Source organism: Streptomyces sp. Z423-1 (assembly GCF_013009255.1).
Classification (GTDB): domain Bacteria; phylum Actinomycetota; class Actinomycetes; order Streptomycetales; family Streptomycetaceae; genus Streptomyces; species Streptomyces gossypiisoli.
The window spans coordinates 8,358,035-8,414,777 of record NZ_CP053109.1 but is presented as its reverse complement, the minus strand read 5'-3'; the positions used below and the strand labels follow the sequence as shown (position 1 = coordinate 8,414,777).

50 protein-coding genes and 4 pseudogenes (2 of these 54 cut by a window edge) are annotated in these 56,743 nt (G+C 72.5%); 29 read left to right on the top strand and 25 right to left on the bottom strand.

Annotated elements, in window-relative coordinates; genetic code table 11:
- Positions 1-1,288, bottom strand: partial view of a cation:dicarboxylase symporter family transporter gene (locus tag HJD23_RS38400; RefSeq protein ID WP_171107593.1) — the 5' portion only. It extends 77 nt beyond the left edge of the window; the window shows 1,288 of its 1,365 coding nt (coding positions 1-1,288); its start codon is at positions 1,286-1,288; its stop codon lies beyond the left edge, outside the window.
- Between the two features lie 174 nt (positions 1,289-1,462).
- Positions 1,463-2,966, bottom strand: a pseudogene (locus tag HJD23_RS38395) (peptide-N4-asparagine amidase); the annotation flags it as partial.
- A gap of 260 nt (positions 2,967-3,226) precedes the next feature.
- Between HJD23_RS38395 and HJD23_RS38390 the strand changes: the two are divergent.
- The 4 genes from HJD23_RS38390 to HJD23_RS38375 all read left to right on the top strand — a co-directional run bounded on the left by HJD23_RS38390 (position 3,227) and on the right by HJD23_RS38375 (position 8,004).
- Positions 3,227-5,167, top strand: coding sequence for an ABC transporter ATP-binding protein (locus HJD23_RS38390; RefSeq protein WP_171107591.1), 1,941 nt, complete (start codon positions 3,227-3,229; stop codon positions 5,165-5,167).
- A complete protein-coding gene (locus HJD23_RS38385) occupies positions 5,164-6,945 on the top strand; it encodes an ABC transporter ATP-binding protein (protein ID WP_171107589.1) in 1,782 nt (593 codons plus the stop codon). Before HJD23_RS38390 ends, HJD23_RS38385 begins: the two co-directional genes overlap by 4 nt.
- A gap of 273 nt (positions 6,946-7,218) precedes the next feature.
- Entirely contained in the window at positions 7,219-7,689 is a 471-nt protein-coding gene (locus HJD23_RS38380; protein WP_171107588.1) for a DUF5709 domain-containing protein, read from the top strand.
- Between the two features lie 51 nt (positions 7,690-7,740).
- A complete protein-coding gene (locus HJD23_RS38375; protein WP_171107587.1) occupies positions 7,741-8,004 on the top strand; it encodes a type B 50S ribosomal protein L31 in 264 nt (87 codons plus the stop codon).
- A 32-nt stretch (positions 8,005-8,036) separates the two neighbouring features.
- On the opposite strand, the gene HJD23_RS38370 is transcribed toward HJD23_RS38375, so the two are convergent.
- Complete coding sequence (locus HJD23_RS38370; protein WP_171107586.1) at positions 8,037-8,831, bottom strand: metal-dependent hydrolase; 795 nt, start codon at positions 8,829-8,831, stop codon at positions 8,037-8,039.
- Between the two features lie 145 nt (positions 8,832-8,976).
- On the opposite strand from HJD23_RS38370, the gene HJD23_RS38365 reads away from it, so the two are divergent.
- Together HJD23_RS38365 and HJD23_RS38360 are read left to right on the top strand one after the other, a co-directional pair.
- The gene (locus HJD23_RS38365) at positions 8,977-11,490 is read left to right on the top strand and encodes a DEAD/DEAH box helicase (RefSeq protein ID WP_171107585.1); all 2,514 of its coding nucleotides are present in this window, start codon (positions 8,977-8,979) and stop codon (positions 11,488-11,490) included.
- 19 nt (positions 11,491-11,509) lie between these two features.
- Positions 11,510-12,376: an acyl-CoA thioesterase II gene (locus HJD23_RS38360; RefSeq protein ID WP_171107584.1), complete on the top strand. Its 867-nt coding sequence runs from the start codon at positions 11,510-11,512 to the stop codon at positions 12,374-12,376.
- Between the two features lie 478 nt (positions 12,377-12,854).
- Here the strand turns inward: HJD23_RS38360 and HJD23_RS44410 are convergent.
- Both HJD23_RS44410 and HJD23_RS38350 read right to left on the bottom strand, forming a co-directional pair.
- Positions 12,855-13,640 (bottom strand): annotated as a pseudogene (locus tag HJD23_RS44410) (DUF6397 family protein); the annotation flags it as partial.
- A 129-nt stretch (positions 13,641-13,769) separates the two neighbouring features.
- A complete protein-coding gene (locus HJD23_RS38350) occupies positions 13,770-14,180 on the bottom strand; it encodes a roadblock/LC7 domain-containing protein (RefSeq protein WP_171107583.1) in 411 nt (136 codons plus the stop codon).
- Positions 14,181-14,274: 94 nt separating this feature from the next.
- On the opposite strand from HJD23_RS38350, the gene HJD23_RS38345 reads away from it, so the two are divergent.
- Positions 14,275-14,703 (top strand): PPOX class F420-dependent oxidoreductase, encoded by a 429-nt coding sequence (locus HJD23_RS38345; RefSeq protein ID WP_171107582.1) that lies wholly within the window; start codon positions 14,275-14,277, stop codon positions 14,701-14,703.
- Positions 14,704-14,719: 16 nt separating this feature from the next.
- On the opposite strand, the gene HJD23_RS38340 is transcribed toward HJD23_RS38345, so the two are convergent.
- From HJD23_RS38340 to HJD23_RS38320, 5 genes are all read right to left on the bottom strand, one after another.
- Positions 14,720-15,325 carry an ATP/GTP-binding protein gene (locus HJD23_RS38340; RefSeq protein WP_171107580.1) on the bottom strand — a complete coding sequence of 202 codons (606 nt, stop codon included), beginning with the start codon at positions 15,323-15,325 and terminating at the stop codon, positions 14,720-14,722.
- A 294-nt stretch (positions 15,326-15,619) separates the two neighbouring features.
- Positions 15,620-16,033, bottom strand: coding sequence for a DUF742 domain-containing protein (locus tag HJD23_RS38335; RefSeq protein WP_171107579.1), 414 nt, complete (start codon positions 16,031-16,033; stop codon positions 15,620-15,622).
- A 22-nt stretch (positions 16,034-16,055) separates the two neighbouring features.
- Positions 16,056-16,493: a roadblock/LC7 domain-containing protein gene (locus HJD23_RS38330; protein WP_171107577.1), complete on the bottom strand. Its 438-nt coding sequence runs from the start codon at positions 16,491-16,493 to the stop codon at positions 16,056-16,058.
- A complete protein-coding gene (locus tag HJD23_RS38325; RefSeq protein WP_171107575.1) occupies positions 16,490-19,003 on the bottom strand; it encodes a nitrate- and nitrite sensing domain-containing protein in 2,514 nt (837 codons plus the stop codon). The genes HJD23_RS38330 and HJD23_RS38325 overlap by 4 nt, the downstream gene beginning before the upstream one ends.
- Before the next feature lie 51 nt (positions 19,004-19,054).
- The gene (locus HJD23_RS38320; protein WP_171107573.1) at positions 19,055-19,828 is read right to left on the bottom strand and encodes an MHYT domain-containing protein; all 774 of its coding nucleotides are present in this window, start codon (positions 19,826-19,828) and stop codon (positions 19,055-19,057) included.
- 152 nt (positions 19,829-19,980) lie between these two features.
- Here HJD23_RS38320 and HJD23_RS38315 point away from each other — a divergent pair, with 152 nt between their 5' ends.
- The 4 genes from HJD23_RS38315 (at position 19,981) to HJD23_RS38300 (ending at position 23,612) form a co-directional block, all read left to right on the top strand.
- Positions 19,981-20,580 carry a class I SAM-dependent methyltransferase gene (locus tag HJD23_RS38315; protein WP_171107571.1) on the top strand — a complete coding sequence of 200 codons (600 nt, stop codon included), beginning with the start codon at positions 19,981-19,983 and terminating at the stop codon, positions 20,578-20,580.
- 116 nt (positions 20,581-20,696) lie between these two features.
- The gene (locus HJD23_RS38310; protein ID WP_171107570.1) at positions 20,697-20,993 is read left to right on the top strand and encodes a hypothetical protein; all 297 of its coding nucleotides are present in this window, start codon (positions 20,697-20,699) and stop codon (positions 20,991-20,993) included.
- 168 nt (positions 20,994-21,161) lie between these two features.
- Positions 21,162-21,986, top strand: a complete 825-nt coding sequence (locus HJD23_RS38305) for a hypothetical protein (RefSeq protein ID WP_171107568.1) — start codon at positions 21,162-21,164, stop codon at positions 21,984-21,986.
- A 234-nt stretch (positions 21,987-22,220) separates the two neighbouring features.
- Positions 22,221-23,612 (top strand): tannase/feruloyl esterase family alpha/beta hydrolase, encoded by a 1,392-nt coding sequence (locus HJD23_RS38300; protein WP_171107567.1) that lies wholly within the window; start codon positions 22,221-22,223, stop codon positions 23,610-23,612.
- Between the two features lie 4 nt (positions 23,613-23,616).
- On the opposite strand, the gene HJD23_RS38295 is transcribed toward HJD23_RS38300, so the two are convergent.
- On the bottom strand, positions 23,617-23,799 hold the full coding sequence (locus HJD23_RS38295) for a hypothetical protein (protein WP_171107565.1): 183 nt from the start codon (positions 23,797-23,799) through the stop codon (positions 23,617-23,619).
- Positions 23,800-24,062: 263 nt separating this feature from the next.
- On the opposite strand from HJD23_RS38295, the gene HJD23_RS38290 reads away from it, so the two are divergent.
- Together HJD23_RS38290 and HJD23_RS38285 are read left to right on the top strand one after the other, a co-directional pair.
- On the top strand, positions 24,063-24,266 hold the full coding sequence (locus HJD23_RS38290) for a hypothetical protein (RefSeq protein WP_171107564.1): 204 nt from the start codon (positions 24,063-24,065) through the stop codon (positions 24,264-24,266).
- A gap of 206 nt (positions 24,267-24,472) precedes the next feature.
- Positions 24,473-26,560: an AAA family ATPase gene (locus HJD23_RS38285; RefSeq protein WP_206325987.1), complete on the top strand. Its 2,088-nt coding sequence runs from the start codon at positions 24,473-24,475 to the stop codon at positions 26,558-26,560.
- 65 nt (positions 26,561-26,625) lie between these two features.
- Here the strand turns inward: HJD23_RS38285 and HJD23_RS44405 are convergent, their stop codons facing one another.
- From HJD23_RS44405 to xylA, 5 genes and pseudogenes are all read right to left on the bottom strand, one after another.
- The gene (locus HJD23_RS44405) at positions 26,626-26,976 is read right to left on the bottom strand and encodes a PaaI family thioesterase (RefSeq protein WP_240980907.1); all 351 of its coding nucleotides are present in this window, start codon (positions 26,974-26,976) and stop codon (positions 26,626-26,628) included.
- 20 nt (positions 26,977-26,996) lie between these two features.
- Positions 26,997-27,299 carry a hypothetical protein gene (locus tag HJD23_RS44400; protein WP_240981034.1) on the bottom strand — a complete coding sequence of 101 codons (303 nt, stop codon included), beginning with the start codon at positions 27,297-27,299 and terminating at the stop codon, positions 26,997-26,999.
- A gap of 84 nt (positions 27,300-27,383) precedes the next feature.
- Positions 27,384-27,751: pseudogene (locus HJD23_RS44395) on the bottom strand (zinc-binding dehydrogenase); the annotation flags it as partial.
- Between the two features lie 112 nt (positions 27,752-27,863).
- The gene (locus HJD23_RS38275; RefSeq protein WP_171107562.1) at positions 27,864-28,277 is read right to left on the bottom strand and encodes a hypothetical protein; all 414 of its coding nucleotides are present in this window, start codon (positions 28,275-28,277) and stop codon (positions 27,864-27,866) included.
- A gap of 122 nt (positions 28,278-28,399) precedes the next feature.
- Complete coding sequence (xylA, locus tag HJD23_RS38270) at positions 28,400-29,566, bottom strand: xylose isomerase (RefSeq protein ID WP_171107560.1); 1,167 nt, start codon at positions 29,564-29,566, stop codon at positions 28,400-28,402.
- Between the two features lie 142 nt (positions 29,567-29,708).
- Here xylA and xylB point away from each other — a divergent pair, with 142 nt between their 5' ends.
- From xylB to HJD23_RS38250, 4 genes are all read left to right on the top strand, one after another.
- The gene (gene xylB, locus HJD23_RS38265; RefSeq protein WP_171107558.1) at positions 29,709-31,154 is read left to right on the top strand and encodes a xylulokinase; all 1,446 of its coding nucleotides are present in this window, start codon (positions 29,709-29,711) and stop codon (positions 31,152-31,154) included.
- Between the two features lie 57 nt (positions 31,155-31,211).
- Positions 31,212-32,435 (top strand): ROK family transcriptional regulator, encoded by a 1,224-nt coding sequence (locus HJD23_RS38260; protein ID WP_171107556.1) that lies wholly within the window; start codon positions 31,212-31,214, stop codon positions 32,433-32,435.
- Between the two features lie 212 nt (positions 32,436-32,647).
- Positions 32,648-33,247: a peptidoglycan recognition family protein gene (locus tag HJD23_RS38255; protein ID WP_171107554.1), complete on the top strand. Its 600-nt coding sequence runs from the start codon at positions 32,648-32,650 to the stop codon at positions 33,245-33,247.
- Between the two features lie 136 nt (positions 33,248-33,383).
- Complete coding sequence (locus tag HJD23_RS38250; RefSeq protein WP_171107552.1) at positions 33,384-34,940, top strand: right-handed parallel beta-helix repeat-containing protein; 1,557 nt, start codon at positions 33,384-33,386, stop codon at positions 34,938-34,940.
- Here the strand turns inward: HJD23_RS38250 and HJD23_RS38245 are convergent.
- A complete protein-coding gene (locus HJD23_RS38245; protein ID WP_171107551.1) occupies positions 34,882-36,333 on the bottom strand; it encodes an FAD-dependent oxidoreductase in 1,452 nt (483 codons plus the stop codon). The genes HJD23_RS38250 and HJD23_RS38245 overlap by 59 nt on opposite strands.
- An 87-nt stretch (positions 36,334-36,420) precedes the next feature.
- Positions 36,421-37,644: a polysaccharide pyruvyl transferase family protein gene (locus HJD23_RS38240; protein WP_171107549.1), complete on the bottom strand. Its 1,224-nt coding sequence runs from the start codon at positions 37,642-37,644 to the stop codon at positions 36,421-36,423.
- Positions 37,645-38,244: 600 nt separating this feature from the next.
- Between HJD23_RS38240 and HJD23_RS38235 the strand changes: the two genes are divergently transcribed.
- The 10 genes from HJD23_RS38235 (at position 38,245) to HJD23_RS38190 (ending at position 49,495) form a co-directional block, all read left to right on the top strand.
- Positions 38,245-39,210, top strand: a complete 966-nt coding sequence (locus HJD23_RS38235) for an NAD-dependent epimerase/dehydratase family protein (RefSeq protein WP_171107547.1) — start codon at positions 38,245-38,247, stop codon at positions 39,208-39,210.
- A 103-nt stretch (positions 39,211-39,313) separates the two neighbouring features.
- The gene (locus HJD23_RS38230) at positions 39,314-40,975 is read left to right on the top strand and encodes a carbamoyltransferase C-terminal domain-containing protein (protein WP_171107545.1); all 1,662 of its coding nucleotides are present in this window, start codon (positions 39,314-39,316) and stop codon (positions 40,973-40,975) included.
- 208 nt (positions 40,976-41,183) lie between these two features.
- A complete protein-coding gene (locus tag HJD23_RS38225; protein WP_171107544.1) occupies positions 41,184-42,269 on the top strand; it encodes a glycosyltransferase in 1,086 nt (361 codons plus the stop codon).
- 47 nt (positions 42,270-42,316) lie between these two features.
- Positions 42,317-42,892 carry an HAD family hydrolase gene (locus tag HJD23_RS38220; protein ID WP_240980906.1) on the top strand — a complete coding sequence of 192 codons (576 nt, stop codon included), beginning with the start codon at positions 42,317-42,319 and terminating at the stop codon, positions 42,890-42,892.
- Positions 42,889-44,055, top strand: a complete 1,167-nt coding sequence (locus HJD23_RS38215) for a glycosyltransferase family 9 protein (RefSeq protein ID WP_171107542.1) — start codon at positions 42,889-42,891, stop codon at positions 44,053-44,055. The genes HJD23_RS38220 and HJD23_RS38215 overlap by 4 nt, the downstream gene beginning before the upstream one ends.
- On the top strand, positions 44,052-45,017 hold the full coding sequence (locus HJD23_RS38210; protein ID WP_171107541.1) for a glycosyltransferase: 966 nt from the start codon (positions 44,052-44,054) through the stop codon (positions 45,015-45,017). The genes HJD23_RS38215 and HJD23_RS38210 overlap by 4 nt, the downstream gene beginning before the upstream one ends.
- A complete protein-coding gene (locus HJD23_RS38205; RefSeq protein ID WP_171107540.1) occupies positions 45,014-46,282 on the top strand; it encodes a glycosyltransferase in 1,269 nt (422 codons plus the stop codon). The genes HJD23_RS38210 and HJD23_RS38205 overlap by 4 nt, the downstream gene beginning before the upstream one ends.
- Positions 46,283-46,413: 131 nt before the next feature.
- Positions 46,414-47,076, top strand: a complete 663-nt coding sequence (locus HJD23_RS38200) for an SIS domain-containing protein (protein WP_171107539.1) — start codon at positions 46,414-46,416, stop codon at positions 47,074-47,076.
- Entirely contained in the window at positions 47,073-48,482 is a 1,410-nt protein-coding gene (gene rfaE2 / locus HJD23_RS38195) for a D-glycero-beta-D-manno-heptose 1-phosphate adenylyltransferase (RefSeq protein WP_171107538.1), read from the top strand. Before HJD23_RS38200 ends, rfaE2 begins: the two co-directional genes overlap by 4 nt.
- Positions 48,479-49,495 (top strand): glycosyltransferase family 9 protein, encoded by a 1,017-nt coding sequence (locus HJD23_RS38190; protein WP_171107537.1) that lies wholly within the window; start codon positions 48,479-48,481, stop codon positions 49,493-49,495. The genes rfaE2 and HJD23_RS38190 overlap by 4 nt, the downstream gene beginning before the upstream one ends.
- A gap of 11 nt (positions 49,496-49,506) precedes the next feature.
- Here the strand turns inward: HJD23_RS38190 and HJD23_RS38185 are convergent, their stop codons facing one another.
- Positions 49,507-50,865: an MFS transporter gene (locus tag HJD23_RS38185; RefSeq protein WP_277347814.1), complete on the bottom strand. Its 1,359-nt coding sequence runs from the start codon at positions 50,863-50,865 to the stop codon at positions 49,507-49,509.
- Between the two features lie 309 nt (positions 50,866-51,174).
- Here HJD23_RS38185 and HJD23_RS38180 point away from each other — a divergent pair, with 309 nt between their 5' ends.
- Positions 51,175-51,369: a DUF2795 domain-containing protein gene (locus HJD23_RS38180; RefSeq protein ID WP_141310206.1), complete on the top strand. Its 195-nt coding sequence runs from the start codon at positions 51,175-51,177 to the stop codon at positions 51,367-51,369.
- Between the two features lie 64 nt (positions 51,370-51,433).
- On the opposite strand, the gene HJD23_RS38175 is transcribed toward HJD23_RS38180, so the two are convergent.
- The 4 genes from HJD23_RS38175 to HJD23_RS38160 form a co-directional block, all read right to left on the bottom strand.
- Entirely contained in the window at positions 51,434-52,351 is a 918-nt protein-coding gene (locus HJD23_RS38175) for a glycosyltransferase (RefSeq protein ID WP_171107536.1), read from the bottom strand.
- Positions 52,348-53,256, bottom strand: coding sequence for a glycosyltransferase (locus HJD23_RS38170; RefSeq protein ID WP_171107534.1), 909 nt, complete (start codon positions 53,254-53,256; stop codon positions 52,348-52,350). The genes HJD23_RS38175 and HJD23_RS38170 overlap by 4 nt, the downstream gene beginning before the upstream one ends.
- Positions 53,257-53,358: 102 nt before the next feature.
- A complete protein-coding gene (locus HJD23_RS38165; protein WP_171107532.1) occupies positions 53,359-54,252 on the bottom strand; it encodes a glycosyltransferase family 9 protein in 894 nt (297 codons plus the stop codon).
- Between the two features lie 51 nt (positions 54,253-54,303).
- Positions 54,304-55,371, bottom strand: a complete 1,068-nt coding sequence (locus tag HJD23_RS38160; RefSeq protein ID WP_232108332.1) for an NAD-dependent epimerase/dehydratase family protein — start codon at positions 55,369-55,371, stop codon at positions 54,304-54,306.
- A gap of 289 nt (positions 55,372-55,660) precedes the next feature.
- Between HJD23_RS38160 and HJD23_RS38155 the strand changes: the two are divergent.
- Positions 55,661-56,019: pseudogene (locus HJD23_RS38155) on the top strand (phosphodiester glycosidase family protein); the annotation flags it as partial.
- Between the two features lie 68 nt (positions 56,020-56,087).
- Here the strand turns inward: HJD23_RS38155 and HJD23_RS38150 are convergent.
- Positions 56,088-56,282 (bottom strand): hypothetical protein, encoded by a 195-nt coding sequence (locus HJD23_RS38150; protein WP_141310211.1) that lies wholly within the window; start codon positions 56,280-56,282, stop codon positions 56,088-56,090.
- A gap of 111 nt (positions 56,283-56,393) precedes the next feature.
- Positions 56,394-56,743 carry the end of a phosphatidylinositol-specific phospholipase C/glycerophosphodiester phosphodiesterase family protein gene (locus tag HJD23_RS38145; protein ID WP_171107530.1) on the bottom strand. It continues 532 nt past the right edge of the window, so 350 of the gene's 882 nt are visible here — the last part of the coding sequence; the start codon falls outside the window, past its right edge; its stop codon occupies positions 56,394-56,396.

Sequence of the window (56,743 nt, the reverse complement as noted above, 5' to 3'; positions counted from 1 at the left end):
TCTCCCCGTCCAGCACCTTCTTCGCCCGCACCGCATCCAGTGCCCCCTCCCAGCGGGACACCGCGAAGACGGCGACGCAGTTGCCGAGGAGGTTCGTGGCGACGCGCATCGAGTCCATGATGCGGTCGACGCCGAGCAGCAGAGCGACCGCTCCGGCGGGGATGGCCCCGAGGGACGCGGCCGTCGCGGAGAGCGCGAGGAAGGCGGAACCGGGCACGCCGGCCATGCCCTTGCTGGTCAGCATCAGCACCAGGACCACGGTGATCTGCTGACTGACGCTCAGGTCCACGCCGACCGCCTGGGCGATGAACACCGTGCCGATGGAGAGATAGATCGACGCGCCGTCGAGGTTGAAGGAGTATCCGGTGGGCAGCACCAGGCCCACCGCGTCGTCCCGGCAGCCCGCCTGGCGCAACTTCTGCATCATGCGCGGCATCACGCTCTCGCTGGACGCGGTGCCGAGGGCGAGCAGCATCTCCTCGCGAGTGTAGCGGACGAACTTCCACAGGCTCAGCCCGGTGAGCGACTTCAGCGCGACGGCCAGCAGCACCAGGAACAGGGCAGCCACCGCGTAGCAGAGAATGATCAGTTTGGCGTACGTCCTGATCACACCGAGGCCGTAGTTGCCCACCAGGTGGGCCATCGCGCCGAACACCGCGAGCGGTGCGAGGCGCATCACAAAGCCGACGACCGCGAAGACGACCTGTTGCGCCTGCTCGATCGCGGGGAGGATCGCGGGCACCTTCGTGTGGCCGAGGTGCAGCAGCGCGGCACCCACCAGACAGGCTAGGACGAGCACTTGGAGCAGCGAGTTCTCGGCGAAGGCGCCGACGAAACTCTGCGGCAGGGCACCCAGGATGAACTCCGTCGTCGAGGGCAGCGAACCGCCCTCCGTCTTCTGGTCCACGGCCGAGGCGTCCAGCTGGGACGGGTCGACGTTCATGCCGGAGCCCGGGCCGACGACGTTGGCGGCGACGAGGCCGAGCAACAGTGCGGCGGTGGAGGCGACCTCGAACCAGATCAGGGCCTTGAGCCCGATCCGCCCGAAGGCCTTGAGATCACCGGCCTTGGCGATGCCGACGACGACCACACAGAACACGAGTGGTGCGATGACGGCCTTGATCAGGCGCACGAAACCGTCGCCGAGCGGCTGGAAAGCCGTGGCCGACTCGGGCCACAGCTTCCCGACGACGATGCCGAGCACAAGCGCGCAGGCGACCTGCACGAAGAGAGAGGTACGCAGTATGCGTGCGACGCGTCGCGTCAGGGACGGTGCGGACTGCGGCACGGGCACTCCTGGGTGGAATCGATCGACTCGGAGAAGCCGGTGGGGACTTCTGGGGCCACCGACTTCTGGGATACGGAAAGCAGCTTCCGTCGCCGATCACTCTCAGGGTGTCGTTGATCTCGCCTGATACCTCCGCGTGACAGTCGTGTAAATCACGCGCGCGCCCGGCTCCACTCAACGGCGGTGCCGGTCCTCGGTGAGCACCCCCTGAACGGCCTCCAGCGAGTGGTCATGGCAACCGGAGGATCCGTACAGCCGGTAGCGCTCACTCGTCGTGCCCACCGCGTGCCGCTGGTCGCGCGGGACGTTGATGGTGTACGTGGCGTCACCCGTGTAGGTGTCGTCGAGCCGCGACCAGGTGGTGCGGTGCCCGCCGCGCGACTCGACGACGGTGGCCCGGTCGCCGAGGGTCAGCACCGTGCGCAGGCGGTCGGCCCCGCCGAGGGTGGTCGTGCCGTCCATCGTGTATGTCCGGTGGGCGCGCGTGGTCTTGGCCGGTCCGCGTCCGTCGACGGTGATCGTCTCGGTATCGGTCCAGGCGGCGTCGAGCGCGTCCATGGTCTCGCCGTCGGTCCAGCGGTGCACGGAGGAGTTGGTCAGGGAACGGCTGACGGTGGTCGTCACCCGGCCGTGTGAGGTGTCGACGTATCCGGCGACGGTGAGCCGGTGCGCGCCCTCGGTGCCCACGCGGTGCTGCGAACCGGGCGTGTGAGTCGAGGAGTTGGCGAGGTCGCCCGCGCGGTGGACGGTGAGTCCGCCGGTGACCCGTTCGCGTTGGTCGTCCTGCCAGACGAGGACGTTGACGGGGGTGCTCCAGCCGGGGCGTCCTTCGGGCAGGCCGACGACGGAGACCTCGACGCGGTGCGGGCGACCGTCGTTGAGGAGAACCGGCGAAGGGCGTCAGGTCGTATTCGATCGGCTTGATGTCGAAGGCGCGGGGGCCCGGGACGACGTACCAGAGGAAGGGATTGGACCAGCCGCCCGTCCACATGGTGGGGAACGGCGCAGCGATGCCCGCGAGTTGGCCGTCGACCTTGATCTGCACCTCGCGATAGGGGCCGTTGTCGGCCTGGCAGGAGTACGGGGCGGAGCCGGGCACTGTCAGATACCAGTACTCCTCGCAGCCGCCGCCCGAGCCGGTGGCGTACACCTCGGCGACGATGCGTTCGCTGTTGCGCGGGGCGGTGAGGATAGTCCCGTCGGTGAGGGTGAGGATGCGGTCGGGGGTGTCGGCGGGGGGCGTGTGCACTCCGGCTGTTCGCTTTTCGGCCGTGTAGAAGGTCAGGGTCACCTTGACGTCGATGATGCCGGTGTAGGTGTCGTCGACGACGTTGCCGATGAGCATCTCGACGGACTGTGCGGAGCGCAGGGTGGGGCTGTAGCGCGTGATGTCCTTCTCGACCGACCACTCGATGCCGTCGGGCGACGGCTGCGGTGCCGACGTACGGAGGATCTCGACGCCGCCGGCGTGCAGGTAGCCCAGACGGTCGTACTGCCGTCCCTTGACCTTGCCGTCGAGCCGCAGCACGACCTTGCTCCAGCGGTCGCCGCACTCCTTCGGCGGGGAGTACGTCCCCCGGTACGGCGTGAAGTCCCGGAACTGCGCCTCGGCCACCGTGACCTCGCACGATCTGGTGTCCGGCCTGGTGACGGGCGGGGCGGCGGTGACCGGGGCGTGCGACGTGTCATGACCGGTGTTCTACGGCGAGTTGGGCGGGCCCGCAATGAGGCCTCTGAGACAGGGGCCGCGCACGGTGGGCAGGGCGGTAGCCGGTTCTGTGCGGCGTGACAGAAAACCGGTTGCCTCGGACCACGCTGTGGCGCGAGCCTTTCACGGCTTGTCACCGACATGCGCGGTCGGCCGTGTTTCGACTCGGCACCGTCTCTGTCCCCATTCCGCCCTGCCCTTCCACCCCTGACACGAGCCACTGGGACGTCATGCAGATTCAACACCTTCCGTATCCCGACCCTGGTGTGCCGGACGCTCGTTCGGGGCCGCGTTTTCTGTGGTGGCTGGGCCGGAACCAGTTGCGTGGTCAGCTGGTCTCGCTGGCCTGGGGGCTGCTGCACTTCGGGTCGGTCTCCACGCTGCCCTTCTGCGTCGGCTTCGCCGTCCAGGCCGTGGTCGAACGCTCCGGTGCGCGGCTCGCCCTCGCCGGCGGGCTGATGGCACTGGCATGCGTCGGCAACGCCCTCGGCGACACCTTCCTGCACCGGGCCGCCGTCACCAACTGGATCACGGCGGCCGCCCGGGTCCAGCAACTCCTGGCCCGCAAGGCCACGCAGCTGGGCTCCGCGCTGACCCGGCGGGTCGCGGCGGGCGAGGTCGTGGCCGTCTCCACGGGGGACGTCGAGAAGATCGGCTGGTTCGTGGAGGCCGTGTCCCGCTTCACCGCGGCGGCCGTCACGATCGTGCTGGTCTGCATCGGCCTGGTCGTCTACCAGCCGGCCCTCGGCGTCGTCGTCGCCGTAGGCCTGCCCGTACTGGCGGTGGCGGTGCTCCCGCTGCTCCCCCGCGCGACCCGGCGGGCCGACTTCCAGCGCGAGAAGGCGGGATACGCCACCGAACTCGCCTCGGACACCGTCGCCGGGCTGCGCGTCCTGCGCGGCATCGGCGGAGAGGAACTGTTCCTCGACCGCTACCGCCGCGCCTCCCAGGAGGTTCGTCACGCGGCCGTGCGCAGCGCCCGTATGTGGTCGCTGATCTCGGCGATCCAGGTACTGCTGCCCGGCCTGCTGCTGATCGCGGTCGTCTGGTACGGCGTGCAGCTGGCCCGGCAGGGCCGGATCACCGTCGGCGAACTCGTCACCGTGTACAGCTCGGTCATGATCCTCACCTATCCGCTGCGGCATTTCGAAGAGATCGCGATGGCCTACTCCTTCTCCCGGCCCTCGGCCAAACGGGCGGCGCGGGTGCTGTCTCTGGAGCGGGTCATGGATGCCGAGGGGACGCGCGAGGGGGCGGATGGGGGCTCCCTCCGGGGCACAGGTGAGGGCACCCGCGGGGGTTCGCGAGAGGCCGCGCACGCTGGTTCGCATGCGGGTTCGCTCGCGGGTTTGCGTGAGGCCACGCACGCGGGCGAACTGCCCTCCGGGGATCTGTACGACCCGGCCACCGGCCTGCTCGCGCCGTCCGGGCGGCTCACCGCCGTGGTGTGCGGCGACCCCGACGCGGCGGGGCGGCTGGCCGAGCGTCTCGGCGGGCATCCGTCGGAGAAGGGGACGTCGGTGCTGCTCGGCGGCGTTCCGCTCGACGAACTGCCCCTCGACCGCGCGCGGGCGGCCGTCCTCGTCCAGGACAAGGACCCGGTGCTGCTGTCGGGCTCCCTGCGCGAACTGCTCGATGTCCCCGCGTCCGGAAAGGTCCGTGCGGAGGCGGCGCTGGCGGCCGCGCAGTGCGAGGACGTGCTGGCAGCGCTCGTGCAGGGCTCGCTCGACGCCGACGACCCGATGGACGCCCGCATCACCGAACGCGGACGCTCCCTCTCGGGCGGCCAGCGCCAGCGGCTCGCCCTCGCCCGGTCACTCATCACCGACCCGGAAGTGCTCGTCCTGGACGAACCGACCTCCGCCGTCGACTCCCACACCGAGGCGCGGATCGCGGAAGGCCTGCGCGAGCTGCGGGCCGGGCGCACGACCGTCGTGTTCACCTCCTCGCCGCTGCTGCTGGACCGCGCGGACCGGGTGGTGCTGGTGCACGAGGGCGAGGTGGCGGCGGTCGGCATGCACCGGGAGCTGGTGCACAAGGAGCCCCGGTACCGGGCCGTGGTGACCCGGGAGACCGAGGAGGAGGCCGCGCTGAGCGGCGCACTCAACGAGTTCAACGTCGACGAACTGAATGAACTGGACGAACTGGACGAGATCGAGGAGACCGCATGATCGGCGTGGCGCCACCGGCCTACGACCCGGCGGCCCCGACCACGGCGCACACCCTGCCCGTCGGCGCCCCCGCGACCGTACGCGCCTACGTGGCCGAACTGTTCCGCCGGCACCGCCGGGCCTTCCTGCTCCTCATCGTCGTCAACACGGTCGCCGTGGTCTCCTCCATGGCGGGCCCCTATCTGCTGGGCGGTCTCGTCGAGCGAGTGTCGGACGGTGCGCGTGAGCTGCATCTGGGCGTCACGGTGACGTTCTTCCTGCTCGCGCTGGCCGTGCAGGCCGTCTTCGTGCGCGAGGTGCGGCTGCGCGGCGCGATGCTCGGCGAGCGGATGCTGGCCGATCTGCGCGAGGACTTCCTCGTGCGCTCGGTCGGGCTGCCGCCCGGTGTCCTGGAGCGGGCCGGGACGGGCGATCTGCTGTCCCGGATCACCACCGACATCGACCGGCTCGCCAACGCCATGCGCGAGGCAGTGCCCCAGCTGGCCATCGGTGTGGTGTGGGTGGCTCTGCTGCTGGGCGGCCTCGTCGTCACGGCACCGCCGCTGGCGGCCGCCGTGCTGCTCGCCCTGCCGCTGCTGGTGGTCGGCTGCCGCTGGTACTTCCGGCGGGCGCCGGCCGCCTACCGCTCGGAGTCCGCCGGGTACGCCGCCGTGGCCGCCGCGCTCGCCGAGACCGTGGACGCCGGGCGCACCGTCGAGGCACACCGTCTCGGTGCCCGCCGGGTGGAGCTGTCCGAGCGGCGGATCAAGGAGTGGACGGCCTGGGAGCGCTACACGCTCTGGCTGCGGTCGGTGCTGTTCCCGGTCATCAACGTCACGCATGTGACCGTGCTCGCCTCCGTCCTGATGGTCGGCGGGGTGTTCGTGCTCCAGGGCTGGCTCGGGGTCGGCCAGCTGACCACCGGTGCGTTGATCGCGCAGATGCTCGTCGATCCGGTCGGTCTGATCCTGCGCTGGTACGACGAGCTGCAGGTGGCCCAGGTGTCGCTGGCCCGGCTCGTCGGGGTCCGGGACATCGAGCCGGACGCCGGGGACCCGGCGATGGCGCCCGACGGACGGGACGTGCACGCCGACCGGGTGCACTTCGGCTATGTCGAGGGCGTCGACGTGCTGCGCCGGGTGTCGCTGGAGGTCGCCCCCGGCACGCGGCTGGCGCTGGTGGGTCCCTCCGGCGCGGGCAAGTCCACGCTGGGACGGCTGCTCGCCGGGATCTACGCACCACGGGAGGGCCGGATCACGCTCGGCGGCGCGGAACTGTCCCGTATGCCCGCGGAGCGCGTCCGCTCGCATGTGGCCTTGGTCAACCAGGAGCACCACGTCTTCGTCGGCTCCCTGCGCGACAACCTGCTGCTCGCGCGGCCCGACGCCGTCGACGCCGAGTTGTGGGCGGCGCTCGGCGCGGTCGACGCGGACGGGTGGGCGCGTGCGCTGGAGGAGGGGCTGGACACCGAGGTCGGCTCGGGCGGGCTGGCGCTCACCCCGGCACAGGCCCAGCAGATCGCGCTGGCCAGGCTGGTGCTGGCCGACCCGCACACACTGGTCCTGGACGAGGCGACGTCCCTCCTCGACCCGCGCGCGGCGCGCCATCTGGAGCGCTCTCTGGCCCGTGTCCTGGACGGCCGTACCGTCGTCGCGATCGCCCACCGCCTCCACACCGCCCATGACGCGGACGTCATCGCCGTCGTCGAGAACGGCCGCATCAGCGAGCTGGGCAGCCATGGGGAGCTGGTCGCGGCGGACGGGGCGTACGCGGCCTTGTGGAGGTCGTGGCACGGGTAGTCGTGGCACAGGTAAGGGAGGACGGGGAGTGGCGTGCGGGCCCTCGGCGGACAGCCCTGGGCCTGCCCCCACCGCCCCGGTTGCCCGCCCCATGACGGCGCCCGTGCCGTTGCGCGGGGGCGAACAGGGGTGGAAGGCTGGAAAGCGGCGCAGGCTCGGGGAGCGCCAGCGAAGTACGCGGGACCTCGTTGGGCGCAGTCTGTGTCCCCGGCACGGGCGGCCCGCCGCCGTTCGTGGCGGGAACGGCCCCGTCCTCACCACCTGGAGGTACCCGTGAACAGCGCCGACGGATGGGGAGACGACGTCTACCAGCCTGACGGATCCGAGCAGCGGGAGGACACGGGGCTGCTCGACGGGGAGGACACCCTTGAGAACGACGGTGTCACCGACCCCCTGGACCGGGGTTGGTCCCCTCCGGAGCGGCCGTGGGCGGTGGAGCACACCGGTGTGACGGCGGCCGAGCGGGTACAGGGCGAGACCCTGGACCAGCGGCTGGCCGAGGAACTGCCCGAAACGGCCATACCCGACGGGGACGGCATCGGCGACAGCAACGGCACCGACGGGGAACTCCTGGACAACGAGGTCGGCGCCGTCCGCTCCGGGCGGCTCGTCGCTCCGGACGAGGGAGCGCACGAGGACGACGAGGCCGCGCTGATCGCGACCGACGTCGGCATCGACGGCGCGGCCGCCTCCGCCGAGGAGGCCGCGATCCACATTGTCGACGAGGACGCCCTCTCCGGTTGACCCCGGCCCCGCCCGTCCGACGCCCCCGCCCCCGCCGCACCAGGAGCAGCCATGCAGCAGGACAAGCACCCCGACTACCACCCCGTCGTCTTCCGGGACCGTGCCGCCGGCTACGCCTTCCTGACCCGGTCCACCGCCACCAGCGACCAGACCATCGAGTGGGACGACGGCGAGACCTACCCCGTCGTGGACGTCGAGATCTCCTCGGAAAGCCACCCGTTCTACACCGGCAAGGCCCGCACGGTGGACACCGAGGGCCGCATCGCCCGCTTCGAACGCCGATACGGGGAAGGCACGCGCCAAGGCTCCGACTGACGCCGTGAGTGCAGTGAGCGCCGGGCGGTGCCTCAGATCACGTTGAGTGCCGCCGCGCAACCCACTCCGCCGAGCACCATGAACGCCGGCATCAGCACCTTGAGCTCCACCCAGCTGCCCGCCCGGAACCGCATGGGCTTCGGCGGCCCGACCGGGTACCAGCGCTTGCGGCCGACCGGAATCGGCCACAGTATCGGGCAGCCCGAGACGGTGAGCGCGTCCCCGATGTCGTGCACCAGCGCGCCGAGCACGATCGGCAGCCCCAGCCACAGGTACTCCTGGCCCGGTGCCGTGAACAACCAGTCCGCTCCGTTGCCCGGCTGGTCCAGGACACCGGCGAGGATCCAGGCGCTCGTCGCGGCCAGCAGCCACACCAGGACGTCGGCGCTGGCACCGCGGGTCGCCCGCCACAGCAGGCCCTCGATGGCCAGCACCAGGTGCACGAAGAGGATCGCCAGCACTGCCCAGCGTCCGCCGGTGATCGCCAGCACCGAAGTGCCCGCGCCGAGCAGGACCGCCCACAGCCAGGTGTGCGTGAGCGTGCGGTGCCCGCCGGAGCGACGCGGGTCGCCCTGCTTCTTCGTGGCCTTGTAGACGGCGTACGAAAGCTTGTCGACGATCTCGCAGAGCCAGCGTGACAGCGGTCCGAAGGCGCGCGAGATGGTGGCGGCCTTGTGGTCGAGGTCGGGGGCGAGCGCGGCGCCGGCACAGATCAGCGCGCCGGACAGCAGAACCGGCCAGGGCATCCCATGCCCTGCCGCGGTGGCGGCGGCTCCGACGCCGAGCCAGGCCGCGGCGCCCGAGAGAGAGTGTGCTGGTCCCATCATTGCCGCTGCCCGCCCCATTCCTCGTGCGCCGCTGTCCAGTTGACTTGGTGCGCTGACGTCGTTTCGGCGACACAGCGTAGCGTTCGCGATCTTCGGGCGGACATCCGATTCCCGCATCGGCCCGGAGGCCAGGCAAGATGGGGGCGTGACCCTCATCGATCAGCTGCCGCAGACCGCCGACCCCGACGCCCTCTACGACGCCTTCGAGTCGTGGGCGCAGGAGCGCGGTCTCACGCTCTATCCCCACCAGGAGGAGGCGCTGATCGAGGCGGTCTCCGGCGCGAACGTGATCGTGTCGACGCCCACCGGCTCCGGCAAAAGCATGATCGCGGCGGGCGCCCACTTCGCCGCCCTGGCCCGGGACGAGGTCACCTTCTACACGGCCCCGATCAAGGCACTGGTGTCGGAGAAGTTCTTCGAGCTGTGCAAGCTGTTCGGCACCGAGAACGTCGGCATGCTCACCGGCGACGCCTCCGTCAACGCCGACGCCCCGGTCATCTGCTGCACCGCCGAGGTGCTGGCCTCGATCGCCCTGCGCGACGGCAAGCACGCGGACATCGGCCAGGTCGTCATGGACGAGTTCCACTTCTACGCGGAGCCGGACCGCGGCTGGGCCTGGCAGATCCCGCTGCTCGAACTGCCACAGGCACAGTTCGTCCTCATGTCGGCCACTCTCGGCGACGTCTCGATGTTCGAGAAAGACCTCACCCGGCGTACCGGCCGCCCGACCTCGGTCGTCCGCTCGGCGACGCGTCCGGTGCCGCTCTCCTACGAGTACCGGCGCACCCCGCTCACGGAAACGCTGACGGAGCTGCTGGAGACCAAGCAGGCACCGGTCTACATCGTGCACTTCACCCAGGCGCAGGCGGTGGAGCGGGCGCAGGCGCTGATGAGCATCAACATGTGCTCGCGTGAGGAGAAGGAGCAGATCGCCGAGCTGATCGGCAACTTCCGCTTCACCACCAAGTTCGGCCGCAACCTGTCCCGTTACGTCCGGCACGGCATCGGCGTGCACCACGCCGGCATGCTGCCCAAGTACCGCCGCCTGGTGGAGAAACTCGCGCAGGCCGGCCTGCTGAAGGTCATCTGCGGTACGGACACCCTGGGCGTCGGCGTCAACGTGCCCATCCGCACCGTGCTGTTCACCGCCCTGACCAAGTACGACGGCAGTCGGGTGCGCACGCTGCGGGCACGTGAGTTCCACCAGATCGCCGGGCGCGCCGGGCGGGCGGGCTTCGACACGGCGGGCTTCGTGGTCGCCCAGGCTCCTGAGCACGTCATCGAGAACGAGAAGGCGCTCGCCAAGGCGGGCGACGACCCGAAGAAGCGCCGCAAGGTCGTCCGCAAGAAGGCGCCGGAGGGCTTCGTCGCCTGGAGCGAGGACACCTTCGAGAAGCTCATCGCCTCCGAGCCGGAGCCGCTGACGTCCCGTTTCCGGGTCACGCACACGATGCTGCTGTCCGTGATCGCCCGGCCCGGCAACGCCTTCGAGGCCATGCGGCACCTCCTGGAGGACAACCACGAGCCACGCAAGCAGCAGCTGCGGCACGTCCGGCGCGCGATCGCCATCTACCGCTCGCTGCTGGACGGCGGCATCGTCGAGAAGCTGGACAAGCCGGACGCCGAGGGCCGTATCGTCCGCCTCACCGTGGACCTTCAGCAGGACTTCGCGCTCAACCAGCCGCTGTCGACCTTCGCGCTCGCCGCCTTCGAGCTGCTGGACCCCGAATCGCCGTCGTACGCGCTGGACATGGTGTCCGTCGTGGAGTCCACGCTGGACGATCCGCGGCAGATCCTCGTCGCCCAGCAGAACAAGGCGCGCGGCGAGGCCGTGGCCGCGATGAAGGCGGACGGTGTCGAGTACGAGGAGCGCATGGAGCGCCTCCAGGACGTCACCTACCCGAAGCCGCTGGAGGAGCTGCTCTTCCACGCGTACAACACGTACCGCAAGAGCCACCCGTGGGTCGGTGACCACCCGCTGTCGCCGAAGTCCGTCATCCGGGACATGTACGAACGGGCCTTGTCCTTCACGGAGTTGGTCTCCTTCTACGAGCTGGCCCGGACCGAGGGCATCGTGCTGCGCTACCTGGCCAGCGCCTACAAGGCCCTTGAGCACAACATCCCGGACGACCTGAAGTCCGAGGACCTCCAGGACCTGATCGAGTGGCTCGGCGAGACGGTGCGCCAGGTCGACTCCAGCCTGCTGGACGAGTGGGAGCAGCTCGCCAACCCGGAGGAGATGACCGCCGAGGAGGCCCAGGAGAAGGCCGACCAGGTCAAGCCGGTCACCTCGAACGCGCGCGCCTTCCGCGTCCTGGTCCGCAACGCCCTGTTCCGCCGCGTCGAGCTGGCCGCCCTCGACCAGGTGGAGGAGCTGGGCGAGCTGGACGCCGAGTCCGGCTGGGACGCCGACGCCTGGGGCGAGGCCATGGACAAGTACTGGGACGAGTACGACGACCTGGGCACCGGGCCCGACGCGCGCGGTCCCAAGCTGCTGATGATCGAGGAGGAGCCGGAGAACGGGCTGTGGCGCGTCCGGCAGATCTTCGACGACCCGGGCGGCGATCACGACTGGGGCATCAGCGCCGAGATCGACCTCACGGCCTCCGACGCCGAAGGCCGTGCCGTGGTCCGCGTCACCGACGTCGGCCAGCTGTGAGCACAGGAGACAGACAGCCATGACCAACCCGGCCGAGAGGCTCGTCGACCTGCTCGACCTGGAGCAGATCGAGGTCAACATCTTCCGCGGCCGCAGCCCCCAGGAGTCGCTGCAGCGGGTCTTCGGCGGCCAAGTGGCCGGCCAGGCGCTGGTCGCCGCCGGGCGCACCACGGAGGGCGACCGCCCGGTGCACTCGCTGCACGCGTACTTCCTGCGTCCCGGACGGCCGGGCGTGCCGATCGTGTACCAGGTCGAACGGGTCCGTGACGGGCGGTCGTTCACGACCCGCCGGGTCACGGCCGTGCAGCAGGGCCGCACGATCTTCAATCTCACCGCCTCCTTTCACAAGCCTGAGGAAGGGAGCTTCGAGCACCAGCTGCCGCCGGCCCGTGAGGTGCCGGACCCGGAGTCGCTGCCGACGGTCGTCGACGAGGTCCGGGAGCATCTGGGCGCGCTGCCCGAGCAGTTGGAGCGGATGGCGCGCCGCCAGCCGTTCGACATCCGGTATGTGGACCGGCTGCGCTGGACGCCCGCGGAGGTCAAGGACGCCGAGCCGCGCAGCGCCGTGTGGATGCGCGCGGTCGGACCGCTCGGCGACGAGCCACTGGTGCACACCTGTGCCCTGACGTATGCCAGCGACATGACGCTGCTGGATGCCGTGCGCATCCCGGTCGAGCCCCTGTGGGGTCCGCGCGGCTTCGACATGGCGTCGCTGGACCACGCGATGTGGTTCCACCGGCCGTTCCGCGCGGACGAGTGGTTTCTGTACGACCAGGAGTCACCGATCGCGACCGGCGGGCGAGGGCTCGCCCGCGGGCGCATCTACGACCTGGAGGGCCGTCTGCTGGTGTCGGTCGTTCAGGAGGGGCTGTTCAGGGCGCTGTAGGGAAGGGCCCGGCTGCGCGCGGCGGGCGCCTTCACGAGCTTCTGCGGCGCAGCCAGCCCAGCAGGCCACGAGGGCGCCCGGGCTCGGACTCGGTTGCGTGTGCGGCGGGTTGCGGTGCGGGCGGCGTCCGGCTCGCCGCGGCCTCCGGCGCCGCTACGGCACGGGACGTGGGACGCTGCGTGGGCCGGCGCTCCGCATGGTGTGCGTCGTGGTGCTCGGCCAGGTGCTCCTTATGGTGTGCGTGGCGAGGTTCGGCCAGGTGCTCCGTACGGTGTGCGTGGCGAGGTTCGGCCAGGTGCTCCGTACGGTGTGCGTGGCGAGGTTCGGCCTGGTGCTCCCTACGGTGTGCGTGGCGAGGTTCGGCCTGGTGCTCCCCATGCGAGGCAGGCCGGTGCTCCGCTCGGGCAGCGGGGCCGGGTTCCGCCCTGTGGTCCGCACGGTGCGTGTGACCGAGTTCCGCCCGGCGTTCCGCACGAGGTGCCGGGCGCGGCGCCGGGCGGTGTGCGCGCGCCTCGTCCAGGGCCTGCGCGAGGTCGGCCCGCAGCCAGCTGATCTCGTCCGGGTCGTCGGCCGTCATGATCCTCTCGGCGAGCCGCGCCGCCGGTGAACCGGGCGCGCCATGGGTGGGCGGCCCCGGCCGGAACCGGTCCACATGGGCGCGCTCGTACGGATCCTTGACGATTTCCGCAATCTGAACGGGATCCAGCAGCGCGGCCAGGGCCCCGGCGCGCTCCCAAGGATCCTCGGCCCGGCGCAGCAGGAATCCCAGATGCCGTCCTCGCCAGTTGCGAGCGCGCAGGTCCAGCCTGCCCTCCAGCTGAGCCCGCAGTCCCTCGGGCAGCGAACGCCCCTTCAGCAGCGGGGCGTTCTGCTCGTCGGCCGCGAAGTGGCGAACTTCATCGGCCAGATAGAGCCACACCAGCGTCCGATAGCGGTTCAGATAGAACGCGACCGGCACCACCAGCCCCACACGAGCGAGACGAGTGAACCGGTCACCCGTCACGCCCATGAGGCCTGCGGCCTCGCCTGTGCTCACGCTCCGCACCCGTTCGAGGAGCGCCTCCGGAAAGCCGTCCTCGGAACGCAGCCGCTCGATCTCGGCGTGGGCGACGCGGCGCCCTCCGCCACCTTCGTCGGGCACCGTGCGGATACGCCCGAGGTTCACGGCGAGATCGAACTCGCGTCGCTTCAGTCCCAGTTCCCGGGCAGCGCGGCTCGGCGTGTACGTAACGCCGTCCGATTTCGTGATGGTGTTGCCTGACATGGCGTCTCCCCCGTGGAGTCGTGGCCGGGCGCTCACGCTCTGTGCGCTCGCGGTCACACCACCGTAGCCGCTTCGGCCGATCACGTGGCGAGCCTGTGGATAACTTCGCGGGGCTGAAAAACGTGCAGGTCAGAGGTCTGTGGGCGAAGACCGCTCAGGCTGTCGGGCGTCCACGCCGAGGTGCTCGCCGACCCGGTTGACGAGCAGGGTCATCTCGTAGGCGATCTGGCCGATGTCGGCCTCGGCAGCGCTGAGTACGCACAGACAACTGCCGCTGCCTGCCGCCGTGACGAACAGCACCGCGTCGTCGAATTCCACCATCGTCTGGCGCACCTGCCCGGCGCCGAAGTGGCGTCCCGATCCCTTGGCCAGGCTGTGCAGTCCGGACGCGACGGCGGCGAGGTGCTCGGCATCCTCGCGCCTGAGCCCGGTGCTCGCCCCGGTCACCAGTCCGTCGTTGGACAGGACGAGTGCGTGCCGTACGTGTTCCACGCGCTCGGTCAAGTCGTCCAGTAGCCAGCCCAGTCCCTTGTGCACCATGGTTTCGATCTCCCCGTGTGACGACTCCCCCTGGCCGGAGGATCTCTCAGCCAGCCTTCCCCACGACCGGCCGACGAGCAAGGAGGATGGGGGCATGGCACAGAAGATGACCGACACGGAATGGCGGGCGTTCGTCTCGCAGGGCACCCGCACCGCAAAGCTGTCGACCGTCAAGGCTGACGGGAGCCCGCATGTGACGCCGATCTGGTTCCTGCTCGACGGGGACGAGGTGGTGTTCAACACCTCCAAGGCCAGCGTGAAGGGGCGCAATCTGGCCCGGGACGGGCGGGTCGCTCTATGTATGGACGACGACCGTCCGCCGTTCGACTACGTCGTCCTGCAGGGGCGGGCCCGCCTTTCGGAAGATCTCGACGAACTCCGGCTGTGGGCCACCCGTATCGGCGCGCGGTACATGGGTGAGGAGCGCGCCGAGGAGTTCGGGGCGCGCAACGGCGTGCCGGGTGAACTCCTGGTCCGGGTCACGATTGACAAGGTGCTGGCGCAGAAGGCCGTCGCCGACTGAGGTCCCGCCCGATCGTTCAGCTCACGGAGTCGAGCAGCCGGGCGGTGTGCATCCGTCCGGCGTACTCGACGAGTCGGATCAGCACCTCCTTGCCCGAGTCCCGGTCACGTGCGTCGCAGAGCACGACCGGCGTTCCCCGGTCGAGGTCGAGCGCCCTGGAGACGTTCTGGGCGCCGTGGGTGCGGGCGCCGGCGAAGCAGTTGACGGCCACCACGAAGGGGATGTGCCGGTGCTCGAAGTAGTCCACCGCGGGGAAGCAGTCCTCCAGGCGCCGGGTGTCGGCCAGGACGACCGCCCCCAGCGCTCCCTGTGACAGCTCGTCCCAGAGGAACCAGAAGCGGTCCTGTCCCGGCGTACCGAACAGGTACAGGGAGAGGCCGGAGCGGATGGTGATCCGGCCGAAATCCATGGCGACCGTCGTCGTGACCTTGTGGTCCACGCCGTCGGTGTCGTCCACCAACTGACCGGCCTCGCTGAGCAGTTCCTCGGTGCGCAGCGGCCTGATCTCGCTGACCGCGCCCACCAAGGTGGTCTTGCCCACGCCGAATCCGCCGGCGACCAGTATCTTCAACGCCAGGGCGGTGGTCTCGCCCTCGGTGGCGTCGGACGTCTCGGAGGCCATCGATCACTTCTCTCGGGAGTGCCGGCAGGGGTCGACGTCGGTACGCGCGTGCCACGCCCGGGCACGGCGTCCGCGCACGGCTTCGGTGCACGTGTGTGAAGTCAGCATCATGACAACGGCCGGTCCCCGAAGGGTCGTGAGACCGCTCTTTGACCCATGTGACCGACTCGGGTCCGTTCCGCGCCCACAAAGGTCCGTAAGGCGGCGACCTGCGCGGCCGTACGCGCGCGGGTTGTTGTGTGGGGTCATCTTGTGTGGGGTCATCTTGTCTGGGTTCATTCTGTGTGCGTTCATCTACAGCGCCCGCAGTCCGTCGATGACCTCGCGCAGAATCCGTTCGTCGGGCAGCTGCGCGGGCGGTACGGGACGGCTGACGGTGACGCAGCCGAGTTCCAGGAGGTCGCCGAGGAGCACCCGGACGACGCCGACGGGAAGGTCGGCGCCCGCGGCGAGTTCGGCGACCGACTGGGTTTCGATGCGGCACAGGTCGATCAAAGCCCGGTGCTCGGGGCCGAGCGTGGGGTCGTCGTCGAGGTGCGGAGCGCCCGGATCGAGGGTGACCAGGGCGATGAGGTCGAAGCGCACCCCGGTGGGGCCGGGCTTGGTGCGGCCGCCCGTCATGGCGTACGGCCGGACGAGTGGGCCGGCCTCGCCGTCGTACCACTGGCTGCCCTGCTCGTGCGGGGTGCCCTTGATGTCCTCGGTCATCTGTGCGGACCGCCTTCTCGCCTCATCCGGCGGCGGGCGGCCGCGCGCCCACGCGCGGCGCCGTGTACAGGTGCTCGCCGACGCGCTTCACCAGCCGTGCCATCTCGTACGCCACGAGACCTATGTCGGCCGTGACAGCGGTGAAAACGGCCAGGCAGGAGCCGTCGCCGGCGGCGGCCACGAACAGGAACGCGTCGTCCATCTCCACCATGGTCTGGCGCACTCCGCCGGCGCCGAAGTGCCGGCCGGCGCCCTTGGCGAGGCTGTGGAAGCCGGAGGCGACGGCGGCGAGGTGTTCGGCGTCCTCGCGGCCGAGGTCGGTCGAGGACCCCACGGCGAGTCCGTCGTTGGAGAGCACCACGGCGTGCCGTACCTCGTTCACGCGCAGCACCAAGTCGTCCAGTAGCCAGTCGAGTTCGCCGGACGGCTGCGCGGCTCTCATGCCGGGGTCCTGGATCATGCGGGTTCTCCTTCGCTGCTGTCACTGCCGCCTGCGGGGTCGGGGGTGGCGCCGCGGCCGGGTTGGCGGCCGCCGCCGCGCGCCCATCCGTCGCGGTAGGCCGCCATGCGGTCGCGTACGAGTTCGGGGGTGCGCCGGTCGTCGTTCCGGAGGGCGGAAGGCTGCGCCGCGTCCGGGGGGCGCCGTTCGCGCAGCTGGGGTGCGAGGCTGGCCTGCCGTACCCGGCGTGGGAGGTCTTCGGAGCCTTCGGCAGTGTCGGGGGGACGGTGCAGACGCAAGGTGGCGACTCCGGGGGGTGGGGTTTCGGGGCCGGTCTGCGTCGCGGCCGGGGCGGGGGCCACCAGGGCGGGCCGGTCGCCGGGGGTGGGGACGGCCTCCTGGTGGAGGGGGCCGCCGGGCACGCGCGCGTACTCGTGTTCCGGGTTCGCCGCCTTGTCGCCGGAACGTTCCGGCACGCCTCTGTGCAGCAGGGCCATGGGCAGTAGCACGACCGCGGTGGTGCCGCCGTAGGGGGAGGTACGCAGGTGCACTTTGATGTCGTGGCGTGCCGCGAGCCTGCTGACGACGAAGAGGCCGAGCCGGTCGCTGTCGAACAGGTCGAGGGCTTCGGACTGGGCGATACGGCGGTTGGCCTCGGCGAGAGTCTCCTTGCCCATGCCCAGGCCGCGGTCCTCGATCTCGACGGCGTAGCCGTTGCCGACGGGCTCCCCGGTGATGCGCACGCGCGTGTGCGGGGGTGAGAACTGGGCGGCGTTCTCGACGAGCTCGGCCAGCAGGTGGGTGAGGTCGGCGACGGCGGCGCCGATGACGAGGGCTTCGGGGAGCTGTCGTACCTCCACGCGCGCGTAGTCCTCGATCTCGGAGACGGCCGCGCGGACCACGTTGGTCAGGGAGACCGGCATGCGCCAGGCTCGGCCGGGGGCGGCGCCGGAGAGGATGATCAGGCTTTCGGCGTGGCGCCGCATGCGGGTGGTGAGGTGGTCGAGCCGGAACAGGTCGCTCAGTTCGTTCGGGTCGTCGGAGCGGCGTTCCATGCTGTCCAGGAGGCTCAGCTGGCGGTGGACGAGGACCTGGCTGCGGCGGGCGAGGTTGACGAAGACGCCGGAGATGCCGCTGGCGAGTTCGGCGCGCTCCACGGCGGCGCGCAGCGCGGCCCGGTGCACGGTGCCGAGGGCCTCCGCGACCTGGCCGACCTCGTCCTCGGCGGGCGGCCCGGGCGGGGCCTCCGACCGGACGTCGATCTCCTCGCCCGCGCGCAGTTTGCGCATGGCTTCGGGGAGTTTGCGGCGGGCGATCTCCAGGGCGCTGTTGCGCAGGCTGACCAGCTCGACGACGAGGCCGCGCCCGATGCGTACGGAGATGACGAGGGACGCTGCCACGGCGGCGAGGCCGAGGAGGACGGCGGCGCCCGCGGGGCTGAGCAGACCGCGGGTGAACGGGTCGGCCCGGTCGGCCACGCCCCGGGCGGCGTTCTGCTCGATGGTGCGTATGCCGCCCTGCACGCGCGCGTGTGCGAGGTCCCAGTCGGTTTCGGGCGCTGCCTTGATCGCCCCCGATCCTGGGCGAGCTGCCAGGACCTTGTTCTCGATGGAGACCAGGGCGGTGTAGTCACCGCCCTCGGCGAGGTTCCGCCAGGCGGCGCGCTCGTCGCCGCGCAGGTCGGCGACGGCGGTCTCGGTGAGGGCGCGGCGGGTGTCGACCGCGCCGGTGAACAGCCGCAGCCGCTCGCCGTCGAGGCCACCCGCGAGCCGGCCGCTCGACAGCAGCACGGCCTCCTGGGCCAGGGCCTCGCCCGCGCGGGAGAACTCCAGCAGTACGCGCGCGTCGGAGCCGAGTTCGGCGTCCTGGATGCCGGTGAGGGCGCTGCCCACGCCGAAGGCCGTGGAGATGGTCTGCGTGTACCGCTCGTACGCCTCGTCCCAGCCGGCGCGCCGATCCAGTATGTCGGTGCGCAGCGTACGCAGTCGCTCGGTGCCGGTGACGAACGTTTCGAGGCGCTGGGCGACTCCTCTGGGCAGTTCCTGTCCGTCGGCGACGGTGTTGCGGTCGCCGAGCCGCAGTTTCGCCACCGCGCTGTCCGTGCGGTCCGCGAGGCGCTCGAGGTCGGCACCGGTCTCGGCGGAGGGGTCGGTGGCGTGCCGAACGGCGGCGGCGCGCTCGGTCTGGAGCGCTGCCACGGTGGCCGCGACGGGGGCGCGGACGTCGGAGTCCACGCGCTGCAACTGCCGCAGCCGGGCGATGTCCTGGACGGTGCTGACGGTGGCGTACGCCCACAGGGCCAGCAGCGATACGACGGGCACCATCAGCAGGCAGACGATCTTGGCGCGCACGGTGCGCGGACGGATGTGCCAGCGCTGCCCCGCGCGCGTGGGTCCATCTGTCGCGCCCGCGCCCGAGGTGTCCTGGGGGCCTTCGTCGGCCGGTGGGCCGGCGTGGGCGCGGCGGCCCCGCACGGGGGCTGGGGACGGCGTCTCGGCACCTGTGCCGGGGTTCCTACGGGGTGTACGCATGGCCTCCTCGCTCGGAAGGGGTTCGGGGGGCGTGCCGGTGCGGGTGCGCCGTCAGTGGGCGGCGCTCTCGACGGGCCGCTGGGCCGATGCGGATGCCTCGCGCTCCCCCGCCGTCGGCGACAGCGCCACGAAGGCGGAGGTCAGGAAGAGATAGGACCCGAGGCCGACGGCGAGGGGGAAGACGAACTGCATCGCCGTGGCCCCGGGCAGGACCTCGCCGGAGGGTGTGACCTGCACGCGCACCGCGAACATCCCGGTGTAGTGCATGCTGCTCACGGCCACGCCCATGACGAGGGAGGCGACGGTGACCGCGACGGGCGACTTGATGTTGAGCGCCGCCCACAGGGCCGCGGTCGCCGCGACGACGGCGATCACGACCGAGAGGGCGACGCGCATCGGGTCGTACGTCACGTCACCGTGCAGGCGTACCGCCGCCATGCCCAGGTAGTGCATGCTCGCCACGCCCAGCCCGGTGGTGAGGCCGCCGAGGAGCAGCGCGCGGGCCCGGTCGCGGCCGTAGCCGACCGCGAAGACGCCGGCGCAGACGACGATCATGGCCACGAGCAGGCTGAGGACGGTGAGCGGTACGTCGTAGCGGATCTCGGTCCCGCTGACGCTGAAGCCGAGCATGGCCACGAAGTGCATGGTCCAGATGCCGGTGCCGATGGCCGAGGCGGCCGTGATCAGCCAGTTGCGGCGCGAGCGGCCGGTGGCGCCGAGCGCTCGGACCGTGCAGCGCAGGCCCAGTGCGGCGCCTGTGCAGGCCATGACGTACGACAGTACGGGGGTCAGCCAGCCGAAGGCGGCGTGGTCCAGGTGTCCCATGACCCCGGGACGCTAGTCGGGACAGGGGCGCACAAAGGGGGCGCAGTTCGAAAGCTGTTGGAATATGACGCAGAGATGTACCTGAACGATCGCCTCCCGCTCGAACATGTGCGCCGAGGCGTCCTCCGTGTCAGTGAGGGATCATGCCGAACATGAGCGACGACCGTACGCACGTCCAGGAGTTCTTCACGGCCCGTGCGGCCGACTGGGACAGCCGGTTCCCCGACGACGGCCCCGCCTACGAGGCCGCGGTCGCCGAGCTCGGCCTGCGGGAGGGCGGCCGCGTCCTCGACGCGGGCTGTGGCACCGGACGTGCCCTGCCGCCGCTGCGTGCGGCCGTGGGCGCCTCGGGAGTGGTCCTCGGGGTCGATCTGACCCCGGCCATGTTGCGGGCCGCCGTGCGGGCCGGACGGGACCGTGACGGGCGGCTGCTGCTCGCCGACGTCGCGGCGTTGCCGGTGCGCTCGAAGTCGCTCGACGCGGTGTTCGCGGCCGGTCTGATCGCCCACCTGCCCAACCCGGCAGAGAACCTGCGGGAGTTGGCGCGCGTGGTGCGTCCCGGCGGCAGGCTCGCCCTCTTCCACCCCATCGGCCGCGCGGCGCTCGCCGCCCGCCAAGGGCGGCGGATCACCCCGGACGACCTTCGCGCGGAGCCCAACCTCCGGCCGCTGCTGGCCGGTTCGGGGTGGACCATGACGTCGTACGTCGACGAGGACGACCGCTTCCTCGCCCTGGCCGCCCGCGAGAGCTGACCGGCCCGGCGCTTCACCGCGCCTTCCCCCTTCTGCCGCCGCAGCTCCAACTCTACGTTGAGTAGCGGCGGGTGAAACGATCGGCGAGACAAGCCACGAGGGGGAAGGTGATCACTGTGCTGGACAGGGTTCGCAATGCCTGGGCCGGGTTCCGCGCTGCCGCGCGCGCGGAGCGGAAGGCCGGTCCGGACCGGCGTACGCACAATCTGTTCGAGGCCGCCGCCGCGTACGTGTCGGCGTGCGCCGAGGACGACCAGGAGCGCATCGACGAGGCGGCGGGGTGGGTGTCTCCGGAGGCGCTGTCGTTCGGGGTGAACGAGCTGGCGTGCCGGGCCGTCATCGCGCTGGCGCGGGAGCGCGACGAGTCGCCGCGGACCGTGGCACGCACGCTGCTGGGGCTGCCGACGGCCTGAAGTACGGGCAGTGATGGTCGTTTCGCCCCTTTCCGGCCGGTCGACAGGCAGTCGTTGTGGCCCTGCCCGGCCGGACAACCGCAGGTCCGGTGGGCCGCGGAGTCGTGACAAGCGGCTTCCGGTCGCACTAGGGTGCGCGCCGTTGGACGAACTCCTGGGGAGGCTGGGATGGCCGGGACGGACGAGGACGCCGTCGCCGCCGCGGACGACGCGCTCTATGTGCTCACGGCGGTGCTGCTGACGCCGGCGCAGTTCCCGAGCGTGCTGGGCGACGACTACCCGGAGGCCTGCGCGGCGCTGGGTCTCGCGCCGCTGGCCGACGGGTACGGCCTGGTGCTCGGCCAGGACGGCGAGGGCGCGCGGTGGACGGTCGTCACCGACGACGTGTCGCTGGTCGCCGTCGCCATCGCCTCCTGGGACTGCGGCATGGAGTACGACCTGTCGCCGGACGAGCGCTCCGTGGTCGCCGCCCTGCCGGGCTGGCCGCTGGCGGTCGCCGTCGCGGCTCCCGGGGTGCCCGCGCCGCACGATCCCGACCCCGAGGTCGCGGGCTGCCCGCCGCTGTCGCCGCCGGACACCACCGGCTGGGGATCGGCCCAGCGCCGGATGGGGGCGGACGAGATCGCGGTGCAGTGGACGTTGTGGCGGGAGCAGGTCAACCATGAGGACTTCGTGAGCCCCGAGGCCGACTCCGCGCCCACTGAGGACGGGGAGGTCGGCCCCGAGCGCAGCGTGATCCGGCGCGTCCTGGCGGAGGCACACGCGTACGTGGACACGCCGCCTCCCTTGGGCCGTGTCCGGTCGTCCTTCGCGCCGGGCGACGCGCGCACACTGCGTGCGGACGGCCCGGGCTGGTCGCTGGTGGCGAGGACCGACGACATGGCGTTCCTGCTGCTCGACGACAAGCCCGGCGAGGTTCTGCCGGTGGGCCGGGGGCCCAGGCTGCCGGCTCTGCTGGAGGCGCTGGACAAGATGGCGGTACGGCCGAACTGAACGGTACGGCCGACTGAGACGGGCCGCCGGTCACGGGGCCTCCCGCTCCGGACGTCGTGCCGGAGCACGGTGCCCTTGAGCGACGAGGACTTCCCGACCTGTGTGGGCCGCCCATGCCTCGGCTGAACGGCATGTGGTGCCACTCCATGGAAGACGCGCAGCGCGCGCCGCACGATGGGGCAGCCCTCGGCTCGGCCCCGTGCCGTGCCCTGTCGTTCCGCCCTGGAGGCCCGCATGCGTCCGTCCCCCGGCGTTCCCCTGCTCGCCGCCGCTCTCCTGGCCGCGGCCCTCACGGGGCCGACCCCGGCCGTCGCCAAGGAAAGCGGCGATGCCCACTGCGCCCGCCAGGACCGCGTGCGAGTTCCGGGCGCGGCGTTTCAGCAGACGGCCTGTCTGAACGACCTGACCACCACGGGCCTCGCCGGTACGCCCTACACCGACCTCGCCGACCAGGCGGGGCTGACGGCCCACGCCACCCGTACACCGTCCGGGGTACCAGGCATGCAGGTCGACGGGTACTTCCCGGACTCGTCGCGGTCCAACGCCACGCACGGCTGGCGGTATGACGCGCAGTTCGTGATCCGGTTGCCGGACCGTTGGAACGGCGGCCTCGTCGTCACCGGGGCCCCGGGTACCCGCAGGCAGTACGCGACGGACAAGGCGATCTCCGACCGGGCGCTGGCCCAGGGCTACGCGTACGCCGCGACCGACAAGGGCAACACCGGCGCCGACTTCTACCGTGACGGCGACCGGCCCGGGGACGCGGTCGCCGAGTGGAACGCGCGGACCACCCAGCTCACGCGCGCGGCTCGCAAGGTCGTGGCCCAGCGCTACGGGCACGCTCCGCGCCGCACGTACATGACCGGCATCTCCAACGGCGGCTATCTGACGCGCTGGCAACTGGAGAACCATCCGGAGCTGTATGACGGCGGAGTGGACTGGGAGGGCGCCCTGTGGACGGCGGACGGGCCGAATCTGCTCACCTCCCTGCCCACGGCGATGGCGCGGAGTCACGGCTCGGCGTCGGACGAGGACATGTACGCCGTGGGCTTCGCGCGCGGCTCGGAGTTCCTGTGGCCGTACCACGAGAGGGCGTACTGGGGCGTCACGCAGAAGACCTATCGCGCGGAGTTCGACCCGGCGTACGACCCCGCCTGCCCCGGACCGTCCGCCGGGACCACGCCCGAGGAGATCCTCGCGCCCTGCGCGTCCGACGCGACCTACGACTACGCCTCGCGCCCGCCCTCCGTCCATCGCGCCGTGGCCCGGGTGGCGCTGACCGGGCGTATCGGCAAGCCGCTGATCACGCTGCACGGGGACATGGACACGCTGCTGCCCAAGGCCGCTGACTCCGACGTGTACGCGCACATGGTCGACGCCCGGGGGCGTGGACCGCTGCACCGCTATTACACGGTGCAGGGAGGTACGCATGTCGACGGGCTGTACGACACCCATCCCGACCGGCTGCGGCCGATCCTGCCCTGCTATCGATCGGCCTTCGATGTGCTGGTCGCATGGGTGGAGCGAGGTGCCCGGCCGCCCGCGGACCGGACCGTCGGCCGGCCTGCGGGCGGTGATGTGGTCGACTCGTGTGCGCTGGACGGTGGGACCGCTCCGGGTCGGTAGAGCGTCAGCGGCCGAGCTCCTTGCGCGTGGCCCGGCGCAGCCTGCGGCGCTGCGACGGGTCCAGCGCGAGGTACGCGGCGGCCGGGACGCCCAGCACTATCAGCAGCGCGGCCCACCAAGGCAGCCAGATCAACAGGATGAGCCCGACCGCCACACCTCCTGCGGCGATCTTCGCGTTCTTCGTCATGTGTGTCGCCTCCTTCGCGGCCACTGCCGCTCTCTGTTCTGAAAACGGGCCCGCGTTTCCGGCGGTTCCGACCGCGTCCCTGAGACGCACCCTGAGACATCCCTGATGCTCGACCCCGAGCCACCCCTGAGAGACAACGAGTGATCGGGGTCACAGCTCCAGCATGCCGGGTGAGTCGAAGGAATGCTGTACCCTCGGCGACCTTGACCAAGGTAGTCAAATTTGAGGAATGCGGCCATCTCTGTGCAGAGGATTCCCACACGTTGCCCCGCTACCCCCGCCGCATCGCTCGCGACGGGCGGCCCGCCGACGCCGTACCGGCGCCGCAGCATCTGTGGAACGACCCGGCGCCGACCTTCCGGGCCGTGCTCCAGGGCCCGCGAACTGACCGCCCGGGCGTCGGCCCGCCGCGCCACGAGAAGGTCTCCTCGGACACGCGGTCGGTTCCCGTGTTCCTGCTGTCGTGAAGGCGGCGGGCACGGGCCCGAATCTCATGCGGGCCGAGCCTGTCGTGCACTACGACCGCTGATGGAACCCCGCCGTTCTTCCGCCGTCGCCTGTGGGCGTGTGGCGCATCGGCGTCGCCGATACGAGCAGATCAGAGGCCAGATGCGAGAACACTCGTGGCCAACACCGACTACAAACTCAACCCGCTGTCTGGAGGAGCCTCCTGTTGTCGCAGATTGACGACCCCGCTGCGTGCCAGGTCGAGTTGGAACAAGCCCACGTGTCCACTCTGTACGAGTTGCTCGCCGAGCGACTCTCCGAGGCACAGACACGTTTGGCAGATGTACTCAAGACCCCGGCCGAGAGTGCAAGCGAGGCGCACGAGCGAGAGGTCGCCGCTCAACGTCTGGCGAAGGAGATCGGCCGGCTGGAAGGAGCCGAAAACGGGCTGGCCTTCGGGCGGATCGACCGGGCGGACGGCACCGCTTTGCGTATTGGCCGGCTCGGCATGCAAACGGACGAGGAAGACCTGCCCCTACTGGTGGACTGGCGTGCGAACGCTGCGCGGCCTTTCTACGAAGCGACGCCGGTCCACCCGATGAGCCTGCGGCGCCGCCGCCACCTTCGCTTGGAGGGGCGCACGGTGGTCGCGGTGAGCGACGAGTTGCTGGACGGCTCCGCTCCGACTGCTGGAGACGTCGTGGGTGACGGGCCGCTGATGGAGGCCCTTTCAGCGCGGCGTACGGGTCGGATGCAGGCGGCAGTCGCGACGTTGCAGGCCGAGCAGGACGAGATCGTCCGCTCTACGCACCGCGGGGTGACAGTGGTCCAGGGCGGCCCCGGCACCGGCAAGACGGTGGTCGCCCTGCACCGGGCGGCTTATGTCCTGTATGCGTTCCCGCGCGTGGCCGAGCACGGTGTCCTGGTGGTCGGTCCGAACGCACGGTTCCTCGAGTACATCTCCCAGGTCCTGCCTTCGCTCGGCGAAAACGATGTCGTCCTGGCGACCTGCCAGGAACTGGCCGGGATCTTCGCGGAAACGGCCGAGCCGCTCGATGTGGCGCGTCTCAAGGGCAGTTCGGCGATGGCCGACGCACTGGCCGACCTGGTGCGCTGCCACCAGGCTCCGAGCGGCAGCCTCACCGTGCGGATCGGACACGAATCGGTTCGCCTTCATGACGAGGTTGTCGCCACGGCGCGAGACGCCGCCGTGGCGACCGGGTTGGGACACAACCCCGCACGTCAGGTGTTCAAAGAACTCCTGGTCGACGCCCTCACCGACGCGCTGGAGCGCAGCACGGGCGACATCCTGGAGCAGATCGATACCGAAGTCGCCACACTGACCGGCACAGACCTCGACCGCGTGACGGCGGCCGATCTGCGCCACCTCGGTTACGATGACGCACCCGCCACGGGACCGGCCGATGAGTTTGACGCAGCCGCCGTCCGGGCCGGCCTCCTGGACGACGCCCACGTCGACAGCACTGTGGAAACGCTGTGGCCGCGACTGGTGCCCAGCGGACTCGTGCGTGCTCTCCTGACAGACTCGGACAGTCTCGCCGAACACCTGCCCGGGCTGACCGAATACGAGCGGTCACGCCTGCTGCGCGGTTCGGAAGACTCGTGGACCGATGCCGATGTGCCTCTCCTGGACGAGGCAGCGAGCCTGCTCGACGGCCCGCCGCAGCGCACGTACGGGTACGTCGTCGTCGACGAAGCACAGGAGCTGACCGCCATGCAATGGCGGATGATCGTACGACGATGCCCGGGCAGGGCGATGACGCTGGTGGGCGACTTCGCCCAGGCGGGCCCAGTCACGACAGCACGTGACTGGAAGGAGGCCTTGAGCCCCCATGTCGGTCCGCGATTCAACCTCCACACCTTGACCGTCAGTTACCGCACCACTCAGGAGATCCTGGAAACCACCCGAGAGCTTCTCGTACGGATTGCTCCGGACCAGACGCCGACACGGTCCCTGCGCCGTGGTGAGACTCCTCGCACCGTGCCGACGCAGCCGGATGCGCTTGTCGCCACCCTCGCCCGGGAGCTGCGGACTCGGACCGCCGCGTACCCAGGCGAACTCCTCGGGGTGATCTGCGCGGAATCGAGGCTGGATCAGCTGACGGCCGCGGGGATCGCAGAGCATGCGCGCCTCGTGCCGGCGTCCGAAGCGCGCGGGCTGGAGTTCGACGAGGTCGTCGTCGTGAGTCCCGAGGAGATCATCACGGCCCGGCCCGGCGGGGAGAAAGATCTCTACGTGGCTCTGACTCGGGCCACCAAGAGGCTCTGCACGATCACTGTCGAGCCCGTGTGACGCATCACCGTCCGGCTCAGGCGAAGGCCTGCGCCCACCGTGGCGCTGGCTCACTCCCGGGACAGTCACGATTCTCCTTGCAGGTCGGGGAAGAGGGCGCGGGTGCGACGAAGGTCAGGTGTGGCGAAGACTCCGTCGGCTGTGACCAGGTCCGCGGCGGGGTCCTCCTGGTTAGTGATCGACCCGGTCACGGAAATCTTGCGGTCGTCCGTGCCCGCGACTCGACCGAAGATCCTCAGCGGTGTTTCCAGCGGGACGGGCCGGTGGTAGCGCATCCGGAGGGAGACGGTCAGGCCGGGCATTCCCGCGGCTACGCAGGCGCGGCCCATGACCTCGTCCAGGAGCATGGCGCTCATGCCGCCGTGGCCGTACCCGGGCGGGCCTTCGTGGGCGATGCCCAGCGTGGAGTGGCCCATCAGGCCGTCCGAAGTGGGCGTTACGTGCACGGGCGGGGCCAGCGGGCTGCCGGCCCCGGTGACGGGGCTGTACATCCGTGCCCCGCCGGGAACTCGTCCACCTCGGGAATCTCCGCACGCGCGCGCCGTCGCCCCGTCAGCTGACCGGTGACGTGACGGACGGCGTCCGCCACGGAGTGGCGGGTGTCCGGGGAGGCGGCGGTTCGAACCGTCGCTTCCACCAGGGCGCGCAGTTCGTGCCCAAGGCGGATGATGGCCGCCTTCTGGTGCTCCAGGTCCTCGGCTGTCGCTCGTGCGGGCGGGTCGGTGAGGGAGGTGTACATCGGGTTTCTTGGTGCGGTGGGGTGGTGGGGCGAGGTTCGGGTGTGGTCAGTCATCGGCCCGGACGAAGACGGGCTTGAAGCGCCGTCGCGGGCGATGCGCAGGGTGACGCCGGTGAGGTACATGTCGAGCAGGGGCAGTTCGCCGGGACGGAAGTGATGGCCCGCCGATTCGCAGATCCCTTCCGGTGCCAGGCACTTGACGGCCAGGGCGAGCTGGTCGACACGGCCAGTGGCCTCGACGGCGATGTCGTAGCTCTGCGGATCGGCTCCAGGGCTTCGGCCGTGGCGGCGCCGTACCCCCTGGCGATCGCACGATGTTCGGGCTCCGGATCGACGCAGAGCACCTCGGAGGCGCCGAGGGCGCGAGCGATGTCGCACACGTACAGGCCGATGCTGCCGCGGGCGACGACCAGCACCCGTGCTCCGGGGCGGGCCTTGAGGTGGGGGGCGACACCACCGCCTCCAGCACCGCAAGCTGTTCGACGAACAAACCGCCTTCCCCGTCGAACTCGCTGCCGCCGCTTGACGAGTCAGAGCCCTGAGGTGTCTCACAGGGCAATACACCTAGGGCAGTGTGTCGACCGGGAGGTCCGGGATCAGGGACTCCAGATCGCTCGGTATCTCGCTGGGTATCTCACTCGGCAGTTCCGTGGGGAACTGCGACGGCAGTGACGGCAATCCACTCGGCAGCCTGGTGGGCAGCTCGGTGGGGATGGTGAAGCTCGGCTCCGCCGAGGTGCTGTTGCCGGTGGTCGGTTTCCCGTCCGGTGACTCGTCGCTCCTGGACCCGGTCAGGACTACGACAGCGACGACGATCGCGACGGCCACGAGCACGGCCAGGGCGAGGAGGACGGGGCTGCGCCGCCGTCGCGGGGGTACGGGTCCGAATTGCGTGGTGGGCGGTCCGAAACCGCCGCCCGGAGGCGGCGTCTCACCCGGCGGCCCGGGCGGCTGAGGCGGTACGGGCGGCATGGCCATAGCGACCAGGGTCGCGGGGCGGCCACCCGGGCCGCGACCCCCACGCGGTGGTTGACACGGACTCATGCCATGGATCGCACGATTCCGTGGCATTCCGCGCGAGGGTCACGCCCTGTACTGCCTCAGCCGCGCGCGCCCAGCAGATGATCCATCGCCAGTTGGTCGAGCCGCTCGAACGCCATCCCGCGCGCGGCGGCCGCCTCGACGTCGAACTCCTCGAACGCCGTGCGGTCGGCGAGCAGGGCCTGCAGGCCGTCCGCCGCCGTGGGCCGGGCCAGTTCGTCGAGGCGGGAGGCGCGCAGGGCCTCCTGGACCTCGGGGTCGGCGCGGAAAGCGGCCGCCCGCTCCTTCAGGATGAGGTAGTTGCGCATGCAGCCCGCGGCCGACGCCCACACGCCGTCGAGGTCCTCGGTCCGCGGCGGCTTGAAGTCGAAGTGGCGGGGGCCGTCGTAACCGGCGCTCTCCAGGAGGTCGACGAGCCAGAAGGCGGAGCGCAGGTCGCCGGCGCCGAAGCGCAGGTCCTGGTCGTACTTGATGCCGGACTGGCCGTTGAGGTCGATGTGGAACAGCTTGCCCGCCCACAGGGCCTGCGCGATGCCGTGCGGGAAGTTCAGCCCGGCCATCTGCTCGTGCCCGACCTCGGGGTTGACGCCGTACAGCTCGGGCCGCTCCAGTCGCTCGATGAACGCCAGGGCGTGACCGACGGTGGGCAGCAGGATGTCGCCGCGCGGCTCGTTCGGCTTGGGCTCGATCGCGAAGCGCAGGTCGTAGCCCTGGGAGGTGACGTACTCGCCGAGGAGGTCGAACGCCTCCTTCATCCGGTCGAGGGCGGCGCGTACGTCCTTGGCGGCACCGGACTCGGCACCCTCGCGCCCGCCCCAGGCGACGTACGTCCTGGCGCCCAGCTCCACCGCCAGGTCGATGTTGCGGATGGTCTTGCGCAGCGCGTACCGGCGGACGTCACGGTCGTTGGCGGTGAACGCGCCGTCCTTGAAGACGGGGTGCGTGAAGAGGTTGGTGGTCGCCATCGGGACGGTCATACCGGTCGCGTCCAGAGCCTGGCGGAAGCGCTTGATGTGCGACTCGCGCTCGGTGTCCGAGGATCCGAAGGGGATCAGGTCGTCGTCGTGGAAGGTCACTCCGTGGGCACCGAGCTCGGCCAGGCGCTGCACCGTCTCGACCGGGTCGAGAGCACGCCGCGTGGCGTCGCCGAACGGGTCCCTTCCCTGCCAGCCGACGGTCCACAGGCCGAAGGTGAACCTGTCCTCGGGGGTGGGCTGGTAGTTCATACCGCGGCTCCTTGCGTGCGGAAGACTATTTCGTCATGGCCGTTTACAAATTAGTATGCGAACGCACCGCTGGGAAGAGACCTGGGAAGAGACAAGGTGTCTTTGACAGCACATCCCGAGCCGCGGAAGAGGGAGAAGCCCGATGTCAGCAGCCGAGGGTCCGCTCGTCGTCGGCGTGGACACGTCCACCCAGTCCACCAAGGCGCTGGTCGTGGACGCGGCCACCGGCGAGGTCGTCGCGAGCGGCCAAGCCCCGCACACCGTCACGTCGGGCGCCGGACGGGAGAGCGACCCGCGGCAGTGGTGGGAGGCCCTGTGCGAGGCGCTGCGCCAGTGCGGGGAGCCCGCCCACGAGGCCGCCGCGGTGTCCATCGGCGGGCAGCAGCACGGTCTCGTCACGCTGGACGACCGGGGTGAGCCGGTACGCCCCGCCCTGCTGTGGAACGACGTGCGCTCTGCGCCGCAGGCGCGCCGACTGGTCGAGGAGATGGGCGGCGCGAAGTTCTGGGCGGACCGCACGGGCAGCGTGCCCGCCGCGTCCTTCACGGTCACCAAGTGGGCCTGGCTCGCCGAGCACGAGCCGGAGTCCGTCCGGGCCACCAAGGCCGTACGCCTCCCCCACGACTACCTCACCGAGCGCCTCACGGGCCAGGGCACCACCGACCGCGGCGACGCCTCCGGTACGGGCTGGTGGGCGTCGGGCAGCGAGTCGTACGACCCGGAGATCCTCGCGCACGTGGGGCTCGACCCGGCGCTGCTGCCCCGGGTGGTCCGACCCGGCGAGGTGGCGGGCACCGTCCGCGACAGCCACGACCTGCCGTTCTCCAAGGGCACCCTGGTCGCGCCCGGCACCGGCGACAACGCCGCCGCCGCGCTGGGCCTCGGCCTGCGTCCCGGTACGCCGGTGCTGAGCCTCGGCACCTCGGGCACGGTGTACGCCGTGTCGAAGCACCGCCCGGCCGACCCGACCGGAACCGTGGCGGGCTTCGCCGACGCGCACGGCGACTGGCTGCCGCTGGCCTGCACCCTGAACTGCACGCTCGCCGTCGACCGCCTCGCGACCCTGCTGGGCCTCGACCGTGAGGCCGTGGAACCCACCACCGGCCTCACGCTCCTGCCCTACCTGGACGGCGAACGCACTCCCAACCTGCCGAACGCCTCCGGTCTCCTGCACGGCCTGCGCCACGACACGACCGCCGGTCAGCTCCTGCAGGCGGCCTACGACGGTGCCGTGCACGCGCTGCTGGGCGCCCTGGACCTGGTCCTGGACGAGGACGCGGACCGCTCGACGCCGCTGCTGCTCATCGGTGGCGGCGCCCGGGGCACGGCCTGGCAGCAGACCGTACGACGGCTCTCCGGGCGCCCGGTCCAGGTCCCCGAGGCCAGGGAACTGGTCGCGCTCGGCGCGGCGGCCCAGGCGGCCGGCCTGCTCACCGGCGAGGACCCCGCCGCGGTCGCCCGGCGCTGGAACACCACGCGCGGGCCGGTGCTGGACGCGGTCGAGCGGGACGAGGAGACGCTGGCCAGGATCTCCGGGGTACTCTCCGACGCGGCCCCGCTGCTGGAGCGGAGCCCCGAGAGCCGCTGAGCCCACCGAGAAGGCGGAGTCCCGAGAGCCGCTGAGCCCACCGAGAAGGCTGGAGGCATGACCGCACCGCTGCACAAGGCCCACCCGGCCGGTCCCGGGCGGGCGTTGCCGGACACCCAGCAGGGCATGCGGCGCCGCAATCTCGCCCGGGTGATGCACACGGTCAGCGCGGAGGGCCCGCTGTCCCGTGCGGCGGTGGCCTCCCGCATCGGGCTGACCCGTGCGGCGGTCTCCACCCTGGTCGACGAGCTCATCCGCTGCGGCCTGCTGGAGGAACTGGGCCCCGAACGTCCCGGCCGGGTGGGCCGGGGCCGTCCCGGTTCCGCCCTCGCAGTCAGCGAGCGCGGTCCCGCGGGGATCGGCGCGGAGGTCGGCGTCGACCATCTCGCGGTCTGCGCGGTCGATCTGCGCGGGGAGATACGGGCGCGGGTCGTACAGCAGGGCACGAACCGCGACCGCTCCCCCGAGCCGGTGATCGAGGAACTCACCGGGCTGGTGCGCCGGGTTGTCGCCGAGGCGGCACGTGAGGGGCTGTGGCCGGCGGGTCTCGCGGTGGCGGTGCCGGGTCTGGTGGCGCGCGACGCCCGGACCGTCGTACGCGCTCCCAACCTCGGCTGGCACGACACCGACCTCGGGTCGCTGCTGCCCGCGGAGCTGCCGCTGACCGTGGACAACGAGGCCAACTTCGGCGCGCTGGCCGAGCTCTGGCTCGGCGCGGGCACCCCGCGGGACTTCGTGCATGTGTCGGCCGAGATCGGCATCGGCGCGGGCGTGGTCGTGGACGGTCGGCTGCTGCGCGGAACGCGCGGCTTCGCGGGTGAGTTGGGGCATGTGCCGGTCCGGCCGGACGGGCCGGAATGCGCCTGCGGTGGGCGCGGGTGCCTGGAGCAGTACGCCGGTGAGGAGGCGGTGCTGCGCGCGGCCGGTCTGGAGCCGGGCGAGGACCGTGTCGGACTGCTCGCCGGGCGTGCCACGGAGGGCGACGAGGACGTACGGCGGGCGCTGCGCGATGCGGGAGAGGCGCTCGGCGTGGCACTGACCGGGGCGGTGAATCTGCTGGACCCCGAGAGCGTGGTACTGGGCGGTGCGCTGGCCGGGCTCGCGCCCTGGCTGCTGCCGTCGCTGCGGTCGGAACTGGCACGCCGCACGGCGGGACCGGCCTGCCCGGTGTCCGTGTCACAGCTGGGTCCTGAGGGGCCGTTGCTGGGGGCCGCGCATTGGGTGGTGCGCGGGGTGCTGGACGATCCGGCGGGGGTGGCTGAGGTGGGGGCGCGGGGCTGACGGCCTCCGCAAGCCATCCGCAAGCCCTCCGAAAGCCCTGCTCACCACCCGTTCGGGTGAGCGAGTTATCCACAACCTCTCGGTGATCCACGGAATAGCACGACGACCTTCAAGCCAACCGCCCGGCGCCGTACCGTGATTCAGCCGATCCGACCTCCTCGAACCGACCTTCACCCTTCTTCAAGTTTCTTCCAGCTGAGAGGCGATCCTCCATGCAACGGGCAAGACCGCTCCCCGACCGGCGACGGATCCTCAAGGGCGCCGCCCTGGCCGCCGTCCCCTACGCACTGCTGCCCGGGCCCAGGGCGGGTGGACGGACACCGGCTCCCGACTACCCGCTCGCGGAGTGGCAGCCGGCGACTCCCGCCAACTACACGGCGGCGAACCGCCCGGCCACCCACCCCGTCGACCTGGTCGTCATCCACGTCACGCAGACGGACTACTCCGGGACCCTGGCCGTCTTCCAGCACCCTCGCAAGAAGGTGTCCGCGCACTACGTCGTCCGGTCCGCCGACGGACATATGGCGCAGTGCGTCCGCGAGTCCGACATCGCCTGGCACGCCGGGAGCTGGGAGCACAACACACGCAGCATCGGCATCGAACACGAGGGGTGGGTGGACAAGCCCGGCTACTTCACGGACGCCATGTACGAGCGGTCGGCCACGCTCACCGCGGCGATCTGCACGAGGTACGGCATCCCCAAGGACCGCGCGCACATCATCGGCCACCACCAGATACCGGGCACCGACCACACCGACCCCGGCCCGCACTGGGACTGGACGCGCTACATAGGGCTCGTCAACTCCGCCTGACCGGACGGCACACCCACGTGACACCTAGAGGCCAATGATTGGACCCTGCCGATCACTGGTACTCGGTGCTCGACGGCGCCGCCGACCGGCAGTCCACGCTGCCACCTGCCGCGCCTTTCCAGTGAGGAGCCTGCCCATGCCGTTGTCGATGCCGTTGATGGTGGACGCCCGAGAGCACGGACTGGTCGGTGACGGGATCACCAATGACCAGCCGGCGTTCGCGGAACTGGTCGACGCGCTGGGTGCGGCCTGTGCCGCGGACGGCCGCCGACGGACCCTCTACGTCCCGCCCGGTCGCTATGTGATGCAGGACCGGCCCACCGTCTGGCACAGCGGCGTGTCGCTGATCGGTGCCGGCCGGGGTGCCACCTGCTTCGTGCTGTGCAACCCGGGCAGCCCGACCACCCCGGTGCCGCTGGCCTGGTTCACCACCGCGCAGCACGGAGCGGGGCGGGAGAACCATCTGGCGGACATCACGTTCGCGCACTTCGAGGTGGACGGTTCGGGCGTGCGGACGCAGGAGTACGACCCGCTGGCGAAGGGGCTCGGCCTGCAGTACGTGCTGCGGGGCCGGTTCAGCGACCTGTACGTGCACGACACCGCGGCGACCGGATTCGGCTGTGACTTCCTGCAGGACACGATCGTCGAGGGAGTGCTGGCCGAGCGGTGTGGGCGGCAGGACCCCGGCGAGAAGATGGGCGGCGCGGGGATCGGGACAGGTGTGGGCGGCTGGGGAATGGTCGAGCGGCTGACGATCACCACCTGCACGGCGACGGGCAACGGCACGAACGGCATCTTCGTGGAGTTGCAGCAGGAGTACTGGCCTCCGCCGCGCGGTATCCGCATCACCGCCTGCCATGCCGAGGACAACCGGTTCGGGATCTCCGACTGGGGAGCCGACGGCCTGTTGGTCACCTCGTCGACGATGCTCGGCAATCACCAGGCCGGGTTCGACGTGTCCTCGCAGGGCACCTCAGGGGTCGGCGGGCGGGGCGGCATCGTCACCGGGTGTGTCATCGACGGCAATGTGCGCGATGGCGTCGCGATCGGCAACACGCCGGGACCGTACGCCCTCCGCGGCAACCGGATCAGCAACAACGGGCGGTACGGCTACTGGGAGCACAACCTGGAGGGCGGCGACCAGGAACCGGCCGAGGACATTGTGCTGGAGTCCAACGACATCCGGGACAACGCGCTGGACGGCATCCGGATCGACGCGGACCTGCGGGATCCGGCGATCGTGGGCAACCGGATCCGCAACAACGGCCGTCGGGCCGCACCGGCGACCTCGGGCGGCGGCGACGGGGTGCGCTGTACCGATCTGTCGCTGATCGACGAGACCGCCGACTGGCCACCGGACGGCCATCGAGGCAAGCAGGTGACGGTGGGTGGCCAGCACGCCATGGTCACCTTCAACACGGAGACGGAGCTGAGTCTGGCGCCCGTGCGGCCGGGCTCGAAGACAGCGTGGAGCGGCGGCACGCCGAAGCCGGGCGCGTCCTACGACCTGCCCGATCCCCCGGATCTGCGAGCCGGGATCGCCATCGCGGCCGCCGTCTTCCGCCCGCAGATGGACGGCAACCGGATATGGGACAACCAGCAGCCGCGGAGGACGCAGCAACCGAGCGCCGTCCTCAACCGAGCGGCGCCGCCGCCCCGGTCGCCAGGTGCAGCCGCGCCCCCTGGCGCATGAGTTCCTGCTGGACCAGGGCGTACGGCACCTCCCGCGGGCTGCGGTTGATCCGGGTGGCCAACGCGGCGCAGACACCCGCCGCCTGACCGGTCGCCATGGCGATGGGCATGACGCGATAGGAGGAGTGCGCCACATGGGAGCCGGAGATGCAGCGGCCCGCGACGAGCAGGTTGTCCGTGTCGCGGGGCAGCAGACAGCGCAGGGGGATGTCGTAGAAGCGGCCGCGGGGGACGCGTTTGAGGACGGTGCCGCTGCCCCGGGGGTTGTGGATGTCGACGGGGTAGGCGCCGTGCGCGACGACGTCGGGGAAGGAGCGCGCCGCCAGGATGTCGTGGCCGGTGAGGTGATAGTCGCCGAGGATGCGCCGGGTCTCCCGTACGCCGATCTGGGTGCCGCTCTGCACGACGTATGACTCCTCGAAGCCGGGGACGTGCAGGCGCAGGAAGCGGTCGATCTGTTCCATCTGGCGGCGGGCGACGTACTCGGCGCGGCTCAGGTCCCACACGTCGATGCCCAGGGCCCGGGTGACGCGGGTGCTGTTGATGCTGACCTCGCGGGGGTGGGGTGTGCCGAAAAAGAGGATGTCCTCGCGGGGCAGACGCAGTTCGCCCGCCTTGGTCGCCTCCTCCACGAGGTCCCACAGGCCGTGCACGCCACGCCACTGGTCGGGGTGCTCGTGGACGTACGCGGCGAACCGGGGCCGCAGGAAGTCGACGACGCGGAACATGAGCGTCATCGGCTGGACCAGCCCGTCCTCGGGCCGGCCGATCTCGCACGGCGCTCCGCAGGCGGCGGCCACGTCGCCGTCGCCCGTGCCGTCGACGACGACGTCGGCGTCGATCACCACCGGGCCGGACTTGGTCTCGAAGACGACCCGCCAGCCGCCGTCGAGGGGCAGGGCGGCGGAAGCGAAGGAGTGAAACAGCATGCGGACGCCGGCCTCGTCGAGCAGGTCGAGGAGGACGAGTTTGTAGATCTCCGGGTCGAAGGGGACGGTGTAGCCGGTTTTGAGGGAGGGCGGGATGCAGCCGCCGCGTTCGCTCAGCCGGTCCAGCAGGCGCCGCAGAAAGCCGGCGACCACCGCCTCGCCCTCGCCGTGGTCGTTGGGCAGCAGCCCGTCGCCTTCCTCGCCGGGGCCGGCGAAGACGGCCTGCTTCTGCTCGTTGTGGAACGACATCAGGGGCATGACGAGGGCCACGGTGGCGTTGCCGCCCAGGAAGCCGTACCGCTCCACGAGCACCACATCGGCCCCGGCGTCGGCCGCGGCGTACGCGGCCGCGGTGCCGGCCGGGCCTCCGCCGACGACCAGGACCTCCGTGCGGCCCCCGTGGTGGGCGTCGCGCGGCGGCAGGGTGACGGTCCGTGACAGTGGAGGTCGTTGCAGGATCGGCATCGGTTCTTCCCGTCGGAGGTGTTCCGAAGGCGGTGGGACTCCCGGGTCCGTGCCCCGCGCCCCTGCCGGGGTCCGGGGCCAGGTCGGTCAGGTCGCCGTTCCGGTACTCGGGCGCAGCAGGTGCAGGCCCGGGCGTTCGGTGTCGGACACGGCGCTGGTCTGTTCCTCCAGGGAGTCGAGGACCACGGCGCACCGGACACAGGTCTCCCGGGCGACGCCCCGCAACGCCCGAACTCGCGCGTCGAGATCGTCGCGGCGCTGCGGAAACTCGTCCCACAACCGGTCCACCTCAGCCAGCAGCAGCCCGGCCTGCTCGCGCGCCACACCGACCAGCGCCGGCGCCCCGATGCGGCGGGAGAAGTCGAACACCTTGCCGGAGTACGGCAGCGGCAGCACGGGCAGCCCGGAGAGCGCGGCGAAGATCACGAAGTGCAGGCGCATGCCGACGGCCAGGTCGAGGTGGTTCATGAAGCCGAGGACCTGGCCGGGGCTGTAGACGCTGTGCAGGATGCGTCCCCGGTCGGGTGCGGTCATCCGGGAGAGCACGCCGTGGGCGTGGTGGACGTCCTGGCGTTCCATCGGCACGAAGACCACATGGGCCTCCAGCCGCCGTACCAGAAAGTCGGCCACGTCGGCGAGCAGGGCGTGGTAGTCGCTCTCGTCGAGCTTCTCCGCCGCGCGACCCGGTTCGCGCACCGACATCCCCACCAGCCGGGTCTCGGCGGGGATGCCCTCCTGCCGCATCATCTGGTCGGTGAACGGCTCCGGCGGCAGCAGCAGCGCCGGATCGGCGGTCACGGTGAGGTCGCGGTCGAGCCCGGCCTCCTCCAGCACGAGCCGTGACTCCTCGTCCCGGACGACGACCTCGTCCATCTTCGGCAGCACGGCCCGTACCGCCTCCCGGTCCTCCGCCTCCCGCAGTGGGCCCGCGCCGACGGCGTACGCGAAGGTGCGTACCCCGCGGGCCTGCGCGGCGCCCACCAGACGGAGATAGCGGCGCGCCTCACCGTCGTAGAGGATGCCGCCGCCCCCGAGCACCAGCAGGTCCAGGCCCATGAGGACGTCGAGGATCTGTTTCTGCGGGACGCCTTCCCAGTCGACCACCTGGTCGGCGGCGGGCTGGTGGGCGCGGGTGTGCTCGGCGTTCCGGCTGAAGACGACGAGCCGGGCCTGCGGGCGGTGGGCGCGGAGGCAGCCGAGGACGCAGGTCAGGATGGCCTCGTCGCCGAGGTTGAAGCCGCCGTAGGAGCCGAGCAGGCCGATGCGCGGCCCCGGCCCTGCGGACCGGCGAGGCTGTGTGGTGGTGGTCATCCGGAACTCCTGTCCAAGGAGCTGACGAGCGGTGCGGGGGTCCGGGACAGCGGCGCGGGCGCGGCGTGGGGGTCGGATCGGGGCCTCAGGGGTCGCTGCCGCGGGCTGGGCCCGGGTTGCCTTCCCCACGCAGGAGAAACCCCCAGGCGGGGAGAAACCCCCGACCAGGTACGTTCCGACAGGCAGCGTCATCCTTTCACGGGATCGGACCCGCCACCATCGCAGCGCGAGGTACCCGGCGGCGATCACAATTCCCCAGGCGGCGATCACAGTTCCCCGCTCCGGGGGTTGGGTCCCGGCCAGTGGGGAAACCGGCGTCTCATGTCCACGCCCGAACCCCTCAGGCCCCACGCTCCGAGGGCCTCACGCTGCGTGCATCACCCGGATGCCGTACGCCTCCGAGCCTCCTGGGCGCGGACGGAGGACGCTGATCTCGGTACTGGGCGCCCCCGCGGCGCCCCCGGCCGGCGTCGGAGCGAAGGCGGAGAAGACGGAGAAGGCGGGGTCGACAAGGCAACAACCGACAAGGCAACAACCAGGGTCCCGGATCGGCGCCAGGCATCCGACAGGCCGTCGTCGTCATGTGCAGAGGAGACCTGAATGACCACCGCATCGTCACGTACCTGGGAGCACGCCGTCGTCACCGGCGGCGCGGGTTTCGTCGGCTCGCATCTGTGCGGCGCCCTGCTGGACTCCGGCGCGGCGGTCACCTGCGTGGACGACTTCAGCACCGGCCGGCCGGAGAACGTCGCCCCGCTGCTCGACCGCGCCGGGTTCACGCTGGTGCACGCGAACGTCGCCGAACGGATACCCGTCCAGCGGCCCCCCGACCTCGTCCTGCACCTCGCCTCCCCGGCCTCCCCGGCCGACTATCTGCGGCTGCCCCTGCACACCATGGAGACCGGCAGCCTCGGCACCCGCAACGCCCTGGCACTCGCCCATGACCACGGCGCCCGCTTCCTGCTCGCGTCGACGTCCGAGGTGTACGGCGACCCGCAGCAGAACCCCCAGGACGAGCGGTACTGGGGGAACGTCAATCCGGTCGGACCGCGCAGCGTGTACGACGAGGCGAAGCGGTTCGGCGAGGCGCTCACCACGGCGCACGCGGAGGCGGAGGGCACCGACACCTGCATCGTGCGGCTGTTCAACACCTACGGCCCGCGGATGCGCGGCCACGACGGCCGGGCGGTGCCGACCTTCGTCCGGCAGGCGCTGGACGGCGAACCGCTCACGGTCACGGGCGACGGCCGCCAGACGCGTTCCCTGTGCTACGTCGAGGACACCGTCCGGGGCATCCTCGCGGCGGCGGCGCACGGCCTGCGCGGCCCTGTGAACATCGGCAATCCGCGCGAGATCACCATGCTGGACCTCGCCCGCCTGATCATCGGGCTCGCCGGTTCCCCCTCGGAGATCCGCTTCATCGAACGGCCGACCGACGATCCGGCGGTGCGCTGCCCGGACATCACGCTGGCCCGCGACAAGCTCGGCTGGGAGCCCGAGGTGGACGCGGAGGACGGCCTGCGTCGCACGATCGACTGGTTCCGCGCCACGGCCGACGAACGGTGAGGCGCACCGAGGCCTGACGCCGCGCCGAGGCGAGCACGCAGAACGCCCGGTCACCGGCTCTCCCCCACCCCACCCCACCCCACCGCACACCCCCAGGACCCCCATGCGCATCCTCGGAATCAACGCCCTCTTCCACGACCCCGCCGCCGCCCTCGTGATCGACGGCCGCACCGTGGCCGCCGCCGAGGAAGAGCGGTTCTCCCGCCGCAAGCACGGCAAGCGGCCGGTGCCGTTCTCCGCGTGGGAGCTGCCGGAGAAGGCCGCCGCGTGGTGTCTGCGGCGGGCGGGCCTGCGCCCGCAGGACCTCGACGCGGTCGCCTACTCCTACGACCCGCGGCTCGCCCGGCCCGCCGAGGCGTTGGGCCTCGACGATCCCTGGGACCATCTGCGGCAGACGTACGCCCGTGAGGCCCCGGGCTTCCTGCGGGCCGCGCTGCCGGGTCTGGACGCCGGCAAGGTCCGCTTCGTCCCGCACCACATGGCGCACGCCGCGTCCAGCGCCTTCGCCGCACCGGACGCCGGCGACTCCTCCGTGCTGGTCCTGGACGGCCGCGGGGAACGCGCCTCGCACCTCGCGGCCCGCCGGGTCGGGGACCGGCTGGAGGCACTGCGCGCGCAGGAGCTGCCGCACTCCCTGGGCCTGGTCTACGAGGAGCTGACCGACCATCTGGGCTTTCTGCGCTCCTCGGACGAGTTCAAGGTGATGGCGCTGGCCTCGCACGGCAGCCCGCGGATGCTGGCCGAGCTGCGCCGGTACGTGTATCCGACCGGCGACGGCGGGTTCCACGCCACCGGCGTCCCCTGGCACGAGTTCTGCCCGCCGCGCGGCGCGGACGAGCCGTGGACGCAGGAGCACGCGGACGTGGCCGCGAGCGCGCAGGCCGTCCTGGAGGAGACGCTGCTCGACCTGGTGCGCTGGCTGCACGGGCGGACCCACCACAGCGTGCTCACCCTCGCCGGGGGCGTCGCGCTCAACTGCGTCGCCAACTCCCGTATCGCCCGAGAGGGTCCCTTCTCGCGGGTGTGGGTGCAGCCGGCGGCCGGTGACGCGGGCACCGCGCTGGGCGGTGCGCTGCTGCTGGCGGCGGGCGCGGGGGACGCGCCGGAGCCGATGGCGGGCGCCGACCTGGGCCGGGACTGGTCCGACGCGGAGCTGGGCGCATGGCTGAAGACTGCGGCCGTACCCTTCGAACGGCCCGCGGACATCGCGGAGACGGTGGCCGAGGCCCTCGCCGACAACGGGATCGTCGCCTGGTTCCAGGGGCGCTCCGAGTACGGTCCCCGGGCGCTCGGCCATCGCTCGCTGCTGGCGCACCCGGGACACGCGGGCAATCTCGAACGGCTCAACGACGTCAAGGGCCGTGAGCAGTTCCGGCCGGTGGCGCCCATGGTGCTGGCCGACCGGGCCGCCGAGATCTTCGACGGGCCGCTGCCCAGCCCGTACATGCTGTTCGTGCACGACGTGGCCGCATCCTGGCGCGAGCGGATCCCGGCCGTGGTGCACGTCGACGGCACGGCCCGCATCCAGACCGTGGACCCGGCGCAGGAGCCGCTGGTCGCCCGCATGCTGGGCGCGTTCGAGCGGCGCACCGGGCTGCCGGTGGTGGTCAACACCAGCCTCAACACGGCCGGCCGGCCGATGGTCGACGATCCGCGCGACGCCCTGGAGTGCTTCGGCTCCTCGCCGGTCGACCTGCTCGCCATCGGCCCGTACGCGGTCCGGCGCGGCGACTTCTTCCGCGCGACGGGGAACGGGAGGGCGTGATGCGGGAGCACACGGCTCGGGCAGCACATCACGTACGACACCTGCAGGGCTCCGCGACGGAGAACGCGCCGTGGGCGGCGCACGAGGTACGGCGACGGCAGGAACCGACGGCCCGGGCGGCACCCGGCCCGAGGACCCGGTCCGCCGCCCATGCCGCCGCCCCCACCGCGCACGCCGATCAGGCCGAGCACGCCCCCCGGAGGCCCCGATGACCCAGGCAGCACCCGGCACCGAAACCGAGTACGCCGACGACGCCTACGCGGTGGTGGTCCCCACCCTGGGCCGCCCCAGCCTGACCGCCTGCCTGCGTGCCCTGGCCCGGTCCGGCGGCCCCCGCCCCGTGCGGCTGATCCTCGTCGACGACCGTCCCGACGCCCCGGTGGCCGCGCTCACGGACGCAGTCCCCGAGCAGCTGCGCCCGCTCACCACGGTCGTCCGGGGCGGCGCCCGGGGCCCCGCCGCGGCCCGCAACGCCGGATGGCGGGCGGCGGGACGCGTGCCCTGGATCGTCTTCCTCGACGACGACGTGGTGCCCAGCCCCTCCTGGGGCGAGGACCTGGCCCTCGACCTGGCCGGGGCGACGTACCGGACGGGCGCGGTCACCGCGCGGATCGACGTACCGCTGCCGCCGGACCGCCGCCCCACCGACTGGGAACGCAACACCGCCGGGCTCGCCACCGCCCGCTGGATCACCGCCGACATGGCCTACCGGAGGGCGGCCCTGGAGGCGGTCGGCGGTTTCGACGAACGCTTCCGGCGGGCCTTCCGGGAGGACGCCGACCTGGCCCTGCGGGTGCTCGCGGCCGGGTGGACGGTGACGGACGGAGAGCGCCGTACGACGCATCCGGTGCGGCCCGCCGACCGCTGGGTCTCGGTGCGGCTCCAGGCGGGCAACGCGGACGACGTGCTGATGACCCGGTTGCACGGCCGGACGTGGTGGGGCCGGGCGGGGGCGCCGCGCGGGCGGCTGCCCCGGCATCTGGCGGTGACCGGGGCGGCGGTGACGGCCCTGGCCTGCGCGGCTCTGGGCCGGCGCCGGGCGGCCACCGCGTGCGCCGGGCTGTGGCTGGCCGGGACGGCCGAGTTCGCGCTGGCCCGGACCGTACCGGGGCCGCGCACCCGCGACGAGGTGGTCACGATGGCGCTGACCAGCGTCGCCATCCCGCCCGCCGCCGTCTGGCACTGGCTGCGCGGGCAGCTCGTCCACCGGAACACGCCGCCCGTCACCGCCGACGGGACCGGTGAACCGCCGCGTCCGTCGCGGGAACCGGACCGGGAGCGGGTGCCCTCATGACACCGCTGACGAGGCCCCGCGACCCGTGCCGGGCACCGGGACCGTGGGTGTTCGACGGGACCCCGCAGGCCGTGCCCGGCGGCTTCCCGGCGGCCGTCCTGTTCGACCGGGACGGCACCCTGATCGTCGACGTCCCCTACAACGGTGACCCGGCGCGGGTCGTGCCGATGCCGACGGCGCGGGAAGCCGTCGACGCGGTGCGGGCGCGGGGCGTCCCGGTCGGCGTGGTGAGCAATCAGTCCGGCGTCGCCCGCGGTTTGTTGACATACCGACAGGTTGCCGCGGTGCGGCGGCGGGTGGAGGAGCTGCTCGGCCCGTTCGGGGTGTGGGCGGTCTGCCCGCACGGCCCGGACGACGGCTGCGGCTGCCGCAAACCCGCGCCGGGTCTGGTGCTGGCGGCGTGCGAACGGCTCGGCGCCCCGGTGGACCGTACGGTCGTCATCGGCGACATCGGCGCCGATGTGGCCGCCGCCCGCACCGCCGGCGCCCGGGGCGTGCTGGTGCCGACCCCGGTGACCCGCCCCGAGGAGACCGCAGGCGCCGAGGCCACCGCTCCCGACCTGCGTACGGCGGTCCGTCTCGCCCTGTCCCCGGCGCCCGACCTCGTCCCGGGAGAGTCATGACGGCCGATTCCCGAACCCTGCCCCGCTCGCTGGTCGTACGTCTGGACAGCGCCGGCGACGTCCTGCTGGCCGGGCCCGCCGTGCGGGCCGTGGCCGCCGGATCGTCGTACACGGCGCTGCTGTGCGGGCCGCAGGGGGCGAGCGCGGGACGGCTGTTGCCGGACGTGGACGAGGTACTGGTGCATGACGCGCCCTGGATGGGGCTGGAACCGGCGCCGGTCTCCCGGCAGGCGACCCGGCAGCTGCTGGACGCGCTGACGGCCCGTCGCTTCGACCGGGCCCTGGTGCTGGTGTCGTACCACCAGAGCCCGCTGCCGGCCGCCCTGCTGCTGAAGCTGGCGGGCGTCGGCTGGACGGCGGCCGACAGCGAGGACTACCCGGGCGCCCTGCTCGACCTGCGCCACCACCGGCAGGCGCACCGGCACGAGGTGCTCGCGGCCCTGGACCTGGCCCGGGACGCGGGGTTCACGCTGCCGCCGGGCGACGACGGAACGCTGCGCGTCAGGACCCCGCCGGACATGACGCACCTGACCGGCTCCGAGCCGTACGTGGTGCTGCATCCCGGCGCCGCCGTGCCCGCGCGGGCGTGGAGCCCCGAGCGGGCCGTCCGGGCGTCGGCCGCACTGTCCGCCGCCGGGTACCGCGTCGTGGTCACCGGCGGCCCCGCGGAGCGGGAGCTGACGGCCCGGGTGGCCGGAGCACACGCCCTGGACCTGGGCGGCGTCACCCATTTGGAGCAACTGGCCGGGGTACTCGCCGGGGCGCGGGTCGCGGTGGTCGGCAACACCGGGCCCGCGCATCTCGCCGCCGCCGTCGGCACTCCGGTGGTGTCCCTCTTCTCGCCGGTGGTGCCGGCCGAGCGCTGGCGGCCGTACGGCGTCCCGCACGTGCTGCTCGGCGACCAGGAGGCCGCTTGTGCGGGCACCAGGGCGCGGAACTGCCCCACGCCGGGCCACCCCTGTCTCGACGGGATCGGCGACGCGGAAGTGCTGGCCGCGGTCACCGCACTCTGCGCAAACCGGCCAGTTGGGATGAATGACTTCGAGCAGACAAGGAAGTCGAAGCGGACCGGCCCTGTGGTGGACCAGGGCCCGTCGCCCAGGCCCGCCGCCCCGTACGGACCGGGTGGCAGGGCCGAGACGGAACGAGGAGCGTCCAAATGAACATCCTGTTGTGGCATGTGCACGGCTCCTGGACGACGGCGTTCGTCCAGGGACCGCACACCTACCTCGTTCCTGTCACCCCCGACCGCGACGCCGACGGCATCGGCCGCGCCCGCACGTTCATCTGGCCCGCCTCGGTGCGGGAGCTGACGCCCGCCCAACTGCGGGACGCGGACGTGGACATGGTGGTCCTCCAGCGCCCGCACGAGAGGGAGCTGGCCGAGCGCTGGCTGGGCGGCCGACGCCCCGGCCGTGACCTGCCGGCCGTCTACCTGGAGCACAACGCGCCGGACGGCGACGTCCCCACGACCCGGCACCCGTTCGCCGACCGCGACGACCTCACCCTGGTGCACGTCACCCACTTCAACCGGCTGTTCTGGGACTGCGGCAGCACCCGCACCGAGGTGATCGAGCACGGCATCGTCGACCCGGGCCACCAGTACACCGGCCGCCTCCCGCGTGCGGCCGTCGTCGTCAACGAACCGGTGCGGCGCGGCCGTTACACCGGCACCGACCTGCTGCCCGAACTGGCCCGCGCCGCCCCGCTGGACGTGTTCGGCATGCGCACCGAGGGCCTCGCCGACCACTTGGACCTGCCCGAGGAGCGCTGCCGCTCCGCCGATCTGCCGCAGAGCGAACTCCACGCGGCCATGGCCGAACGCCGGCTGTATCTGCACCCGGTGCGCTGGACGTCCCTCGGTCTGTCGCTCCTTGAGGCCATGCACCTGGGCATGCCGGTCGTGGCGCTCGCCACCACGGAGGCGGTCGAGGCGGTCCCGCCGGACGCGGGCACGCTGTCCACCCGCCCCGAGGTGCTGGCCCGGGCCGCCCGGCGCTACCTCGAAGAACCCGAGGCCGCCGCCGAGGACGGCGCCCGCGCGCGGCAGGCGGCCCTCGAACGGTACGGGCTCAAGCGCTTCCTGGACGACTGGGAGCGCCTGCTGACGGAGGTGCGCTCATGACGTCATCGGCCGGATCCCCGCCGCACACCTTCGACGCCGAGGGGCCGGGCTCGCTCTCCATCGCGCTCGTCTCCGAGCACGCGAGCCCGCTGGCCGCGCTGGGCGGAGTCGACGCGGGCGGGCAGAACGTCCACGTCGCCTGCCTCGCGAGCGCGCTGGCCGACCGGGGCCACCGCGTGACCGTGCACACCCGCCGCGACGATCCCGACCTGCCCGACGTCGTGCCGCTGCGCGACGGGGTGGAGGTGCACCATGTCCCGGCGGGACCGGCGGAGCCCCTGCCCAAGGACGAACTGCTGCCCCACATGGGCGACTTCGCCCGCCATCTCACGCGCGTCTGGCGGGGCCGTTCGCCCGACGTCGTGCACTCGCACTTCTGGATGTCGGGACTCGCCTCGCTGCGCGCGGTGCGCCCGCTGGACCTGCCCCTGCTGCACACGTACCACGCGCTGGGCACGGTGAAGCGGCGGCACCAGCAGCTCGCGGACACCAGCCCGCCGCAGCGGATCGGCCACGAGACGGACGTCGGCCTGAACTGCGACCGGGTCCTGGCCACCTGCCGCGACGAGGTTCTGGAGCTGTCCCGGATGGGCATCCCCGCCGACAGGGTCAGCGTCGTACCGTGCGGGGTCGACACCGAGTTGTTCACCCCTCAGGGACCGGCCGCGATGCGCCGCACCCAGCGCTACCGGCTGCTCCAGCTGGGCCGCCTCGTCCCCCGCAAGGGCGCGGCGGTCTCCGTCGCCGCGCTGGCCCGGCTGCCGGACACCGAACTCCTCATCGTCGGCGGCCCCGCGAAGGACCTGCTCGACGAGGATCCGGAGGTACGTCGGCTGCGCGGCCTCGCCCGCCGGGCCGGAGTCGCCGACCGCGTCCACTTCACCGGCGGGGTGCCCAGCCGCCAGGTGCCCGCGCTGCTGCGCGGCTCCGACGTGGTGCTGTGCCCGGCCGACTACGAGCCCTTCGGCATCGTGCCGCTGGAGGCGATGGCCTGCGGCCGGCCGGTCGTCGCCAGCGCGGTGGGCGGCCACCTGGACACCGTCGCCGACCCGGCCACCGGACGGCTGGTGCCGCCCAGTGACCCCGAGGCGCTCGCCCGGGCCGTCGCCGACCTGCTGGCCCGGCCCGAGGCACGTCAGGCGTGCGGCGCGGCCGGGCGCCGCCGCGTGCTGCGCCGCTACGGCTGGAACCGCGTCGCGGCCGAGACGGAGGCGGCCTACTGCGCCGTCCTGGACGCCCGCCACGCCGTGACGGAGGTGGTGTGAGCCATCGACGCCCGCCGGTCCGGGCGGCCCGCCCGGCCTTCGACAGCGTTCCGACCCACCGCACAGCACCGACGCCCGAAGGAGGTGCGGGACCGGCCGCCGTCCCGTGCGACGCGGTACGCCCGACCAGCATGAGCGAATTCCCCGTAACCCCCGGGTCCCCCGTCTCCGCCGCACCGGCCGCGCTGGAGGCCGCGCAGGGACACTGCCGGTCCCTGGAGCAGGCGCTGGTCCGGCTGCGCCGGGACGGGCTCGGCCGGATAGCCGACTGGGGCGGCCGGCTCGCCGCCGTCCTGCCCTCCGGCGGCCGCCTGCTGGCCGCGGGCAACGGCGGCAGCGCCGCCCAGGCCCAGCATCTGACCGCCGAACTCGTCGGCCGGTACCGCAGGGAGCGGCCCGCCTACTCGGCCATCTCCCTGCACGCCGAGACCTCCAGCCTCACCGCGCTCGGCAACGACTACGGCTTCGACCAGGTGTACGCCCGTCAGGTGGCCGCCCACGGCCGCCCCGGCGACGTCCTCGTGCTGCTGTCCACCTCCGGCCGCAGCGCCAACCTGATCAGCGCGGCCGTGACCGGCCGGACCGCTGGGCTGCGGGTCTGGGCGATGACCGGGCCACGGCCGAACCCGCTGGCCGAGGCCGCCGACGAGGCACTGTGCATCGACGCCGACACCACGGCGACCGTCCAGGAGGCCCATCTGGTCGCCGTGCACCTGCTGTGCGAGGCGTTCGACGCGGCGCTCGCCCCCCGTGCCGCGTCCCGAGCCGTCGCCGCCCACGGGAGGGCGTCGTGACGGGGCCGAAGCCGCTGGTGGTCGTCGGGGACGTCCTGCTGGACGAGGACATCGAGGGCGTCGCCACCCGCCTGGCCCCCGACGCGCCCGCGCCGGTCGTCGACGTCACCCAGGACCGCACGCATCCCGGCGGGGCGGGGCTGGCCGCCGCGCTGGCCGCGCGGGGCGGGCGTGAGGTGGTCCTGGTGACCGCGCTCGGCGACGACGACGCGAGCGAGGCGGTACGCCGTGAACTGCGCGGCCGGGTCCGACTGGTGGAGATCCCGCTGACCGGCAGCCTGCCGGTGAAGACCCGGGTACTGGCGGGCGGGCGCCCGCTGGTGCGCATCGACCGGGGCGGCGGCACCCCGGGCGAACCCGACGAGGCGGTGCGGGAGGCGCTCGCCCAGGCCCACGCCGTGCTCGTCGCCGACTACGGGCGGCACACGGCGAGCGCCGTCCGGCAGCACCTGGCCGCGGTCGTGCCGCGCACCCCGCTGGTGTGGGACCCGCACCCCAAGGGCGAGGAGCCCGTCCCGGGGGCGCGGCTGGTCACGCCGAACGCGGCGGAGGCGCGCGGCCTGTGCCCGTCCGGAGGATCCGCGGGCTCGGGGGGCTCAAGGAGCGACTCCCTGCGCGCCCACGCCGAGCGGGGGATGGTTCTCGCGGAGCGCTGGCAGGCGGCGGGCGTCGCGGTGACGCTCGGCGACCGCGGGGTCCTGCTGGCCCGGCCGGGCGACGGTACGCCGATGCTGATCCCGCCGCCCTACCGGGCCACCGGGGACCCGTGCGGCGCCGGTGACTGCTTCGCCGCCGCCACCGCCGTCGCGCTGGCGGACGGCGCGCTCCCCGAGGAGGCCCTTCAGCGGGCGGTGGCCGAAGCGGCCGCGTTCGTGTCGGAGGGCGGGGCGGGAAATCCGGCGCTGTGGCGGACCGCGCCCGCCTCCCCCGCCACCGAAGCGCCCAGCACCGACCCCTTCGCCCTCGCCGAGCAGGTCCGGACGCGCGGCGGCACGGTGGTCGCCACCGGCGGCTGCTTCGACCTGCTGCACGCCGGTCACGTCGGCCTGCTGGACAGTGCCCGCGGCATCGGCGACTGCCTCATCGTCTGCGTCAACTCGGACGCCTCCGTCGCCCGCCTCAAGGGCCCGGGACGGCCGCTCAACCCGGAGGCGGACCGCGTCCGCGTCCTGCAGGCCCTCGGCAGCGTCGACGCCGTCGCCGTCTTCGACGAGGACACCCCCGAGGCACTCCTCGCCCGGCTGCGGCCCGACGTGTGGGTGAAGGGCGGCGACTACTCCGTCCAGGACCTGCCCGAGGCCGAGACCCTGCGCGCGTGGGGCGGACAGGCGGTGGTCCTGCCCTATCTGGACGGCCGGTCCACGACCCTGCTGGCCCGCCGCGCGGCCCGCGCCGCCGCCCGGTGACCGCCCGACCGGCCCCCCGTGTCCTGGTGCTGCGCGCGCTGGGCCTGGGCGATCTGCTGACGGCGGCGCCCGCGCTCCGGGCGCTGCGCCGGCACCTCCCGGGCCACGAGCTGGTACTGGCCGCCCCGGAACGCCTGTCCGGGCCGGTCGCCGCCACCGGCCTGGTGGACCGGCTGCTGCCCACGTCCGCCCCCGGCCGGGAGGTACCCGCCGACCTGCCCTGGACGGGCCCCGCGCCCGACCTCGCCGTGGACCTGCACGGCAACGGCCCGCCGAGCCACCTGCTGCTCCGACGGCTGCGCCCGCACCGCCTGTTCGCCTACGCACACCCGGACACGCCGGACATCACCGGCCCCGCCTGGCAGGAGGACGAACACGAACGGGACCGCTGGTGCCGCCTGCTGCGCTGGTACGGCATCCCGGCCGACCCTCTGGACCTACGGATCCCGGCGCCCGCCGCCGCCTCCCCCGCGCCGGACGCCGTCGTCGTGCATCCCGGCGCGGACGCCCCCGCCCGCTGCTGGCCGAAGGAACGGTTCGCGGCCGTGGCCCGGAAACTGCGCCGGTGCGGTCACGACGTCGTGGTGACCGCCGGGGCGGGCGAGGGCGCGCTGGCCGGATACGTGGCCGCGGAGGCCGGGCTGCCGCCGACGGCGGTCCTCGGCGGCGCCGGTGACGTGCCGTTCGACCAACTGGCCGCGCTCGTCGCCCGGGCCCGCTGCGTGGTGGTCGGCGACACCGGGCTGGCCCATCTCGCCACGGCGCTGGGCACCTGCTCGGTCGTGCTCTTCGGCCCGGTCGCCCCTCGGCTGTGGGGACCGCCGCCCGACCCGCGCCACCGGGTGCTGTGGCATCCCGGGGAGGACGACGCGGCCCGCCCCGGCGACGCCCACGGCCGGGAACCGGACGCCCGGCTGCTGCGGATCGGCGTCGCGGAGGTCGTCGAGGCGGTGCGGGCGGTGACGGGGGGTGTCCGGGGCGGCGCGCCGGTTCTCGGGTCGGTACGCCCCTGACGTCCGGCCCCTCAGGCGGCCGTGCTCAGCTCCGGCTGCGGTGCCGTGCCGTCGCGCTCCCCGGTCCGCACGGGCACCGGCGTCGCCGTACGGCGTTCCCGCAGCAGGTACCCCGCCCCGAGAGCACCGGCGATGACCAGACCGCCGATCACCAGGGCGCCCCGGGCGCCGGCGAATTCCATCAGCAGGCCCAGCAGCGGCGGACCGGCGAGGCCCCAACCGGTGCTGATGCTGCCCCAGACGCCGAGGACGCGGCCACGCATGTGGGCGGGCGGGTCGGTCTGCAGGACGGTCGTGCCGGCGGTGTCGGAGACGGACTCCACCACGGCCATGGGCAGCACGAGCACCAGCAGGACGGCGATCGACGGCGACAGTCCCGCGGCCGCCTGGAGCAGCGCGCCGGTGGCGGCCAGGGCGGCCACCAGCCGTACCGAGGGCCTGCGCAGCCGCGCGCCGAGCACCGCGCCGAGGATGCCGCCGACGGCGAGGACGGTGGCGACGGTGCCGAAGGCGCCGGCGCCGGCCGCGAGCGGACCGGTGACGAGGACGGCGAGGGTCAGGCCGTAGTTCCGGCCGAAGATCGCGCTGATGCCGGTGACGCCCGCGAGCGCGACCAGCCGGGGGCGGCGCACGAAGTAGGCGAGGCCCTGCCGCACGGTCATGTCCGGCGCGGCCGCCCGCTGTGCCGCCGCCTTGGCGCCCCGCTGGGCGGGAATGCGTGCCGCCGCCTTGGGACCCCGCTGGGCGGGGATGACGTACTTCACCGCTCCGGCGGCGGGGCGCAGGAACGGGATGACGGCGGCGACGAAGAGGAACGACAGCCCGTTGGCCGCGTAGGCGGCGGCCGTGCCGAGGAAGCCGACGGCGACACCGGCGAGCGCGGTACCGACGAGCCGGCCCGCACTGTGCACCAGCGAACCGACGCCGATGGCGGAGGGCACGTCCTCGGTGCGGACGAGGTCGTTGCCCAGCAGGGCGCAGGCGGGGCCGTCGACCGTGGCGATGGTTCCGGTGACGGCGGCCAGCACCAGCAGGACGGTCAGGTCGAGCCGGTCGGTCGCCACCAGCACGGCCGTCACGAGGGCGACGACGCCGAGCAGCGCCTGGCTGACGAGGGCGGTGAGCTTCCGGGGCCAGCGGTCCACGGCGGCACCGCCCGCGAGGCTCACCAGCAGCGCGGGCGCGGCCTGCACGGACACGGACAGCCCGGTGGCGGCGGCCGAGCCGGTGATCTGGAGCACCAGCAGGTTCTGCACGGTGAGCTGCATCCACGTGCCGGCGTTCGACACGAAGTTCGCCAGCGACCACCAGCGCATGCTGCGGTACTTCAGGGAGCGCCACGGCGAGCGTGAGCCGGTGGCAGGAGGCAGGTCGGAATCAGGTGACGTAGGCACAGGAGTACTCGGAGGCAGAGCGACGGTGGTCAGGCTGAGCTCGGAACACCGGCTGCGCTGCGCGGTCGCTCCACCTGGATCTGGGCGCCGCCCATCGTGGCAGACGGGACTTCCGAGTCATGACCGACGCCCTGACCGCCGGAAGATCCAAAAACCGCAATTGGCCCATGCACCTGCGGATTTGCCCAGCCTGTGCACTTGCTCACAGGATCCTGCGCGGATCGCGTTATGCGACGCACGTCACGGGAACGCGGGGAGCTGAAACCTCACCACAGTGGAGGAGCCATGGCTGGTATCAGGCCCCCTGATCTGCAGAAGGCCCTGTCCGGTGCGGAGTACCCGGCCGATCGCGACAAGCTGGTCGAGGTCGCCCGGAAGAACCACGCGCCCAAAGAGGTCACCGAGCGGATCTCCCACCTCGGCAAGAAGAAGTACGAGAACCCGGCCGAGGTCAGCAAGGCCGTCTTCCAGAACGAGTGACACACACGACGCCTCGCGGCGGCCGGGCTCTCGGACCCGGCCGCCGCGATCGCGTGCGGGCGGGTCAGCCGACGTACCTGCGCGCGGGCGAGGACCGGCGCGCCCGTTCCAGCGCCACCAGGCGTGCTTCGAGGTCGGCCGGGACGGGATCGCGTTGCTTCAGCACCCACGGCAGCCCCGCCGCCGCCAGCGCGAAGGCCCGCGCGGACGCCCGGTCCCGGGGCACGGTCCGCAGGAGGTACCCCGTGCGGCGCAGGGCCGACCGCCAGGGGCGGCGCAGCCAGGTGAACCACAGGGTGTTGCGCAGGCCGAGCACGCGCCGGGCGGTGCTGTCGCGGACCGGTGACGCGGCGTGGTGGATGGTCAGTTCCGGTACGTAGCTCAGCCAGTGCCCCCGGCGCAGCAGATCGGTGGCCAGCAGTTCCTCCTCCCCGCCGATCCACAGCCCGGCGTGGAAGCCGCCCACCTCCCGGAAGGCGTCGACGCGCATCACCGTCGCGGCGGCGAGGAACGAGCCGAGCGCCGGGCCGGGCAGCCAGTCGGGGCCGGTGAGCGGCGAGTCGCGCAGCTCGGCGACGACGGGGTCCTCCTCCCCGGACGGCTCGACGACGATACGGGCCGTGACGGCCGCCAGCGCCGGGTGAGCGTCGAGGAGGTCCGCGGCCCGCCGCAGCGAGCCCGGTTCCCACCAGGTGTCGTCGTCGCAGAAGGCCACGTACGGCGTCCGCACGTGCCGTATCGCGAGATTCCGCCCGACCGCGCCCAGGTTCCGTCCCGGCCGCAGCAGCAGCACGTCCGGGAAGTCCCGGGCGACGGCCTCGGCGGTGCCGTCGCGGGAGCCGTTGTCGGTGACCACGATCCGGGGTCGCTCCGGGAGGTTCCGCAGGGTGCGCAGGGTGCGCAGCAGTTCGGTACGGCGGTCCCGGGTGATGACCACGACCGTCGTACGGGGATCGGGGGCCTGCCCGGCTGCGCCGCTCACCGGGCCGCCCGTTCCACCAGCCGGACCGCGTGCTCGATGCGGTCGGGGAGCCTTTCGCGGTCCCGCAGCGCCGCGGGGAGCCGGGCGAGCGTGCCGCGCAGGGCCGTGGCGGCCTCCCGTTCGCCCCGGGCCGCGGCGGCGCAGAGGTGGGCGGTGTGCCGCAGGGCGACACGGACGGGGCGGCGCAGCCACGTGGTGAGCAGGGCGTTGCGCAGTTGCAGCGCCGAGCGGCCGGGGCGCTCGCCCGGGTCGGGGTGGTGCAGGGCCGTCACCGAGGGCACATGGCTCACGCCCCAGCCCCGGGCCGCCAGGTCGTAGGCGAGCAGGGTCTCCTCGCCGCCGAAGAACAGCACCGGGTGGTAGCCGCCCGCCTCCAGGAACGCCCGGCGCCGGACCACGGCCGCGCACGCGAGGAATCCCAGGACCGGGCGGCCGGGCAGGTCGGCGGCGGGCGGCAGCGGCGAGTCGGCGAGCACGGAGTTCAGCGGGTCCTCGGTGGCGTCCGGGCCGACCAGGGTCCGCGCGGCCAGCAGGCCCAGGCGCGGATGGGCGTCGAGGAGGTCGGCCGCGGCGTCCAGGGCGCCCGGCGCCCACCAGGAGTCGTCGTCACTGAAGGCCACGTACGGCGTGGTGGCGTGCCGTACCGCGACATTGCGGCCCAGCGCGCCGGTGTTGTGCCCGGCGGCCAGCACGCGTGCCCCCACTGGGTGCTGCCGTACCGCGTCCACCGTCCCGTCGGCGGAGCCGTTGTCCACGACGACGACCTCCGGGCGCTCGGGCAGCGCGGCCAGCCGGTCCAGGGTGCGCAGCACGCTCCGGCACCGGTTGCGGGTGATCACCGCGACGGTGACCCGGCTGGAGCGCCGGTCGGCCACGGCAGGCCGGGAGGTGACGACTTCGGCCATGGGCTCCTCCGGGGTTGGTTTCACGGTCACGGACTTGTTGGGTTTCACGGATTTGCCGGATCCCACCGCTTTCTGGGTTTCACGGAGCGCGAGTGTCACGCGTCACGCATTGACCAGCTTCCGCACCGCCGACGCCACGTCCTGCGCGGTGGCGTCGTCGCAGCCCAGCAGGACGGCCGGTACGCCGTAGGGGCCCCGGTGTTCGGGCGGCGGCACCGGAGGGACGAGCGAGACGACCGGCGTGCCGTTGGCCGCGGCGAGGTGGACCGCGCCGGAGGCCCCGGCCACGACGACGTCGGCGGCCCGCAGTACGCCGGACAGCCGCCGCGCGTCGGTACGGCCCCCGAGGTCGACCGCCGTGCTGCCGCTGACGTACCGGGTCAGCGCAGTCTCCCCCGGGCCGCCGGTGACGACGACACGGTGCCCGGCGTCGGCGAGCAGCGCGACCGCCTCCGCGCAGCGGTCCGGCGCCCAGTGCGCCCCGTCCGAGGATCCGGCTCCGGGGTGGACGACGACGTAGGGGCCGTTGCCGGTGAGCCCCACGGTGTCGGGCGGGGGCAGCACGCGCAGCCGTCCGTCGTCCCCGGCCCTGGGGGCGAAACCCAGGGCCGCAGCCGTGTCGAGGGCCGCCTCGACGTCGTGCTGCCCGGGCGGGCGCCCCGAGTCGAGCCCGTCGGCGCCGATACGGAACACCTGTGCCCTGCGCAGCAGGCCCACGGCGGGCAGCGGGCTCGCCCCGTACGGGGCGAGGACGAGCGCCACGTCGTACGCCTCCGCACGCAGGCGCCGGACGAGCGCGTCGTCGCTGTCGGGGGCGGAGGCGGGCGCCTGCCGGACGAGTACGGCGTCGACGTGCGGCAGGAGTCCGGCGGCGGGCGCGCCGCCCGGCCCGCACAGCATGGTCACGTGGTCGGCCCGGGCGGCGACGGCACGCACGGCCGGTCCGGCCAGCAGCACCCCGCCGAAGCCGTCGAGACGCACCACGAGGGCCTTCACCGGAACCGCTCCCCCGGCATCCGGCCCCGTGCCCCTGGCACCCGTCCCCGGTCACCAGCAGCACGCATGCCGGGCACCCCCCTCAGGCCCCGGCAAGGGGCCGCCCGGCCGCTCGTACACGCCCGCACTCGGCCGCAGGCCCGCGAAGTAGGCGATCGTCCGCTTGAACCCTTCCTCCCAGGACACCTTGGGCATCCAGCCGAACAGCTCACAGGCGAAGGACGGATCGGGCCGCCGCCGGGCGGGATCGGACCCGTCAGCCGTGCCGAACTCCAGGCCCGCACGGGAACCGGTCAGGTCGATCACCCGGCGGGCGATCTCCTGGACGGTCGTCTCGTCCCCGCCGCCGATGTCGACGGGCCGGAGGGACCGGCTCGCGGCCACCCGCAGCACACCGTCGACCACGTCGTCGACGTAGCACAGGGAGCGGGCCCCGGTCCCGTCGTCCTCGACGGTCACCGGCCCGCCCGCCAGGGCCTGCTCGACGAAGGCCGGGATCGACCGAGGGTCGTCCGTCCGCATCCGCGGGCCGTAGGTGTCGAAGAGGCGCACGATCCCGGCGTCCGTGCCGTGGGCGGTGGCGTACGCGGCGGTCAGGGCCTCGGAGAAGCGCTTGGAGACGTCGTACACCGTGCACGGCCCGTCCGGATCGGGCTCGCCCCGTGCCTCCTCCGGCTCGGGAGCCCCCAGGGGGTCGCCACGCACCCGGCCCGCCGAGGCGAGCAGGAACCGCGCTCCGCCCCGGCCCGCGACGGCCAGCGCGTTGCGGGTGCCGAGTCCGGCGGCGTCCAGCGCGTCCAGCGGACGGTCCCGGCAGTCGGCCGGTGAGGCGGGGCCCGCGCAGTGCAGGACCAGGTCGTACGGGTGGCCGGTCAGGGCGTCGGGGAAGCCGGGGTCGGCCACGTCGAGCTCCAGGAACCGGAAGCCCGGGCGGCCGGTGAGGTGCCGCACGTTGTCCGCCGACCCCGACGACAGGTTGTCCACACAGTCGACGCCGACACCGCTGTCGAGCAGGCGTTCACACAGATGCGAGCCCAGGAAGCCGGCACCGCCGGTCACCACGGCCCGCTCCCAGGCGGGCCGCGCCGTCGACAGCGCGGAGAACGTCATCGTCGTCATCAGCTCGACCTTCCTTCCGCCGATGAGGCCGAAGACCCCCCTGACCGAAGAGCCCTCGTATGCGCCGCTCCGGCGAGACAGCGGCCCGAGTGCCCAACCGGACCGCTTTCATACTCGGCCGCCCGCGACGGACCTGCCACGCGGGCCGCGCTTGACAAAAGCTCTCACTCCATCCCAAAGGCCACCACCCACCCCGCACGCTCCGACCGGTGGAGACGGCCGTCTGGTGCGCTTCCCCCGCGTCCTGGGATAGTTGACGCGACCTCAGGGGTTCTGTGACACATCGTCAGAAGCGGCGGTCCCGGACGGGCAGCGGTTCGGCCCGGCGCTGCCGCCCGGCACGAGCACCAACAACGTCGTGGGCGTCGGGGCCGACCGGCGGGCCCGGCTGAACAGCCTCGCGCTGCGAGGGTCGGTCACCACACCCGAGGGCAAGCTGCCGCTCGGCGGCCTCAACCAGTACGCGCTGCCGGTCGGCTCCGTCGGCGCGTTCACGTCGGCGTGGGGCAGCGTGTCCCGGGTGCGTGCCACCTGCGGCACCAGGCGGGCGCGCAGCGGTTGCGGAAGTTCGCGGTGGGCGCGTCCGTGCGGGTACGGCACCGGCTGGTGGCGCCGGCGTCACGGATCCCGTACCGCTTCGCCTGCGGCGCGGAACGCCCGGTGCCAAACGGCATCGGGGTGTTCTCGCACACCTGACCCTCAAGGGCCCACGGACCTCACGGTCGCAGGCCGCTCACCATGTCGGCCGTGGCCGTGAGGCCGCTGTGGATGGTCGGCGCGATGCTCGACCCCGCGAGGTAGAAGCCGAGCAGCAGGCAGACGATCGCGTGCGTGGGCTTGAGCCCCCCGTTGCGCACGAAGATCACCGCCAGGATGAACAGCAGCAGCACCACAGAGATGGAAATGGCCATCGTCAACCTCCTCCGCCACGTCCGCTTCGCGGCGTTCGGCCGCAAGTGTGGCGTAGCGGAGGGTTGCTCCGGGCGGCTGACCTGTCCTCCGAAAGTGTGGTGTCCGTATGCCTACGGACGTGCGAGAGCTACCCCCCGCTCGTGGGCGTCCAGGAACGCCTCAAGGCCGGGCAGGTCGTCGGTGTTGATGAAGTCGACGTCCGCGGCGAGCAGCTCGGTCCACAGCGCGTCCCGTTCCGGCCCGGCCAGGTCCGGCGTGGCCCAGAACCGCACCTTCTGGCCGCGCGAGTGCGCCGCCCGCATGATGCCGCGCAGCTTCTGCCGCTCGGCCGCCGGGAACTCGCCCGCGCCCCGCCAGGTGAAGTTCAGCGTCCAGTTGTCGCTGATCAGCGGCACGAAGGAGGCGGGCGCCGAGCTGCCGAGGTCGGCCAGCCGGCCGTCGTAGAAGGCGCGGCGCACCT

Coding starts and splice junctions, on each gene's coding strand:
- HJD23_RS38245 (WP_171107551.1), bottom strand. CDS start 36,333: ATGCCGATCCTGCAACGACCTCCACTGTCACGGACCGTCACCCTGCCG.
- xylB (WP_171107558.1), top strand. CDS start 29,709: ATGTCAGCAGCCGAGGGTCCGCTCGTCGTCGGCGTGGACACGTCCACC.
- HJD23_RS38260 (WP_171107556.1), top strand. CDS start 31,212: ATGACCGCACCGCTGCACAAGGCCCACCCGGCCGGTCCCGGGCGGGCG.
- HJD23_RS38385 (WP_171107589.1), top strand. CDS start 5,164: ATGATCGGCGTGGCGCCACCGGCCTACGACCCGGCGGCCCCGACCACG.
- HJD23_RS38320 (WP_171107573.1), bottom strand. CDS start 19,828: ATGGGACACCTGGACCACGCCGCCTTCGGCTGGCTGACCCCCGTACTG.
- HJD23_RS38350 (WP_171107583.1), bottom strand. CDS start 14,180: ATGGTGCACAAGGGACTGGGCTGGCTACTGGACGACTTGACCGAGCGC.
- HJD23_RS38330 (WP_171107577.1), bottom strand. CDS start 16,493: ATGATCCAGGACCCCGGCATGAGAGCCGCGCAGCCGTCCGGCGAACTC.
- HJD23_RS38250 (WP_171107552.1), top strand. CDS start 33,384: ATGCCGTTGTCGATGCCGTTGATGGTGGACGCCCGAGAGCACGGACTG.
- HJD23_RS38305 (WP_171107568.1), top strand. CDS start 21,162: ATGGCCGGGACGGACGAGGACGCCGTCGCCGCCGCGGACGACGCGCTC.
- HJD23_RS38275 (WP_171107562.1), bottom strand. CDS start 28,277: ATGGCCATGCCGCCCGTACCGCCTCAGCCGCCCGGGCCGCCGGGTGAG.
- xylA (WP_171107560.1), bottom strand. CDS start 29,566: ATGAACTACCAGCCCACCCCCGAGGACAGGTTCACCTTCGGCCTGTGG.
- HJD23_RS38240 (WP_171107549.1), bottom strand. CDS start 37,644: ATGACCACCACCACACAGCCTCGCCGGTCCGCAGGGCCGGGGCCGCGC.
- HJD23_RS44400 (WP_240981034.1), bottom strand. CDS start 27,299: ATGTACACCTCCCTCACCGACCCGCCCGCACGAGCGACAGCCGAGGAC.
- HJD23_RS38205 (WP_171107540.1), top strand. CDS start 45,014: ATGACGTCATCGGCCGGATCCCCGCCGCACACCTTCGACGCCGAGGGG.
- HJD23_RS38235 (WP_171107547.1), top strand. CDS start 38,245: ATGACCACCGCATCGTCACGTACCTGGGAGCACGCCGTCGTCACCGGC.
- HJD23_RS38335 (WP_171107579.1), bottom strand. CDS start 16,033: ATGACCGAGGACATCAAGGGCACCCCGCACGAGCAGGGCAGCCAGTGG.
- HJD23_RS38210 (WP_171107541.1), top strand. CDS start 44,052: ATGAACATCCTGTTGTGGCATGTGCACGGCTCCTGGACGACGGCGTTC.
- HJD23_RS38390 (WP_171107591.1), top strand. CDS start 3,227: ATGCAGATTCAACACCTTCCGTATCCCGACCCTGGTGTGCCGGACGCT.
- HJD23_RS38345 (WP_171107582.1), top strand. CDS start 14,275: ATGGCACAGAAGATGACCGACACGGAATGGCGGGCGTTCGTCTCGCAG.
- HJD23_RS38295 (WP_171107565.1), bottom strand. CDS start 23,799: ATGACGAAGAACGCGAAGATCGCCGCAGGAGGTGTGGCGGTCGGGCTC.
- HJD23_RS38180 (WP_141310206.1), top strand. CDS start 51,175: ATGGCTGGTATCAGGCCCCCTGATCTGCAGAAGGCCCTGTCCGGTGCG.
- HJD23_RS44405 (WP_240980907.1), bottom strand. CDS start 26,976: ATGGGCCACTCCACGCTGGGCATCGCCCACGAAGGCCCGCCCGGGTAC.
- HJD23_RS38315 (WP_171107571.1), top strand. CDS start 19,981: ATGAGCGACGACCGTACGCACGTCCAGGAGTTCTTCACGGCCCGTGCG.
- HJD23_RS38340 (WP_171107580.1), bottom strand. CDS start 15,325: ATGGCCTCCGAGACGTCCGACGCCACCGAGGGCGAGACCACCGCCCTG.
- HJD23_RS38255 (WP_171107554.1), top strand. CDS start 32,648: ATGCAACGGGCAAGACCGCTCCCCGACCGGCGACGGATCCTCAAGGGC.
- HJD23_RS38160 (WP_232108332.1), bottom strand. CDS start 55,371: ATGACGACGATGACGTTCTCCGCGCTGTCGACGGCGCGGCCCGCCTGG.
- HJD23_RS38150 (WP_141310211.1), bottom strand. CDS start 56,282: ATGGCCATTTCCATCTCTGTGGTGCTGCTGCTGTTCATCCTGGCGGTG.
- HJD23_RS38375 (WP_171107587.1), top strand. CDS start 7,741: ATGCAGCAGGACAAGCACCCCGACTACCACCCCGTCGTCTTCCGGGAC.
- HJD23_RS38300 (WP_171107567.1), top strand. CDS start 22,221: ATGCGTCCGTCCCCCGGCGTTCCCCTGCTCGCCGCCGCTCTCCTGGCC.
- HJD23_RS38200 (WP_171107539.1), top strand. CDS start 46,414: ATGAGCGAATTCCCCGTAACCCCCGGGTCCCCCGTCTCCGCCGCACCG.
- HJD23_RS38360 (WP_171107584.1), top strand. CDS start 11,510: ATGACCAACCCGGCCGAGAGGCTCGTCGACCTGCTCGACCTGGAGCAG.
- HJD23_RS38215 (WP_171107542.1), top strand. CDS start 42,889: ATGACGGCCGATTCCCGAACCCTGCCCCGCTCGCTGGTCGTACGTCTG.
- HJD23_RS38325 (WP_171107575.1), bottom strand. CDS start 19,003: ATGCGTACACCCCGTAGGAACCCCGGCACAGGTGCCGAGACGCCGTCC.
- HJD23_RS38370 (WP_171107586.1), bottom strand. CDS start 8,831: ATGATGGGACCAGCACACTCTCTCTCGGGCGCCGCGGCCTGGCTCGGC.
- HJD23_RS38170 (WP_171107534.1), bottom strand. CDS start 53,256: ATGGCCGAAGTCGTCACCTCCCGGCCTGCCGTGGCCGACCGGCGCTCC.
- HJD23_RS38230 (WP_171107545.1), top strand. CDS start 39,314: ATGCGCATCCTCGGAATCAACGCCCTCTTCCACGACCCCGCCGCCGCC.
- HJD23_RS38225 (WP_171107544.1), top strand. CDS start 41,184: ATGACCCAGGCAGCACCCGGCACCGAAACCGAGTACGCCGACGACGCC.